Consider the following 57,671-nt stretch of genomic DNA (forward strand, 5'->3'; position numbering starts at 1 on the left):
CTATTTTCAGCCCGTACTTTTGCCGCCGAAATTTAAGAGTTCCAGTGTTCACAAGTTTACGAGTTCACGAATTAAGTGGGTTCATACGACTTGCGAACTCGTGAACTCACGAACTCGAAAACAACAAAAAGAATGGCTGGTCAGTTAAAAGAAGTCCGTAACCGGATTAAGTCAGTGCAAAGCACACAGCAAATTACCAAGGCAATGAAAATGGTAAGCGCTGCCAAATTGCGTCGTGCACAGGATGCCATCATCCAGATGCGTCCTTATGCCCGCAAATTGCAGGAGATGCTGAGCAACATCGTGAGCAACACAGAAATAGAAGGTGGCAACACCCTGGCTGCTGAACGTCCGGTGGAAAAAGTGCTTTTACTGGTGATCACCTCCGACCGCGGGCTGGCCGGTGCCTACAATGCCAACATCATCAAGCTGGCCAAGCAGATCGTACGGGAGAAATACGCAAGCCAGTTTGGAAAAGGAAATGTCACTGTATGGAGTATTGGCAAAAAAGGCTTTGAACACTTTACCAAAATCGGTGGCTATAACGTGACCGATACGCACAAAGATATTTTCCTCAACCTCACCTTCGACAACGTACAGAAAGCGTCGCAGGCGGCCGTGGCGGCCTTCCGCAACCGCGAGTTTGATGCAGTGGAAATCGTGTACAGTGAATTCAAGAATGCGGCTACCCAGCGCTATGTTGCCGAGCAATTCCTGCCCATTCCCAAAGCACAAAATGCTACCGGCAGTACAACAAAAGCTGACTTCATCTTCGACCCAAGCAAAGAAGAACTGATTGCCGAATTGATGCCCAAGATCCTGAACACACAATTATACAAAGCAGTGCTGGATGCCAATGCCTCCGAGCACGGTGCCCGCATGACGGCCATGGACAAAGCCAGTGAAAATGCCAACGAATTGTTGCGTAACCTGAAGATCTCGTATAACCGCGCAAGACAGGCAGCCATTACCACCGAGCTGACAGAGATCGTGAGCGGTGCAGCAGCCTTGCAAGGATAATCTTAACAGATGAAAGTAATTGATGACGGATGACAGCTGGAGTTTTTCTACTGTCATCCGTCATCTGTCATTTATCAACCAGCTTAAAAATGGAAATTTCTAGTCTCATCCCGCATATCGAGTCGCTGATTTTTGCTTCGGACAAACCGTTGACATCGGCAGAAATCACTGAACTGATCAACCAGGCCTTTGGTTTTATGGAAGAGAAAGTGGTGGTAGAGCAGGTGGAAACGGCCATCGATGGTATAGTTGAAAAATACAATTCCGAGTTTTATCCCTTTGAAGTGCGGCAAAGCGGTGGGGGCTGGCAGTTCCTGACCAAAAAGGAATTCCATAAAACCGTGGCCCAGCTCAATGGCGAAAAATTTCTCAAGCGCCTGTCTTCCGCAGCCATCGAAACGCTGGCGATCATCGCCTACAAACAGCCCGTTACCAAGGGCGAGATTGAATCGATTCGCGGCGTAAGTTCGGATTATGCGGTGCAGAAACTTCTCGAAAAAGAGCTGATCGTGATTTCGGGCCGCAACGAAAAACTGCCCGGGCATCCGCTGGTTTATGCCACCTCCAAAAACTTCATGGATTATTTTGGCATCAACTCACCCGATGACCTGCCAAAGATCAAAGAAGTGCTGGCCGAGCAGGTCATACCAACCATCGTTAATCATACCGATTTTGAACAAAGCGATGTCCTGGCTGTCTCTGATTCCGGCGAGTTGATTTCCGCTGATGAAACGACGGAAAGCCAGGATGAAAGGGTTGTAAATGGCCAGGCTGTTTCGCCGGCAGGGGAAGCAGATGAAGATTCCAATGGTGAAGAGGGTGAAGAAAACGCGGCGGCGACTGGCGAAACCCTTGCCGATGAAGTGGCCGAAGAAGATTTTATTTCCGACGAAATTTTTGCTGCAGAAGACGAGGTGGAAGAAGAGAAAAAGGTCGAAGATGAATTGGCCGGTGAAGAAGATCTTCCCGATGACGAAACGCCACCGTCTGAGGATACTGCCGCCGGAAATGACGAGGAAAAAAACGACGAAATCTGACACCTATTATTCAGAAAATAAAGTACAGGATCCGATATGCCCCAGAGCTTAACGCATACCCAGTTAGTTGAACTTGCCGACCGGTTTGGAACACCTTTGTATGTGTATCACGCCGAAAAGATAAAAGAGCAATACGAAAAACTGACCGAGGGATTTTCGTCCCTTGATTCAAGGTTTTTCTTTGCCTGCAAGGCGCTTACCAACATCAACATTCTGAAGTACATTCATTCGCTTGGCTGCGGAATTGATTGCAGTAGTATCAATGAAGTGAAGCTTGCCCTGCACGCCGGAATCCCCGAGGAAAAAATCCTGTACACCTCCAACGGAATTTCCTTTGCCGAGATTGAAGAAGCCGTGCAAAGCGGTGTTCATATCAATATCGACAGCCTGTCGAACCTGGAAAAATTCGGGAAGAAATACGGCAACACCTATCCAGTTGGCGTACGGCTTCGTCCCAATATTTTGGCCGGCGGCAACCTGAAAATTTCCACCGGGCATGAGAAAAGCAAATTTGGTATTCCCATCGACCAACTGGATTTGCTGAAAGGCATAGTCGCGGAAAATTCCATTCGCATCAAAACCCTCCACATCCATACGGGCAGCGATATTAAGGATGCCGATGTATTTGTGCACGGGATTAAAGTATTGAGTGAATTGGTGTCGCATTTCCCCGATCTTGAAGTGATCGACCTCGGTGGCGGCTTCAAAGTGCCGTACGAACCCGAAGACGAAGAAACGGACATCGCGTTCATTGCAGATAAGTTGAAAAAATACCTGGAAACACACCTTTTCAACAAGGGCAGAACGTTTCAGTTATGGTTTGAACCGGGAAAATACCTGGTGAGTGAATGCGGTTACCTGATCACACAGGTCAATGTACTGAAAGACAACGGCGTTCAGATTTTTGCCGGGATCAACAGCGGCTTGAATCACCTGATCAGGCCAATGATGTACGATGCCTATCACCATATTGTCAACCTGTCGAACCCGCATGCCGAAGAAAAAGTGTATACGGTTACCGGCTATATCTGCGAGACCGACACGTTTGCAACCGACCGCCTGCTGCACGAGGTGCGTGAAGGCGACTACCTGGTTCTGTACAATGCCGGCGCCTATGGTTTTGAAATGTCGTCGAATTATAATTCCCGTTATAAGCCGGCTGAAGTGCTGGTAAAAGAAGGAGACGCCTTCCTCATTCGCAGGCGGGACGAATTTGAAGACCTGCTGAAAAATCAAATAACCGTTGTATAACTAAAAACCCTCCGTCCGGAGGGTTTTTAGTTATGTCAATTTGCTCTTTCCTAGGAAGGCTTCACGTTGGTTACCATTGTTGTTTTGATGGTCGATGTTATTTCCCTGCCACCCATGTTCATGGTCGTCTCTGTTGTGTTGGTGGTTGTTTTTTGCTTGATGATGCCTGTTGCCTTGTCAAGGACGATGCTGCCGGTAGACCGGTTGGCTGCATTTACGTTGACATTCATGCCCATGGCCTCTCTTGCCGTAACGGTTGTGCCTGCGCCGGAAAAGTCCAGCACAATTTCTTTGTCGCTAATGTCTTTCACTTTGTAAACTGTCACGTTCTTGGTTCCTTCTGCCTGGAGGCTGTCGGTCCAGGTATCGCCGATGCCGACTTCACGGTTGGGCAGAACCTGGAAAAAGGAGGGGGCACCCGGTTGCGGAACGGCCGATGCGAAATCCATTCCCGGTAGCATCATTCCCATCATGCCGGCACCATCACCTTCGGCTTTTGTTTTCGTATCATTTTTTTTCACCGAAAGAATTTTTCCCGATGCATCAATGGTAAACTCCGGTTTCTGACTCATGATCTCTTTAACCGGCTGGCTGAACGGGCTGCTCAGGTCCTTGGGATTATCGGAGTCGAGTTTAATTTCCTGCGAGCCAAAGTTGAAGTTCATTTTTACCTGCTTGGGTACTTTCAGCAGGGTGGTGGTTTGCGCCGTGGCATTGTTGACCGAATAAAGGTCTGCGATCGTGATGGTACCAGTTGTCGGGCCCATCATCGACTCGGCCGACAGGTTGATATTGGTTACCACTTCCAGTTGCTGTCCCTTTGTAAACGTCAGCTTGTTGAACGCTTTTTGTGCGAAGCCTGGCAGGGTCGAAACCACGGCAAAAGCCAGTACGATTTTTTTCATCCGGTGTAATTTGATGGCCAAAGATGCTGAAAAAACAATTGCCTCTGCTCCGGAAGACGTTCTCCGCCGTTTTAAAATAATGTTAGAAGATCAGGCCTTAGCTTGCAGGAAATTCCTTTTATGAAAGCCTTTTTTGTTCTGGGCCTTTTTCTTTCGCTGAAAAGTTTTGCCGGTGATACGACCGGTCATCTCTATCATCCATATGATAATGCCGAGAAAGACATCGCTGCGGCTGTCGTAAAAGCCAGGGCGGAGAAAAAGCATGTGCTGTTGCAAATTGGTGGAAACTGGTGCGTTTGGTGTTACAAGTTCAATGCATTTGTGCAAACCGACTCGGCGCTCAAGAAGATCCTCACGGCCAATTATGTTCTCTACCACCTGAATTACAGCAAGGAAAACAAGAACCCGGCTATTATGAAAAAACTCGGTCACCCCGAGCGGTTTGGCTTTCCTGTCCTGGTGGTTTTGGATGCCAACGGCAAACAGCTTCATACCCAGGACTCCAGCCTGCTCGAGCAGGGAAACGGCTACAGTGAGGACAAGGTGAAAGCTTTTTTGCAAAACTGGACGCCGTTCGCACTGGACGAATCAACTTACAAAGACTAATTTTCCGAAATGGAAAAGAGCAATCAGCCGGCAGCCGATGAAACCAGGGCTGCCTTTTTTTTGTTTGCCAATCACCCGCTGCAAATGAAATTTTACCTGCTGAAAAATTTACCGGTAGCCTTGTTTAGTGGTGTTCGTGTCGTTCGTGCAACGGAGGCGGCCTGCACCGTTTCCGTTCCTTACAAGCATTTTACCCGCAACCCGTTCCGCTCTACTTATTTTGCCTGCCTTTCCATGGCGGCCGAAATGAGCACGGGACTACTGGCCATGGCAAATGTCTATGGTCGTAAGTCCCGCGTTAGCATGCTGATCACCGGCATGGAAGCCCGTTTTCATAAAAAGGCGACAACCCATACGTTTTTTACATGTTCGGATGGACCATTGATCCGGGAAGCAGTTGCCATCGCTGCCGCAACCGGGAAGGTGCAGGAGGTCAAAGCGTACAGCATCGGGAAAAACAGTGGTGGCGAGGTAATGGCCGAATTCTGGTTTACCTGGTCGTTCAAAGCAAGAGCAGCGGGATAATCATCAGCTGCTCTCTGTACAGTCATTGCGCTGCAGAAAAAACAAACTGTCCTATATTTGAACTTTAATGGCACTTTCTACCCGACATCTTCTTGGCATTAAAGACCTTGCTCCTTCCGATATTTCCCTTTTACTGGATACCGCAAAGCAGTTCAAGGAAGTTCTGAACCGTCCCGTTAAAAAAGTTCCTTCGTTGCGAGACATTACCATCGTCAATCTTTTCTACGAGAACTCCACCCGAACCCGTATTTCATTTGAGCTGGCGCAAAAACGCCTTTCGGCTGATGTCATCAATTTCAGTGCGTCGGGTTCGTCGGTCTCGAAAGGAGAGACGCTATTGGACACGGTGAACAACATCCTCTCGATGAAGGTCGACATGGTCGTGATGCGTCACAGTGCATCAGGAGCACCGCATTTCCTGGCCAAACACATTCCCGCAGCGATTATCAATGCAGGCGATGGAATCAATGAGCATCCAACGCAAGCCCTGCTCGATGCCTATTCAATGCAGGAAGTGTTTGGGGGGCTCAAGGGTCTTCGTGTCGCCATTATCGGCGATATCATGCACAGCCGTGTGGCGCAAAGCAATATTTACCTCCTGTCCAAAATGGGGGCAGAAATCGTTGTTTGCGGGCCGCCTACGCTAATCCCCAAATACATGGAAGCGGCGTTCCCGGTTCGTGTGGAATACAACATCGACAAGGCCCTGCAATGGTGCGATGTGGCCAACGTGCTCAGGATCCAGCTGGAGCGGCAAAACCAGGTGCTGTTTTCCTCTTTGCGTGAATACAGCCTCGTTTACGGCATTAACCGCGAACGGCTCGACCGGTTGAACCGCCGGATCACCATCATGCACCCGGGACCTATTAATCGCGGCGTTGAACTGGACAGCGATGTGGCAGACGGGGACCAGTCCATTATTTTACAACAAGTGGAAAACGGCGTGGCTGTTCGCATGGCAGCGCTCTACCTGCTTTCCAATCCATCATCTTAATTTCCATCGTATGCGTATCGGTCTTTTTCCCGGAACGTTCGACCCTGTCACTTTTGGCCACATCGATATTATCGACCGGGCACTTTCGCTTTTCGACAAGTTGTATATCGGTATCGGCGTGAATGCCAACAAGCAACCCATGTTTCCCGCGGAAGTGCGGGTGCAATGGCTGAATGAAATCTTTCGAAACGAATCCAAGGTGGAAGCCGTCATTTACGAAGGGCTGACAGTGGAATGTTGTCGCAAGGTGGGGGCAAACTATATCCTGCGCGGCATTCGGTATGTCAATGATTTTGAATATGAGAAGGCCATTGCGGATATGAACAGGAGCCTGGACGAAAATGTAGAGACCGTATTTCTTACCTGCCTGCCAAAATACACATCGGTTGCGTCTACGCTTGTTCGCGATGTCATCCGCAACGGCGGTGATGTGTCACAATTTGTGCCTGATGTGGTGCTGAAGACCATCCGGCAGATGGAAGCCGCCCATTTGCTTTTTACCTGACTTATTTCTGGAGCAGGCGAATGCCTTCTTTCAATACCGCCGCCACTGAAGCGTAGGCGCCGTCAATATACCGGGGAACATCTGCCAGCGGAACCCATAGGCACTGGGCCACGTCTTCCGCTGTTTGCGGCGTTAATGGGGTCTTTTCGACTGCCTTCACTAAGTACCAATGCGACTCTTTCAGGTTGTTTTTCCCGTTTTGCCGGTAGGTGTGATACGTTGTTTGCAGGGGTTGTTCGATCGCCAGGCCATACGCTCCCGTTTCTTCTTCTATTTCCCGGAGTGCGCAGGCTTCGAGGCTTTCCCCTTCGTCGAGTTTCCCCTTCGGCAGGTCCCAATGACCCAGCCGGTGGATGAGCAGGACGTCATTTTCGGCCGTATGAACCAGGCCGCCGGCGGCAATAATGACATTCAGCTGTTCTTTAAAAGCAGCAAGCAATGCATCCACATTGTTGTGTAGGAAAACGCCGGTGTAAAACTGCGGCTGTTCCAGTTCATGGAGCATGGTTTTGACGGCTGCCGCATTAAAATCATCAATAAAAATTGTTTCGGGCCGGTGAAGATACTCTTCCACCTCTTTGCTGATGTGATCGACGAGAAAGAGGGGCTTGTTATGAATGTAGATCCTTGCCATACAATTTTCCTTACAACGAATATACCTGCAAAACCCCTTTCCAATACCTTCGCAGCATGACAGATGCAATTGTGACCGCTGAGAAATTGTTACAGGCAGGATCCGTAAAGTTGAACCCCGAAGCCCCTTTCACCTGGGCCAGCGGGTGGAAAAGTCCCATCTATTGCGATAATCGAAAGCTGCTTTCCCTTCCCTTTGTTCGCGATTTTATTAAAAGCGAGTTGGCAAATAGCGTATTTGAAAAGTTTCAGGATGCTGATGTGATCGCCGGTGTGGCCACAGCAGGCATTCCCTGGGGCGCAATGGTCGCAGACCAGTTAAAACTGCCGTTTATTTACGTCCGGCCCAAACCAAAAGAGCATGGACTGGGCAACCAGATCGAAGGCGAAGTGCAGCCCGGTCAGAAGGTTGTAGTGATCGAAGACCTGATATCTACGGGCAAAAGCAGCCTGCAGGTGGTGGATGTTTTGCGGCAGAAACAAATTACTGTTTCCGGGATGGTCTCCATATTCACCTACCAGTTTGATCTTGCCAATGACGCATTTAAAAAGGCAGAGGTACCGTTTCATTCGTTGACGGACTATCCAACGCTATTAAAGCTGGCCCTGAATAAAGGCCTGGTTCAGCCAGAAGCAGAGGAAATTCTGTTAAAGTGGCGGTCGGACCCTGCAAACTGGAACGGTGTTCAGTAAATTCGTTAGAAATCGACCTTTTATGCAAAAACTATTTGTTTCGCTTTTGGCGCTTGGTCTTATGGCAGGTTCGGCCAATGCGCAAACCAAGGCCCTGGAGACGGCAAAAATCAGTACGCCATCTGTTCAATGCGACATGTGTAAAACCCGAATTGAACAATACCTGAAGCGAATTGACGGGGTGACATTTGTGAATGTTGGGGTCAGAAATAAGGTAACCACGGTAAAATACCTGACCGACCGTACCAACATCGAAATGATCAAAACCTCGATTGCCAATGCCGGATACGATGTCGCCAAGTCTTCCGATGATGTCGAAAAAAAGGGGGAAATAGAGATAGCGGCCAACCCGGATTCCTATAAGCTTTTACCCAAATGCTGCAAAAAGCCGGAGGACGGCGGCGGAATGCCGAAGCATTAAAAAAGCAAAACAGTTAAAAAATTGATCCCGCTTCGGCGGGATTTTTTATTTCAGTTTCACATCGCTCAGCCGGTGCCGGCCACTGTACTGAATGTCTTTTGAAATAAAAATTCCGGCCTTTCCCAGCTTCGTACTCCCATCGGCCCGAATTAAGACCTCTCTGTTACCGATGTCTTTTAAGTCCATTTTCAGGAATGTAGTCAACGGTATACTGCCCGAAAGGGGGATCGTAAAATCCGCTTTTTGGCTCACAGCAACTGCCGTGTCCTGAGAAAACTTTCCCAAAAAAACCGAATCAACATAGACATCCGCGCCTGTCTCTTTGACAGTAACTGAAAAATTATTGGGGTTATAGAAGGTCATTCCCAACCCGATGCTTACCTGGTCAAACCCCAGTTTTTTCACCTGGAAATTTTCCAATTCCCGAAACTCCGGCTCCGCAATTTGATTGCAACTTAGGGCTAAGGCTGCCAGCAAACCCAATAAAAAGTGTCCTCTCTTCATAGCACCCAATTCTGCAAAAACTATACTCCAAAACAAATTAAAGAAATTAACTACTAAAAATATTAGCTTCTGCTAGCCAACTATCATAGTGAAAAACATCTATAAAATTTAGTAGGTAATAATAATAAAAACTATTGAAAATCATTCTATAATAATTCATAATTGTAATTATATATTATGAGCAAAATGGGCAAAATGGGCTATAATTTCGAATTGTAAACATTTGTTTTTGCAAACCAAAACAATTCACATAATAAAAAGGAATTGAACCCTTTATAAAGGTTAAAGCAACAATTGTTTTAAGTCAGATAAATAGTGAGGAAATGTATTAATGGGATCGCTTTCTAGAAGGTTGGCGAAAACCCTGTTTTTGGCGTTTCTCCCCTTTTCCGAGGTAGAGGTTACCGGATTTTTTGAGGGCTTTAAAAGCGTGCGCAAAGGGATTTAATGACGGTCGCCGATTTGGAGAGATGCTGGCGATCTGTTGTGCCTGGTAAAATCTTCATTCGGTAGGTTATGCTAAATTGGCATTCCGCGCCTACGCCGGGGCTGCAGTTTTCTGAAATCTTTTATGGCGAATCCGCCAGGTAAGAAGTAATCGAATCTTTTTAGCATCTAATTATTTCGGTTAAATTGCGTGTATACTTCCTGACTATTTATAACTAACTGATGAGGAGATTGCCGACCCGACTCTGCATTTTGCCCTTCCTGTGTTTTTGGGCAGGACAACTTGCTGCCCAGGATTTTTCGAACAAGGGCAGAGACTTTTGGGTGGGGTATGGCTATCATGTTCGGATGAACAATGGCAACGGGGGGTCTCAGCAAATGGTTCTGTATTTTGCAACCGAAGCCGTGACCAATGTTACCGTGTCGATTCCGGGGCTCGGGTATAGCGCCACCTATTCCAATATCCCGGCTAATTCAATTTTTACAACTAACCCGCTGCCCAAAACCGGTGGCCAGGATGCCAGGTTAACGGCAGAAGGGATTTCTTCGAAAGGTGTCCATATCACAAGCGACAAACCCATTGTGGCCTATGCCCATGTTTTCGACGGCAACGTTTCTGGGGCCACCTTGCTGTTTCCAACCAATACACTCGGGAAGGAGTACTATTCGGTGAACTTCAACCAGGTTTCGAACGAGGCCCTTTCGAATTGCTGGATGTATGCGGTGGCCGTCGACACTGGTACAACGGTTGTACAAATCACTCCTTCGGGCAATACCCTGACCCATCCAGCCGGTACGCCATTTACCGTCTCTCTTTCGCAGGGGCAGATCATCAACCTGATGGGGCAGCTCGAAAACTCGAGCGGGCAGCCCTATTTGGGTGTAGATCTGACTGGCTCTACGATCAAATCGATCGGTGGTGGTTCGGGTGGCTGTAAACGGATCGCCGTTTTCAGCGGTAGCGGAAAAATCAGTATTACCTGCGACGGCACTTCGGCAAGTTCGGATAACTATATGGTGCAGGCCTTTCCCAAAACAGCCTGGGGAAAACGCTACCTGACCGCGCCAACCCGGAATTTTACCAACAATTTTTTTCGTATTTGTGTCACCGACCCGGCAACGGTGGTGAAAGTGAACGGAGCGGTGCTAACGGGGTTAAAGAATAATTTTTACTATGAGATCAAAACAAGTTCCCCGTCCCTGATCGAGGCCAGCCAGCCGGTTTTGGTTGCGCAGTACATTACCACCCAGGGGGCCTGCGGCAATGCACCTACCACCGGGGATCCGGAAGTGATTTATCTAAGTCCTGTCGAGCAAAATATTGACAAGGTGATTCTGAATTCGACATCCAACTACGCGATCACCCAGCATTTTGTCAACGTCGTGATCCGGTCGGTGGCTGTGCCATCGTTTCGCCTGGATGGAAGCACGGTCAACGGATTTTCCACGCATCCCCAGGATCCGTCGTATTCGTATGCGCAGCTTACTGTGGGAGCGGGCAAACACACCCTTCAGGCGGATTCGGGTTTTAATGCCATCGCATATGGTTATGGAGAATTTGAGTCATATGGCTACAATGCCGGAACGAACGTGAAAGACCTCTACCAGTTTGTTTCCGTGCACAACCAATACGCAACCGTTGCTTTTCCCGCTGCCTGCAAAAATTCGCCCTTTTATTTTTCCATGACCTTTCCCTACCAGCCGATGCAGATAAAATGGATGTTTGGGCAAACCCTTAACGCTATGGGGATGGCCGACGTGACACTTGATTCTCCCAAATATGACTCAACCTGGGTGGTTAACGGTAAGCAGCTTTACCGCTATAAGCTTCCGGCGACGTATACCATTACCGCCGTGGGTACGTACCCCATTCGCATATTGGCCCAAAACGCCACCCAGGAAGGTTGCAGCGGTGAACAGGAAATGAATTATGACCTGCAGGTTTTTGAACGGCCGTCGGCCAGTTTTGCGGTTACGTCATCCGGCTGTCTCTCCGAGCCAGTTCAGTTTACCGACCAATCAAATTTGTCGGGTCGAAATGCTACGCAGTGGTTTTGGGATTTTGGCGACGGCAAGGCCTCTTTCGTTCACAACCCGGTACACCAATATTCCAGTGCAGGTGCTTACCCGGTCAAATTTGCCCTGGTCAGCGATGTGGGCTGTCTGTCCGACACGGCTACCAGGACCGTTGCGGTTTCCGAACCACCGGTTGCCAGGTTTGGTATATCGAAGCCATCTTGCGTCGGTAAGAGCCTGACATTTACCGATTCTTCCGTCACTGCTACATCGACTATCGCCAAGTGGACCTGGGATTTTGGCGACAATTCGACAAAGGTTATTGCCACATCGGGAGCACCGCAGTCGCACACGTTTGCCAATGCCGGAACGTACTCGGTGAGCCTGCAGGTGGAAAACGCAGGGGGATGCAAAAGCCTGGCGTATACAAAAGAGGTGACGGTTAGCACGAATCCCGTCGCGGGTTTTCATTTTGGCAACGCCTGTCTGCCATCGGGGGTTGTACAGTTTACCAATTCTTCCACAGTTGCTGACGGAACCCTAAATCAACTGACATATGCCTGGAACTTTGGCGACGGCGGGTCGGCTGTGACGAAGGATCCTTCATATGCGTATAAGACCGCCGGACCATTTACCACCTCTTTGGTCGTTACTTCTGTGGCCGGTTGCAAGGATAGCATTTCCCAAACAGTCAATACGATATACCAGCAACCGGCTGCAAACTTTTCGGCGCCATCGGAAATTTGCCTGGGTGCGACGGTGAATTTTACCGATCAAAGTACTGCGCCAGGTAGCTCGGTGGAAAGTTGGGAATGGGACTTTGGCGATGGAACGCCAATAGCAACACAGCAAAGTCCGTCGCACAATTTTGCAAAAGCTGGTACTTACACGGTTTCCCTGAAGGTCCGCTCGGCCATCGGTTGCCTGTCGGCCGCCGGTACCAAAACCATCGTGGTGAATCCGCTGCCGACGGCCGATTTTACCGTATCGTCTCCCTTGTGTGTGAACGGAACAATCTTGTTTACCAACCAGTCAAAAGCCAATGCTGGTTCTTTAACGAGGTCAGCCTGGGATTTTGGCGACGGGTCGCCCACGTCAGGATTGTTGTCGCCGTCACATCTATATAATAAGGAGGGACGCTATTCGGTATCACTGACCGTTGAAACCGACAAGGGATGTCAAAGTCCTGTCACGACAAGGACAATCGAGATCCATCCCTTACCGAAAGTAGGGTTTGTCGTGCCGGGTACCTGTATCAATGACATCCAAACCACCTTTATGGATAGCAGTTCCATTTCCGATGGTAGCGAAAAGCAGTTCCAGTGGTTGTGGAATTTTGGTGATGCCAATACAACTCCAACCAGCAATGTTTCGGCGTTTCAAAATGGCCAACATCGCTACACGGCGACAGGCGACTATTCTGTTTCGCTGAAAGTGACTTCGAAGGACGGGTGTTCTGCTTCGCTGACACAGGTGTTTACCGTCAACGGAGCTGAACCGGTTGCGTTATTCTCTTTGCAGAAGGGAGGGCAGCAGTGCAGCAACGACCCATTGGTTCTTGTCAACAACTCTTTTGTTTCACCCGGCAAACTGGTGAAGCTTGAAATATACTGGGATTACAACACGGACCCGACCAATAAACTGACGGCCGATAAACCGGTACAGGGGCAGTTGTTTCAGCATGTTTACCCGGTATTTTATTCACCAGCAACCAAATCGTACCGGCTGAAATATGTTGTTTATTCCGGTGTCAGTTGCGTTTCGGAGAAAGACACGACGATCACGTTGCTTGCGGTTCCTGATCTTGTTTTTGATCCGCTAGCTCCCGTTTGTGCCAACCTGCCAGCTTTCCAGTTGCAGGCTGGCGTCAACAATGGCACAGCAGGAACCGGGGTTTATTCGGGAAAGGGTGTTTCACCGGTGGGAATATTTAACCCGGCCGCGGCAGGAGCGGGGGATCATGAAATTCGTTACACTTACACGGCAGCGAACGGGTGCAAGGATCAAAAATCCCAGGTCATCACTGTTTTGCCGGTTCCAACCGTTTCGGCGGGCCCGGACAAAGTGGTATTGGAAGGTGGTTCGGTTGTTTTGAACGGAAGTGGTGGAAGCAATGTGGTCCGGTACAACTGGTCGCCGGCTGCTGGGTTGAGCGATCCGTTCGTTTCACAACCTGTTGCTTCCCCGGCGGCAGATGTTACCTATATTTTGACGGTTACATCCGCGGACGGGTGCAAGGCAACCGACGACGTGCTGGTAAAGGTGCTGAAAACACCTGTTGTGCCCAATGCGTTTTCACCGAATGGTGATGGCGTGCACGACCGGTGGGAAATTCCTTATCTGGACAGTTACCCGGGAGCGACGGTTGAAATTTTCAACCGTTACGGTCAAAAAGTTTTCGAATCGAAGGGGTATACCAGGCCCTGGGATGGCACGCTGAATGGAAAGGCGCTGCCCATCGGTACTTATTATTATCTGATCGATCCCAAAAACGGCCGCAAGCCATTATCGGGATTTGTTGACATTATACGTTAGCGATGAAAAAGCTCTCGTCCCTGTCGTTTGTTTTTTTTCTTTGCCTGGCCGCCGCGGCCCAGCAACGTCCGCATTATACGCAGTACATGTTAAACAATTATGTCCTGAACCCGGCCATCAGCGGGATTGAGAATTATACGGACGTGAAACTTAGTGCAAGGGACCAGTGGGTTGGTCTGAACGGTGCGCCGCAAACATTTTACCTCACTGTTCATGCACCGATCGGCAAAACCGATTACAAAACCACGGCAACTTCTTACGAAGTTCCCGGCGAAAACCCAAGAGGCAAAGCGTACTGGGAATCCTATACGGCTTCCGCGCCGCACCACGGTGTAGGGCTTTCCCTCATCAGCGACAAGACAGGAAATTTCACCCGTACAACCGCCGCCATTTCTTATGCATACCATATTGGCCTCAGTCCACGAACCAACCTTGCACTCGGCGTGGCACCGGGCCTTTCCAGGATTTCACGGAACCTTTCCGCCACCGATTTTGGTGGGGGGGTGACCGTGGATCCGGCGCAAGCCAATTCGGGTGTGATAGCACGATTGCGACCCGATCTTAGCGCTGGTCTCTGGCTTTACTCGGCAGATTACTTTGTAGGGCTGGCTGCCCAGCAAATCATCCCGCAAAAGGTTTCATTTGTCGATGATGCAGCATACAACCAGGGAAGGCTAATACCGCACTTGTTTTTAACGGCGGGCTACCGGTTTTTGCTGAACGAGGATATGAACGCTTTGCCATCGTTCCTTCTGAAATATGTATCACCCAACAACCCGCAAGTGGATGTCAACCTGAAATTGCAGTATCACGACCTGTTTTGGATGGGGGCAAGTGTACGAATAAATGAAGGCTACCAGGGCATGTTGGGTATCAATGTAGCCAATGCTTTCAATGTCGGTTACGCCTACGATTTTACCCAAACAAAACTGAATACGACCAGCCGGGGAACGCACGAAATCCTGATTGGTTTCCTGCTCGGCAACCGCTATGCGGATACCTGTCCCAGGAGCGTCTGGTAAGTTTCCCAAAACGAAACGAGCCTGCATTGCAGGCTCGTTGACATATTTTAAAGGGAAACGTTACAACCGTATTACTTTCTTTGGCTTGCAGGCTGCCTTCAGCGAGTCAAGATTTTCCTGAAGGGTTTTTTGCGCCAATCTCAGCTCTTTGATCGAAGCATCGGGCATGGGGTTCGCTGCGCAACGGGCTTTTGTTTTCAGGCTGCTTTCCATTTTTTGCAGTTCTGCCAGTGCCTGTGTATAAACATTTTGTACGCTATCCATCTGAACCTGCACCATAGCTTTGTCAACTTCCTGCTGAATGGCATCCCAGTTCATCTTGTCGTAATTGGCTTTCATGTTTTGTTCGATAGATGCCCAACCCACCTTATCGAGTTCGCGAAGGTATTCCTGCCGGGCAATGGCTTTTTCCCTGGTGCTCATGGCATCGCCGATAGACGATTCAATTTCTTTCCACTGTAGGGTTCTGGCAACTTTTTTCGTTGCATCTATGGTGGTCTTTACTTTTTGCTTTTCTTCCCTGGTAAGGCTGCCATCGACTTCATCAAAATCGACCGGTACAACCTGGCTGGCAGCCGGAGTGGTTGGCTCTGCTAGTTCCGGCTGAACCTGGAAATCGGTTATTTCAATTTTTACCTGCCCTGTAGCAGGATTGCTGCGTGTAGTCGCCTTTGCAGTAAAGGCTCCTGTTTCAAGAACAGGAACAAACTTTTCTTCCACCGATTTGTTCCGGTTGTTTAACTGCCACGGACTCAACACTGCATTATCCGCCATAACCATGGATTCTCCACTTTTGGCGTCTTTGATGATCAATACTGAATTGAAAAGCAGAACGCAGAACATTGCCAGGAACAAGGGAATGACCTGGACCAGTTTGAAAGATTTTTTCTTTTCCATTCCAACAATTTTTTCGATGCGAGTCAGCAAATTTTGCTTTCCGGCGGCAGCAAGGGCCAGCGAGTGGTGACGGCCGGAGTTTTTTTCAAGGTGCAGAAGGGCAGAGGCGTAGCTGACTTTATCGTATCCAAATTGCAAGACCACTTCATCGCAGCAAGCTTCGCGTTCGGCCTCGATCGTGTTCATGAAATACTTTACAAACGGGTTAAAGTAAAGAAGGGTGTAAATGATCGAAACAATCAAATTCAAAAGATAGTCGTAACGGCGGATGTGCGAAAGTTCGTGCAGCAGGATGGCTTCCACCTGCGCTGTTGTCAGTTGGTTCATGGCAGCAACCGGCAAGAGAATAATGGGCTTGATATAACCCACAGTCACAGGCGAATTGACCAGGGAGGAAACAACCACTTTTACTTTCTTGGTAATTCCCAGCAGGAAAGCGACTTTCTGAACAAAAAGCCGGTAGTCAAGTTGTGCTTTAGCCTGCCCCTCGGTTTTGATCTTTTGCACAAAGCGCCAGTTTTTAAAAAGACGGGCAGCGGGGAAAACGAGTAAAAGCAGGTAGGTTACGGATGCCGCCAAAAGACAGATGTGCAAAAGCAGGTTGGAGTGCACGACTGTATTCTCGAAGAAAGCGTAGGAAGACGAGTGATTTTGGTAATAAAACAGGAATGTGCTGGCAAACCAGGTAAAACCGATCAGCATGGCGCCGACCGAAGCCTGGTATTTGCGGGCAGAAGATAGTTTTACGGTATGATTGACGCTGCAAAAGAGTGCCCAAAGCAGGGCCATTTGCCATAAGCTGTTAAGAGTTGCCCATCCAAGTGCCTGCATAAAATGGGACTGCATCCAAGCGGACATCGTTACTGTTTTTTGAGGTTCTCAATCAATTTTTGAATTTCCTCCAGCTCCTCGGCGGATACCTTTTGGTCCCCGCTCCCCAACGCCTGCAAGACTAATTGTGTTGATGATCCGCCAAACAGCGAATCGATCATTTTGGTCAGTAAATGCTTTTGTGTTTTTTCTTTGTTTACCGCTGCCTGGTACACATGGGTACGCATGCTTTCGTCCCGCTTTACCAGACCTTTTTCGTGCATGATCTGCATCAGCTTCAGCGTCGTGGTATAGCCTACTTCTTTTAATTGCGCCAACTCTTCATGTACGTCACGAACCGTAGCCGTACCATTCTTCCAAAGGATCTGGAGGATTTCCAGCTCGCTTTCCGTCGGTTTTACATATTTCGCTCCCATTGTAAAACAATTGTGAGGCTAATTTACGACCATTTTCGTATTAACAAAACCCTTTGACGATATTTGGTTTTAGTTAACGGTTTTTAACGATAAGCGGTTTGGATGCAGTAGTGAAGGTGAAATGGTATTGATTAGCGGTGTCCGAATTTTACATAACGGCGCTTTTTACCTGTGATTTTTCAGGCGAAAACAATATAGCTTTGAACATGGCCAAAATTGTTACACTGACATTCAATCCCTGCATTGATAAAAACACGACCATTCCTTCGCTGGCACCGGAAAAAAAACTGCGATGTTCTTCTCCGGTTTTCGAACCTGGTGGTGGCGGCATCAATGTCGCCCGGGTAATTAAATGCCTCGGCGGCGATTCGCTGGCCATCTTCCCATCGGGTGCGCACACCGGTAGCTTTCTTCAACAGCTCATGAAACGGGAAGGCCTGTCATTTATAGCTGTAGAAACGGCAGCCTATACCCGCGAAAACCTGATCGTTTTTGATGAGTCAACCCGACTGCAATACCGGTTTGGTATGCCGGGAAACAAGATCACCGACCAGGAGTGCCGGACCTTGCTGGATGCTGTGGAAAATGCCGAAGCAGATTATATTGTGGCAAGTGGCAGTTTGCTGCCCGGCATGCCGGTAGACATTGTGCGGAACGTGGCGCAAATCGCAAAAGCCAAGGGTGCAAAATTGGTGATGGATACGTCAGGCGAAGCCCTGCGGATGGCTTTGGATGTTGGCGTTTACCTGCTGAAGCCCAACCTCGGCGAATTGAGCTCGCTGGTTGGACAGGAGGAAGTTTCGCACGAAACGGTTGACCATCTTGCGAGAGAAATCATTGGCCGCGGTCAGTGCGAAATGGTTGTCGTGTCCTTGGGTGCCCAGGGCGCAAAGATGATCACAAAAGATGAAGTCTTTCATGTCATTGCTCCGCTGGTAATAGGGGTCAGTACACTCGGCGCCGGTGATAGTCTGGTTGCGGGGATGACCCTGGCGCTTTCACAAAAAAAGCCTCTGAAAGAAGTGCTCCAGTTTGGAGTTGCCTGCGGTACGGCCGCCACGCTTTCACAGGGCTCGGAATTGTGCAGGGCAGAAGATGTAAAAAGGCTGTTTAAGATCATTACGGGGAATTAATCCTAAACAGCCCTTTTCAATATAGTTACCAAACAAGCCGTCAGCTCTTTTTGATCTTGCCGGCAAAGACTTTTTGAAACTTTTCCAGTTTCGGCCGGATCACGATAGAGCAATAGGGGTTGGTGTTTTTGTTATTCTGGTAGTATTCCTGGTGGTAATCTTCGGCAACGTAAAACGCTGAAGCAGACGTAATCTCCGTAACGACCGGCTTGTCGAAAGCGCCGTTCTTGTTCAACTCAGCCTTGTAATAATCGGCTTTTTCTTTTTGTTCGGGTGAATGATAAAAAATGGCGCTGCGGTATTGGGTGCCAACATCTGCTCCCTGGCGGTTCAGACTAGTGGGGTCGTGCACTTCAAAGAATACCTTCAATAATTCATCATACGAAATTTTTGAGGGTTCATACACCACCTGTACGCATTCTGCATGGCCGGTTTCGCCTGTGCAAACTTCTTTGTAAGTCGGATTTTTTACAGTGCCGCCCATGTAACCCGAGGTTACCTTCACTACGCCATCCAGTTGTTCAAAAATGGCTTCGGTACACCAAAAGCATCCGGTTCCGAAAGTGGCTGTATCAGTTTGGTCGATTTTCTCCATAGCCGTATTCAATGACGTACTCATAACCTTGTAATTTTTTTCCGAATTGCACGCAAGCAATGTGCCGAGGCTAAAAATGGATATCACCAGTTTCGTGAGCATAGCGTGAGGTTGTCTTACAAATTTGGAGCGCAAACGATAAAATGAAAAGCCAACAAAAGGGATTTAACACAGCCTTTTGAAACTTTTTAAGAAAATGTGGATAAGTGTTTGCTGCTACCTTTGAAAAAATTTTTGAGCGAGGAAATTAATGAAAGTTTATCCTGATTCGGCATTAGTGCAATTGGAATTTGAAAAGATCAAAGAACTGCTGTACGAAAAATGCCGCACCGAGTATGCACGTTCCAAAGCCACCGATCTGCGTATTCACACCAAAAAAGAATTTATTGAGCGGGAGCTGAAACAGGCCCACGAATTCAGGCAACTGGTTCAAAACGCCATTTACTTCCCGAATGATTATGTGCTCAATTTGCAAAAGGAGTTGCAGCTTCTGACGATTGAAGGTGCCCTGTTGAGTGGTGAGCAACTCGTTGACCTGCGCAAACTGGCCCTGAGTATGGAGAAGATCTTCCGCTGGTTCGACCAGGAAAAGCGGGAAGCATATGCCGGTCTGGCCGAGGTAATCAGCGGCACGTATTATGAAAAAAAGATCAAGGCGGACATTGAAGAGGTGATTGACGAAACCGGCAATGTGAAAGACAATGCCTCGGAAGAACTGGCCTCCATCCGCATGAGCCTTTACCGCAAACGGAATGAATTGCGGCGGGCTTTTGACCGCATTGTGCAAAAGCTGAACAAACAGGGCTACCTCGCGGATATCGAAGAGAGTTTTTTGAATGGGCGCCGGGTGCTGGCCGTTTTCGCGGAACAAAAAAGAAGCGTTAAAGGAATCCTGCACGGCGAAAGCGACAGCCGGCGTACATCTTTTATCGAGCCGGAAGAAACTATTGACCTGAACAACGACATCCACGAACTGGAGCATTCCGAACGCAAAGAAGTGTACCGCATCCTGCGGGAACTCACCCGGCGCCTGCGGCAGTTTGCACCACTGCTGAGTGTTTATCATGCTGTGGTGGGCGAATACGATTTTATCCGGGCAAAAGCCGCTTTTGCCATAGACATCAATGGCGAGTACCCGGTGGTTGTCGACAAGGCACTGGTGCACCTGGTGAAAGCCTGTCATCCCCTCCTTTATTTGTATAATAAGCGATCGGGCAAGCCAACGATCCCGGTTGACCTGACCCTGGATGAGAAAGCAAGAATCCTCGTGATCAGCGGACCCAACGCAGGAGGAAAAACGGTAACCATGAAGACGGTTGGCCTGCTGCAAATGATGGTGCAGGCCGGGCTTTTGGTGCCTGTGAATCCTTCGTCGCAGTTCGGCATCTTCAAGCAATTGATGATTCACATTGGCGATACGCAAAGCCTGGAGTTTGAATTGAGCACGTATAGCAGTCACCTGCTTAGCATGAAGCATTTCATGGAAACGGCCAATGGAAAGACGCTTTTTTTCATCGACGAACTGGGTAGCGGCAGTGACCCGAATCTTGGTGGTGCGTTTGCCGAAGTGATCATGGAAGAACTGGCGCGGAAGCATGCGATCGGCATTGTAACCACGCACTACCTGAACCTGAAAGTCATGGCCAACAAAACGCCGGGCATCATTAACGGTGCCATGGCCTTTGACGAAAAGAACCTGTTGCCGCTTTATAAACTGACAGTGGGCAAGCCTGGAAGTTCGTACACATTTGCTATTGCCGAACGGATTGGGCTGGACAAACGATTGATCAGCAAAGCACGGACACTGGTCGATGAAAATCATTTCACACTCGACAAGCTGCTGAACAGGACCGAGCAGGATCTGCAAAAAGTACAGGAAAAAGAAAAGGAACTGCACCGGTTGATGAAAGAGAACGAGCGGTTAAAAAAAGAAATGGAGCATGTGCTGGACAAAGAACGGCACCGCCAGCAGGTAGAGATTTTGAAACAGCAAAACCGCATTACCGAAGATCGACTTGCTTATCTCAAAGACATGGAACGCAAGCTGCGCACCATGGTCATTGAATGGAAAAAGACCGAAGACAAAAACAAGGTTGTGAAAGAAATGGCCGCCTTGCTGTTTAAAAAGGACGAACAAAAAACGGCCAGCAAAAAGCAAAAGCAACTCGAAAGCAAATACGAAGAAATTGGCGGCGACATCCAAATCGGCGACAAGGTCAAAATGAAACGGAACCTCCAGGTGGGAGAGGTGCTGGAATTGCGTGGCAAAAAAGCCGTGGTGAAAATAGGCCTCCTGCCCATGCAGATCGACATGGCTGACCTCGTGAAAATAAAGGACAAAGCCGAGACCTGATCAGGCATTCGAATACAGGTAATCTTTCAGGTTGCTGATCGTTTCTTCCTGCGACAACATAATTTCTTTCACCACATCGTTGATGGAAATGATACCGGCCAGTTTGTCGTTCTCAAACACCGGCAAATAACGGATATGTTTGTCCGACATTAGTTGCATACAATGGTCGATGGTGTCAGTTGGATTTACAGATGGTAAATCAGTTGTCATGATATCGGCCACAGGTGTTTCACTGGAGGATTTGCCTTTGAGAATGACTTTCCGCGAGTAATCTCTTTCCGTCATCAGGCCAAGATATCTTTCTCCGTCTACCACCATCACGGAGCCGATGTTTTTGTCGGCCATCAGGTGCAAGGCATCAATGACAGTTGAACCGGGAGAAACAGAGATGGTGTTGTTGCCTTTCCTTTTTAAAATATCGAGGACTTTTTTCATATGCAAGATTTACAGTAGAAATTTACAATGATTCTTTGAATAATTTTTGTTCGTAAGAATCCGGCTTCTATATTTGCGCCGGAGAGATGGCAGAGCGGTCGAATGCGGCGGTCTTGAAAACCGTTGACTGTAACAGGTCCGGGGGTTCGAATCCCTCTCTCTCCGCCAGTAAGCATATCAAATGAAACCAGAAGCCCCGCTAAAACAACGTTTGCGGGGCTTCTGGTTTTTGGATCAAAACCTTCGTTGCAATCGAGTTTCGTGCCATTCGCCGGAAGAACTGCCTGCTTTACCTTCGAACGTTAGACACTTCTTTTTCAACCAGCTACCTGGCTGCAGGCGCCGGCGTTGACGGTTTGGTTCCGCTGATCGGCTGGCTGTGGAAAACTCACCGGCAGATATTTGCCGGGGGCGGGCTGCCTGTTTTCGAAAAAAAGCAAATGCATTAAGCAAGCCGTACCGGATTTCCCCGGATCTTTCGATACCGTTAAAGACGGTGTGGTTGCCGGCAATTGCATATTTCTTTTTATGCCAGTATTCTGCAACATGCGGCAAGAACAATTCGTGAGAGAAACGTCCTCCCACAAACTGCAAAGGACTTGTGCCGCACAAAAAACGCCGTCGATAGGGTGGGTTGCCAACTTCGATTCAACGTTGTCGGAGGAAATTGAGTGATTAAAATAAAAGGAATCCGGTTCCTGCTGACAAATCGGTTAGAAGTTCGTAAGCCCAATATTTCAGGTTCAGAAAATTTTCTGCAGCCGGCAAAAAATAGCGTCTCTACGTTTTGCCTTTAATTACGCAAACCTGCCATCGCAACGAAAATAAATCGATAAAAGGGGAAAGGACAATTTTGTTTTTTGCAACCGGGGAAATGATTGACGCCGGTTTTCGGCAACACATCCAGGGAAATCTCCACTTATTCTATCTCTTTCTTCTTTGCGTGTTTCAACACCTTTGCTTCGAGGTAAAAAATGATTTCTTCTGCTATGTTTTCCGCCTGGTCACCAACCCGCTCCAGCCGCCTGATGATGGATAACAAACTAAGCGCCTGTTCTACATTCTCCGGGTGTGTATTAATATAATCGGCAATCATTTTGTTTGCTTTTCGATTGATGTTGTCCAGCATTTCATCCCGGCGAAAAATGCTGCGGGCAATTGCCGAATCTTCGTTAACGAAAGCCGTGAGGATTTCCTGCACGATCAGTGTTGCCTCGTGGTACATTTCAATGACATGTGTCGTGTCTAAAAGGTCGCTTTCAAAAGGCTTTTCGGTATCGATGATCATCTTTGCAATTCCTTCGGCAATATCGCCGGTCCGTTCCAGGTTGGTGTTGATCTTGAGTACGGCGAGCAAAAACCGTAAGTCCACCGCTACCGGGCAGTAGAGTGCAAAAATGTCTTCGCAATCCCTGTCGATTTTCAGTTCCTCGGCATTGACCCTGCTTTCAATCATCACGATCTCGCGGGCCAGGTCCTTGTCGTTATTGAGCAGGGCAGACAAACCTTTTTCAAGTTGTGAATGCACCATCTTCCACATGCTGATGACTTCTTCTTTCAGCAGTTTGATTTCATGATCTAATTGTGACATTATTTGACTGTTTGATGGTTGGGAATGGCTTAACTGAATCGGCCTGTAATATAACTCTGTGTTCTGTTGTCTTTGGGGTTGGTGAACATCTCTTTTGTTTTGTCGTATTCCACCAGTTCACCAAGGTAAAAAAAAGCGGTTTTATCGCTCACCCTTGCCGCTTGCTGCATATTGTGCGTAACAAGGACCAGCGTATAATTCTTTTTGAGGTCAAACAGCAGTTCTTCCACGCTGGCCGTTGAAATGGGATCCAGGGCAGACGTGGGTTCGTCAAGCAGCAGCACTTCGGGCTCCATGGCAATGGCCCGGGCAATGCACAGCCGTTGTTGCTGTCCGCCGGAAAGGAAGGTGCCCTTTTTGTGGAGCGTATCTTTTACCTCGTTCCAAAGCGCCGCTTTGCGCAGCGATCCTTCTACAATGTTGTCCCGTTCCGCCCTTTGCAGCTTCATGCCGTTCAACTTGTAGCCGGCGATCACATTGTCGTAAATACTCAGGTTGGGAAAAGGGTTGGGACGCTGAAAGACCATCCCGATACGAAGCCGCACCAAAATGGGATTCATCTCGTAGATATTGTCTTTGTGCAGCTTCATCTCGCCTTCGGTTGTAGCACCCGGAATCAGTTCGTGCATCCGGTTGATGCACCGCAGGTAAGTCGTTTTGCCGCATCCCGACGGTCCCATCACCGCGATGATGTTGTTTTGCGGGATTTCAATGGAAACGTTCTTTACAACGTGGTTCGCACCAAAATAGGCATTGAAATTCTTGCTACTTATAATTGTACTTTCCATTTTCTTGTTATCAGCTTGGTGGTAATGTTTAACAGTAAGACCCAGATTAATAATATGAGCGAGGCTCCCCACGCCAAGTCATGCCACTCTTCATAGGGGCTGGTGGCATAGTTGAAAATGAGGAGGGGAAGACTTTGCATCGGCTTTAAAACATTGGTGGAGATATAGGGATTTCCAAAAGCCGTAAAAAGCAACGGTGCCGTTTCGCCGGCGATACGGGCAACGGAGAGCATAACCCCGGATAATATACCGCTGAAGCCACAGGGAACAACGACCCGCAGGATAACTTTGTGATAAGGCAGGCCCAAGGCCAGCCCGGCTTCTTTTAAGGAAGAAGGAAGCAGCTTTAACGTCTCCTCTGTCGACCGGATCACGATGGGCAACATCATGATGGCAAGCGCAACACTTCCCGATACCGCTGAAAAAGTGCCCAGTGGTTTTACCAGCCAGAAGTAAATCACAATACCCGTTACGATCGATGGCGTTCCCTGCAACACATCGACCGCCAAACGGCTGTAGGAAGCAAGCTTGCTGTCTTTGTTTTCGCTTAAATAAATGCCGCACAAGATCCCGATCGGTACTGCAATCAGGGCGGCAACCAGCACAATGAGCAAACTGCCTACCAGTGCATTGGCAATGCCGCCACCAGCTTCGCCTACCGGCTTGGGAATATTGGTGAAAAAATGCCAGCTGATTTTTGAGATGCCGGTTTTCAGCACGAAGAAAATAATGGCAATCAGCGGAACGGTGATCAAAAAAGCAAATAAAACAATGATCCACTCCACACTCTTGCTCTTGACCAGCCTGTATCTCAATTTGGGATTCATCATCGTTACTCGTTTGTAAATCGTTTAATAATCATTCTGCCTACCAGGTTAATAACCACGGTGACCAGAAAAAGTACCAGTCCCAATTCAATGAGTGCCGATAAATAAACCGTGCGGTCTGCTTCTGTAAATTCATTGGCAATGACACTGGCCATGGTATTGCTTGGCGAAAAAATGCTGGTGGGAAGAATATTGGTATTCCCGATAACCATCGTTACAGCCATGGTTTCACCCAGGGCCCTTCCCAGGGAAAGCAATAGCCCCGCAAAAAGCCCGGATTTTGTATAGGGCAGCGTTACATTTTTCAGCACTTCGTAGCGGGTGGCACCCAGTGAATAGGCACCTTCTTTCAGGCTGGAGGGTACAAGCCTTATCAGTTCCCGTCCAAGCGACGCGGCATAAGGGATGATCATGATCGCCAGAACAAGCGAAGCCGTTAAGATGCCGACACCATAAGGAGCCGCACCAACTTTCGTTTCGATAGCTCGTACCATCGGAACCAGCACAACCAGGGCCCAGAACCCATAAATAACCGAAGGCACGGCGGCCACCAGCTCCACGATATTTTTTAAAAAGCCGGAAAGCCATCCCTTCGGATTGTATTCACCGAGGTAAATGGCAATGGCGTAGGAAAAAGGGATTGAGATAAGCAGCGCCAGGAACGACGTGAGCAAGGTTCCCAACAGGAAGGGCAATGCACCGTAGATGTCACTGACAGGGTCCCAGGTTTTTCCACTGAGATAGTGTCCGCCCAGGGCTTTTATTGAAGGAAGCGATTGTACAAGCAGGGTTAGGAAAATGCCTGCTGCAATGACAATCATTACAAGTGCCATGATGACCAGCGTGCGTTTGAAGGCTGATTCTGCTCTTACCTTCTTTAGCGAAAATCCTTTAATGGGTTTCATTAGCCAAGATTAAAAAGCCACTACCCGCCTGGTTGCTGCGGGTAATGGGAAATGAGCGTTTAACCTTATTGCAGGATGGGTTTGCCATTGAATGTTGCCGACTTCAGGATGTTTTCTGCAACGGTAACCGCGGCAGGGGAGAGCGGCGCATAGTGCAATGGCTCACAAAATTTCTGTCCTTCGTGAATATTCCACCAAAGCAGTTTTGCCAGTTTTGTCGCCCTGTCTTGCGAGCGGCTGTTGTAGCCCTGCTCCTGGTAGATCAATGCCCAGGTAAAACCGCTGATGGGATAGCCCTCGGCGGCATCGGTATTGGTCAGCGATACTTTGGCGTCAGCAGGCAGTTGAATGTTGCCGGCCGCACTGGTAGAGGCTACAGTTGGCGTGATAAAATTGCCGCTCTTGTTTTGAATTTTGGCAAAGGCCATTTTGTTCTGAACCGCATAGGCAAGCTCAATATAGCCAATGGCTCCCGGTGTTTGTTTGATGAGACCTGCAACACCTTCGTTTCCTTTGCCACCCAGGCCGATGGGCCAGTTGATCGACGAGCCTTTACCCGGGCTGGTATTCCACTCGGGACTGACCTTTGAAAGATAAGTGGTAAAGATGTTGGTAGTACCACTGCCATCGGAGCGGTGCGCTACGACGATAGGTGTAGCGGGAAGTGAAACGCCGCTGTTTAACGACGCAATTTGCGGGTCGTTCCATGTCTTGATCTTACCGGAAAAAACGCCGGCCAGCACCTGGGGCGTCAGCTTCAACGTGTCTTTCACTTCCGGAAGATTGTAGCTCAATACAACGGCACCCGAACACATCGGGATGTGCAGGACAGGCACGCCCATTTTTTGGGTTTGTTCTTCATTGAGAGGCGCATCCGAATCACCGAAATCAACGGTTTTGTTCGTCAGTTGCAGAATGCCGCCACCTGAACCAATCGATTGGTAGTTGATCTTTAAGCCCGTTTCTTTGTTGTATTCTGAAAACTGTTTGGAAAACAAGGGGTAGACAAAGGTGCTGCCGGCGCCGAGCAATGTATTGGCATCTCCGGTCTTCTCGGCCATTTGTCCCGGCGTTGAATTATCTCCGCTGTTACATGCCATCAGTGAAAAGGCAAGTACAGAAAAGCAGCCATAAATCGTTCTCCTGACTGTTACATGTTTGCTGTTCATCTTTTTGGAATTTGTGGTATGAAGTAGTTCGTTTATTATCGGCCAAATACATAAAAAAATGTCACCCGGTAGGCCAGGTCATAATCGTGCTTTGCCGTGCCTGTCGCACTGGTTCGCTCGCTTTTATAGCCAGTGTACCACACGTTTGGCATCAGGTGCACATTTTTCATCGGCGTGAAATCCAACCCTGCAGTGAGAAACGTTTCTTTGTTATTGGGTTCGAAAGTGGATGTTAACCCTTTGTACGTTTCGTATTTGCCCTGTTCGTAATTCACATCCGGGTTGAACCAGTCTGCCCGTGCAAAAAAGTTCAGTTTGTCTTTTATCACGTTGCCTCTCACAAACGTCGACAGGCCTTGTGCATTTGCCGTCAGTGTATCGTTGAGCGGACCCTGTACGCCAACCACATCTTTTTGGCCGTGACTGATGAAGGCTTCTGCGCCCAGCGTAAAGGCCGGCGTTGTGTAAGCGGCAAAACCTTTCACGATATTTCTTTCGTGATGGAAGCCGGGAGACCAGTTCAGGCGATTGTAGTCGGCATAGAGGTCAAACACCAGTTTCTTGTCCAGAAATTTCGCATACACATCACCCGAAAACCATTTGTATTTGTCGTTTTCCGGACGTGCGCCATTGCCGTTGCTCACCATGAGGTTATAGCCGAAATTATCCGTGCCCGGATCGAATTTTCCCTGCAGTGCTACACCCAGGTCAAACGAAGGAATCCGGCGTACATCCAGCATGGTTCTTTCGATCGAGCGGTAGCCCCAGATCGGCTCAACCACCAGCGAAAATGTCGGCGTGGAAATCTGGCCAATGACCAGGTCTGTGCCTTTCCAGATATTCTTCCAGCGCAGATTGGCCAGTTTGATATAAAAAGAAAGTTTGTTATTGGAAAGCAGGTCTCCGCTCACGGCACCGGTACGGGTTACATTGTTGTCTTCGGCCGCCAATAACAACTCTGCCGAAAACTTTGGATGGATATCATAATTATATCCCAGGTAAATGCGACGGAACTGGAAGGCGTTACGCCCAGCTTCAATGTTCGAATACTGGTTGGCTCCGCCGCGGTTCAGCGCATCTGCATGCGCCTTGTAGTAATAATCACCGAAGGAATAGCCCCATAATTTGCCGGACGGCTTAAAACTGCTGTCGGCAGCCACCGGTGCTTGTTGGGCAACTGCTGCATAATTTACAAAGAGCATCAAGGCCCAGATTGTTAACTTAACTTTCATGACGTTCTCACGTTTTGTAGCGAATGCACAAAACAATGCGGTCTATATTACCAAATCATTAAGTCAATGTTTCCTTATGGTTACCTTGGAAAACAGAAATGGTAAACAGGAGCTTACCTCCTGCTTACCAACGTCTTTGCCTAAAATGCTGTTCAAACATTTAACAGAAATGATTCTCTTCTGGAAGGAAATTGTCGACATTGCGACGAGGACCAGCCTGCCGCATTTAAACGGTCATTTCAACAAGATACAATTCCCAACCGGTGACAGGCGAGCCTTTTGATAGCGGGGAGAAAGAGTTTACTGAGAGTTTACGATTTGGTAACATTTTATTCAAACAGGTAACCCTTCTTTGTGCATAACAATCAAGCGAAGATTGTTCTTAACTTTCAAACGCCTGCTGTTTCTACAGCAGGCTCTCTTTGTTCCTGAACAAAACAAGCGTCGTGCTTTCATCCTTTGCAGGCCCTTTTGCGCAGCAATGCAACCGCAGGGAAAGCCAGGCAACGAAAATAAACCCTGGAATCAGTGCCGATTTTGCTGTCAAACTCCGTTATGGCTTCGGGACGCTTGATCCCTTACGATCTTAAATCTATTCGCAATAGAGCGGCGGGCTTCGATCAACAAATTCCCAAAGCAGGATTCTGGTTTTCCTGCCAGGCTGAACCGGGACAGATACTTGTTTAGACCCTACCAGCCTTTGATGTAAACCGTTCAATTTATGCTTGTCGGCAGTTACTGCACGACCGCGCCACTTCGTGATTTGGAAATTCTTTCTTGGTTTGGACCTTTTGTTTCAGCTCCCGTTTTTGAAAGCGGGTATTTGTTCTTTCTACCGTGTATAATTCAGGAAACACGGAACGCAAACTGCTGGATGATCTTTCAGGTAGTCGATCATCCAGTCCCAGTTTTGCTCATTGTCAGCCAGGTAATTTTGAAGTGCTTCAGCAAGCTGCATTCGCTTCCGTTCCTATGCAGCAGCATAAGAAGAAAAGGAAAACGTCAGCATAACGTCGGAAACCTGAATTGAAAGCAGCCGCAACAAAAAATTCATACCTGAAATTTTTTAATACCGGCTGGCTTTTGGTTTATTGGATGGAAACACCTTCCTCGATTTCAGTTGACGGGTGCAGCACAATTTTTTGGCCGGCTGTCAGTTGACCAAAAATCTCTGTACTGTCACCAGAGGTGATGCCTTCCTGTACCGGCAGAAACCTTGCTTTATGGGCATTGTCCACGCCAACCAGGTAAACTCCTTTGGTGGAATGCACAATCGCCGAAGTAGGAACGGCATAAGCCTGGCCCGATGCAGTGATGGGAAACCGCACTTCGGCGTACATACCCGGTTTGATTTCACCACGGTTGCCCGGCACGTCCAGTTCAATGGCTTCGGAACGCACGGCGGCGCTGATGACCCCTGACTGGCGGGCAATTTTTGCTTTGAATTCTTTTTGCGGATGGGCCGACAAGCTGAATGTCACCGGTTCTTTCGGGTCAATGTTGGCAGCCACCGATTCGGGCACGTTGACGACCAGCCGGAGCCTGTCTAATTGTTGCAGAGAGAGCATGGGTTTATCACCAATTTTTGTGGAAGGCCCTACCAGGGCACCGGGATGGATATTCCGGTCGGAGATCATGCCGCTAAATGGTGCACGTACGGTTAAATAACCTTCCACCTGGCGCAAGGCAGAAATATTCGATTCGTCGGCTCGCAAACTGGCAGCATCGGACTCCATTTTCGATTTGGCACTACTCAGGTCGAAGGGAGAAACCGTACCGGGCGTTTTGCTGACTTGCAGAAGGCGTTCGTATTTTTCTTTGCTGAGCAGATACAGCTCTTTTGTCTTGGCTAAATTCGCCACTGCTGTTTGCACCTGCTGCCGAATTTCCGGGGCTTCAAGTGTCATGAGCACCTGGCCCTTTTTCACCAGGCTGCCGCGGTCGACATATACTTCTTTCACAAAGCCGCTGACCTTTGGAAAAATATCAACCGACTCAAAAGCCGATAGTTCGCCGGGCAGCTTGATTGAGGAAGACATGCTGCTTTGCGCAACCGTTGTCCATTCCGTTTTCGTTTCGGTGTGTGCGGCTTTGACGGTTAAGTCAACCGGTTTTTGTTTGCTGCTGCACGAAAGGCAAAGCGTACAGATGGCAAGAATAAAAAGGCTCAGATGCGCCAGTGAGGTATTTTGTTTCATGATTTTCATCTTCGGTAATAAGGAGGGAGATTTCAATGAGGTTTTGTGTTGTGCCCAGGTAAAGGCGAGTGGTAAAATGAACAGGGCGGCAAGGGTAGAAGCCACCAGGCCGCCAATCACGGCCCTTCCCAGCGGGGCCGTTTGTTCGCCGGCTTCGCCAAGGCCGGAAGCCATGGGGATCATGCCCGCAATCATCGCCAAACTGGTCATCAGGATCGGGCGAAGGCGAATGGCTGCGGCGACGGTTGCGGCCTTTGCTGCATTGGCATATTCGAGCCGGAGCTTCTCTGCATTGGTTACAATCAAAATGGCATTGGCCACCGACACACCAATGGACATGATCATGCCCATGTACGACTGAAGATTCAGTGTAGAACCCGTCGCCAGCAACAAGAGCAGCGAACCCAAAACAACGGCCGGTACAGTAAACAACACCACGCCGCCCAGTTTGAATGATTCGTAGTTGGCCGAAAGCAAAAGAAAAATCACGATCACGGCAAACACCAAACCTGTCTGCAAACTGCCCAGGGTTTCGGTCAGCAAGTCCGACATGCCTTTGAGTGAAATGACAATTCCCTTTGTTGGCTCGCCCATTTTGCGAATGATGGCCTGCACGTCACGGGTGGCCGTGCCCAGATCCGTCATATACAAATTGGCATTGACGGTTAAAAAACGGCGTGGGCCGCTGCGATCATATTCACCCGGTGTGTTCACGATGCTGAACGTGGCCACATCGCCCAGCACCGGGCGGTTTTGTCCTTTGATGAGCGGAATTTCTTTGAGTTCATCCAACGAACTCATCACGTACTCCGGAACCTGCACCTGCACCTGGTATGTATAGGCTGCTTTTTCATCCAGCCATTGGTTCTTTTCGGTAAAGCGGCTCGAAGAAGTGCTGGCGGTTACCGAACGGGCCACATCGCTGATGTTCAGGCCAAATTGTGCGGCTTTAAACCGGTCAATGTTGATGGCAATGTTCGGAAACTGCAAGGGCTGGGCAATCTGTACGTCCCGCAGGTAAAACAACTGTTTCAACTGCCGAACCAGGGTATCAGCATAATGTTGAATTCGCGCCATGTCCTTGCCGGCCACCCGAACTTCGATGGGTGTGGCCGCACCCTGGCTCATGATCTTATCGGTCATGTCGATGGGCTCGAAAACAATCCTGGCTTCGGGCAGGCGGGACTGAATGTTTTTGCGCAGCGCATCTTTCAGCTCGTCCATATTCACTTTATAATCTTCGTCCAAATTCACCTGCAACACCGCTTCGTGTGTGCCGCTGTTGAAAACGTAAAGGTTACTGGTGCCATAACTGCTTGGCACCAAACCCACATAGGCCGACGACACAGCGACATGTCCGTTAACGGTTGTATCAATAATCCGCAGCACCTTTTTGAGGGCAGCCTCGGTTTGTTCCAGCCGGGTGCCGTCGGGTTCTTTCAGGCGGATTTGAAACTGGCCGTTGTTGGTGCGGGGCATCATGTCCTGTCCAATCAGGTTCATGCAAAGCACAATCAGCCCGATGGTGCCAATGCAATAGAAGAGAAGAATGGTCTTGCGCCGGGGAACGAGGCGGTTCAGGCTGTTGAGGAACCACATCTTGACCCGTTCGAAAAAGTCATTTTTTTCCGGGTGTTTCATTTCCTCTTCCAAATGGTGGTTCACCTGCTCAACTTCATCTTCATCCAACGCTTCGCCGGCATGTGCGTGGTGTTTTCCGTGCACGTATTTGAAATGGTCCTCTTTCAACAGCCAGTTGGATAGGATCGGTACCAGCGACTGCGCCAGGAAATAGGAAATGATCATGGCAAAGCCAATGGAAAGCGACAGGGGCAGGAACATGGCCTTAGGCACGCCCTGCATCATGAATGAAGGCGCAAACACGGCGAGGATACAAAGCAAAATCAGCAGCAGGGGAAACGCAATTTCACGGCAGGCATCAAAAATGGCCAGGCGCAAACCTTTGCCGGCTTCCAGGTGCTGGTGAATGTTTTCGATGGTCACCGTTGCCTGGTCCACCAAAATACCGATAGCCAGTGCAAGACCGCTCAGGGTCATCAGGTTGATGGTTTGCCCGGCCATCTTTAACAGTAAAACCGTAATGAGAATGGAAACCGGTATGGTGATAATTACAATGACACTGCTGCGCCAGTCGCGCAGAAACAAAAGCACCATCAATCCTGTCAGCACCGCACCCAAAGCGCCTTCCGTCATCAGGCTTTTCACGGCGTTCATCACAAACACCGATTGGTCGAAGGCATAATTTAACTGCACATCATCGGGCAGGAGGCTTTGCATTTCGGGCAGTTTACCTTTCAGTTTTTGCACCACGTCCCATGTGGAAGCGTCGGCGGTTTTTACTACCGGGATGTACACCGAACGTTTACCGTCGATCAGGGCATAATCCACGGTGACATCAGCGGCATCGGCTACCTTGGCGACATCACTCAAAAATACCGTTGCGCCATTTTTTGATTTCAGGGGAATGGCCGAAAAATCGTCCACCGTTTTTTCCAGTGTGTTGATGGTAGTGACGTACATGGTGTTACCGGAGCGTAGATTGCCCGAAGGCGACATCACGTTGGTCTTGGCAATCTTTTCCACCACTTCATCCGGCGAAAGATCGTAGCTGCGCAGCTTGTCGGGGTCGACACTCACCACCACCGAACGGGAGTTGGCGCCAAAGGGCGGCGGCGCCGAAAGCCCGGGAACGCTGGCAAACATGGGACGCACACGGGTGGTGGCCAGGTCATAGATTTCCTTTAGCGACTTGGTTTTGCTGGAAAACACCAGTTCACCAACAGGCAGCGACGACGCGTCAAAACGGATCACCTGGGGTGGCAGGGCGCCGGGCGGGAAAAACTTCATGGCCCGGTTTACCTGCAGGGCAATCTGCGCCGACGCTTCAGCCATGTCGGTGTTTTCATAAAAGGATAATTTCAGTAAGGTTAATCCCTGGACGTTTTTGCTCTCCATGCTTTTGATGCCATTTACATAGAGGAACTGATCCTGCATGCGGGTGGCAAAAAAGCCTTCCATCTGTTGCGGCGACATGCCGCCGTACGATTCAATGACGTAGATGGTCGGGAGGTTCAGTTTCGGAAAAATATCAATCGGGATACTGCGTATGGCAACGAGGGAAAAGAGCAACAAGCTGCAGACGAGTACAATGATCGTGATCGGTCTTTTTAATGCACCAGATACCAAATTCATATGAATGATTTAGGTTGACTTAAGGCAATTGTGAAGTGAGTTCCGGGAGAGAGCCGGTGGCTGCTACATGCTGCAAGAGGGCACGCCATACATTGTTCACGGCAACGGCGTTGTCCACATCGGCACGGTTCAGCACGTAGTAGGCCTGTATCACTTCGTTGAGCGAAGCAAGACCGGCCTGGTAGCGGGCATTGGACAAATTGTAGGCATCCAGGGCTGCCGTGTATTGCAGCGGCGCTACTTTGGTTTGCTGCAGCGCCGATTGGTATTGCAACTCCGCGTTCCGCACTTCCCGGGTCAGGATGGCCGACTGCTCTTCCATCTTATACCGGGTGGCTTCCAGTTCCTGTGCGGCACCGAGGTATTGCTGTTTGTTTTTGACCAGAGAAGTGATGTTCCATTTCAGCGCCACACCCGCCATGTAGTTGTAGGCCTGGTAGGCAAGGCCGTCGCCAGGGCTGCTGCTGTATTCTTTGGTGACACGGTCAATGCCGGAGCCGCGTGCCCAACCAATGCCGACCACATTTACCGACGGCAATACCGATTTTTTCAACACCTGCAACTGGTTGTATTGCGTGGTCAGCTGCTTTCGCTGGAGGTCTAAAAGCGGGTTACTGGTCACCGCTAACTCGCCGGATACATAAGCAGGGATCTTATGCAGGTAAGCCGTGTCAATCCGGATGCTGTCTGCAGACATGCCGCTCAATTGTGCCAGGTTGTTTTTTTGTTGCTCCACAAACTGGCGGCTTTGCAGGAGGGCCAGTTCGGCTTTGGCTACTTCGGCATTGGCAGCAGACGAATCCACACCGGGCAGGAGGCCTGCACTGGTATGGCTCCACACGTATTCCCGGAAGGATTTGGAACGGGCCAGGTTTTTTTCCTGGACAGAAACCAGTTTTTGGCTCAGTACTAAAAGAAGGTAAGCATCGGCCACCCGAACCTGTTGCTGAAAAACGGCGTTGGCATAATCGGCTTTCGCCAGGTCAACTCTCGATTCGGCCAGCTTTACCGACTCCCTGACCTTGCCAAAATCAAAAGCATGCCAGTTGACCTGTAGCGTGGTAAAGCTACCAAAAATCGGTTGGTAAATATTGTGGTCACGCATGCCGCCGGAGGTGGAAACGGTGGTTCCTTCATTGGAGAAATACGAGCCTTCCAGCCCATTGTCGGTGGCATACTGGTACTGATGACCGGCAATTACATCGGGTAAAAAATCTTTTCTCGCGGCCTGCAGGTAATAATTGGCAGCATTGATGCTTGCCTGCCTGGCTTTAATAGACGGATACGTGGTTTCAACTTTTTGCAGCAGGTCGGATAAACGGTAAAGATTCGATTGTGCAAAAAGACAGGTATGAAAAAACAGGAAAAAAGCAATTACGATTCGCTTCATGAAGTTTTGATTTAATTCTGAAAAAAGTATTCGTTTCGGAATATTCGATCAGAATCAAATCAGGAAGACGGCAATGGTTTTATATCGATCGTTTTGGGGACGAAGATCGAAATACCGTCTGATGCTTCTGTTTGAGGCGAGCAAATATGCAAAAAGAAATGAAAGCAACAGAAGTAAGCGGTGCTGCCAGCTGCGCAGCGTTGAAAGCAGGAGCTGTATTGGTAAAAACTGGAATGTTTGCACTTCAAACTCGGCTAATGCGAGTTCGTCTGTGGTATTGTTCGTCTCTTTGCGTTTCCGCAAGGTTTTTGAGAACCCATAAGTCTTCACTTCCTGAACGAGGTATGTTTGAACAGCAGAAGGAAGGAAAAGGAGAACGGGACGGGCCATTATGATCGACACCGAAAGCAGAAAAATGAAAACAGTATGAGACCGGTTGCCCAACATTCAGGTTTAGTTCAATGGCAGTTTATGTTGAAACAGGCTACCTGTTCACTCCACCGGTGCAGACCGCATGCTGATCCTGTTCAAAGGATGGTTCGCAGTGTGCCCGTTAGCTGGAAGCTGGTAAAACTGTGTGCGGGATCCTTCAGTCTTCACCAACGGCCTTGCGTAACGTTTCGGTTGAGTTTTACAGCCTGGAATTTTTTACAAATCAATTCAAAAACTAAACGATAACAATGGCCTTCGACCGGATTCTAATCTAATTCTAATGCGGGGAAAAATTTTGGCCAGACAGGCGGCAGTGCGTGTGGGCTGGTTTCGAAAGATCAGTCCCTTGATCCGGCAAGATTTGTTTTAGAACGACAAAAATATCAGGTGCCCTGCAAGTTGCGGACGGATTAGAATACAGGGATGGTGGAGTGAAGGCGAAACAACAGACGCGGATACTGAGGGACGTGAACATTTTAGGTAAGGTGCTCTTTACTAACTATTTATGCTTGCAAAAACAAAAGATGTGACAGGGCAAACTACCCGGCTTTGGGACGCAGTAGGAGAATGGTTTAGATTTAAGCTGGTTAAATCTGTAAATAAATAATTCCGGTGTGCTTCACCTGACCTGGCAAATCGAAGGCCCTGTTTTCGTTCATCCAAAAGAGGTAGATATCCTTTGCTCGTATTCAATTTAAAGCCTTACACTTCGTATAAGAAGTAATTTGTATCTTTTCGTTTGGCGATCTCGAATTGTTGGTAAAGGATAGAAGGCAAATCATAAATCGATACGCAGGGCAGACGAATGACAGTTAGTTTTTATCACTTCTCCAATAAGTTGGCATGGACACGCAGAACGTAGACTTGCTGGTTCAACAAAGGGCAACGTTGGAAAAAGAGTTGGCGGCCAAATGCCGTGAACTTGAAATAGAGGCGGCCCTGGATAGAGTGCGCACAAGGGCAATGGCCATGCAAACCTCTGAGGAGCTGGCGGTGTTGATCGACACGGTACAGAAAGAGCTAACGCGAATTGAATTCTCGCTCAATAATTGCATTTTCTGGATCATGCGCGAGGAGCCGCACGGTGCCACCTGGTGGGTCGCCCCGTTTCACAAAACAAGCCTTCCCCAATCATACTGGGTACCGTTCCGGAATTTGCCCCTGTTTCAAGCCGCTTTCCTGGCCTGGAAGGAAAGAAAACCAATATGGGTCTATACATTGGAAGGAGAGGATAAAAAAATGACCAATAAAGACATTTTCATGCAAACGGACCTCGCAGGCTTTCCGCTTAATGTGAAAAGGACATTCAACGAAAGCGAAAAAGTTTTTCTCTCTTTTTCTTTTTATGGTTATGGTGGGCTGCATCTCTCGACCGTGGAACCACTGGCCGAAGACCAGGTGGAAACACTAAACAGGTTTTCCAAAGTATTCGACCAGGCCTATACACGGTTCCTTGACCTCAAAAAAGCAGAAGCGCAGGCAAGAGAAGGCCGGATAGAAGCCGCCCTGGAGAAAGTGCGAAGCCGCTCTTTGGCCGTACATAAAAGCGAGGAATTTACGGCGGTGATTAAAGTCGTGTTTGAACAATTGCGGGAATTGGAAATCGCCGTGTCGTCGGCAAGCATCAATATCTTCATCGAGGGGTCAAAAGATACAGAGGTGTATATCTGCGGGTCGGGCGAAGACGGTTTAGTGCTTTCTCACTTCCGCCTGATCTTTTTTGACCATCCGATTTTCAACGACCGCGTTGATGCCTACCAAAAGGGTCTGGACTTTTTTTCAAAAACCTACAGCCGGGAAGAAAAAAACCGTTTTTATGAATTTGAATTTGCAGTTTCCGGCTTAAAGTCTATTCCTGCTGATATTAAAAAGAAGGTATTGGAGAGTGAGCGGTACACCATTTCGCTGGCGATTACCAAAAATTCAATGATAGTTGTAAATGACTTTGAAGGCAGGTCGTTGTCGGCAATGGAAAAGGACATCATAAAGCGGTTTGCCCGTGTTTTTGAACAAGCCTATATCCGTTTTTTGGATTTGCAAAAAGCAGAGGCTTTGGCCTTGCGGGCAGAGCAGGACCTGATAGAAATAAAAGCAGCCAGGAAGAAAGCAGAAGAGGCTTTGACCAAATTAAGCGCAGCACAAGCCCAGCTTATTCACGCCGAAAAAATGGCTTCCCTCGGTGAACTCACGGCGGGTATTGCTCACGAAATACAAAACCCCTTAAACTTCGTTATCAATTTCTCCACTGTTAACAGAGAGCTACTTGTTGAGATGGATGAAGAGATCGAAAAGGGAAACCTTGGGGAAGTAAAAGTCCTTGCCAATGACCTTGCGGCAAACGAAGAAAAGATTGCCCACCACGGACAAAGAGCCGACAACATTGTAAAAGGTATGTTGCAGCACGCAAAGGGCAGCACTGGCGTGAAACAACCAACAGACATCAATCAACTAGCAGAAGAATGCATGCGCCTTAGCTACCAGGGAATGAGAGCAAAGGACAAGGATTTCATCGCAACCACAGAATCCAAATTCGACCAGGCAATCGGCCCGTTTGCGGTCGTTCCGCAAGACATTGGAAGGGTACTCTTGAACCTGTTTGCCAACGCCTTTTACGCCGTGAACGAGAAAAGGAAAAAACTGGATGGGCGTTTTGAATCAATTATTAGGGTCATCACAAAGAAAGAAGGAAACAACATTTTGATATCGGTAGAGGACAACGGAACGGGCATGTCGCCACAAACAATGCGTAAAGTTTTTCAGCCATTCTTCACAACCAAACCAACCGGGGAAGGGACTGGCTTAGGGCTCTCGCTTTCCTATGACATTATCACAAAGGGACACTGCGGCACACTGTCCGTACAGTCAACCGAAGGGAAAGGTTCGGAGTTCGTCATTTCTCTTCCCGGGTCGCAGGGGGGTGACTGATTTTGAAACATTGGCTGTGGATACGGAGGGGCTCATACCCAGCTTTCCGTACCTGCAAGGTGGATTTGCGTTCTTCTTTTAATTTATGCTAGATCCGTCCTCAAATTTTATCCTTGCTCAAGCCTTGACATACGTTTAGTAGTTCGTTTAGAAGGATGAAATCAGTACTTTTATCGGGTGATGTTCAATGCGTAAAAAATGAATGAGTGACTTGTGGGCAGGCTTTGAAAATTATTGATTTTTGTACGCGTAGAGTGGGAGGTAGGTTCACACTTTTTCCCCTCAGCAGCTTACACTACTCTTTTTAATGAGCAACTTTGGAGAGATGCCAGAGCGGTCGAATGGGACGGTCTCGAAAACCGTTGTATGGGCAACTGTACCGAGGGTTCGAATCCCTCTCTCTCCGCTGATGGGGACAAACAAGGCAAACCTTTGTCTGTCCCCTTTTTCTTTTCCGCTGAACCCTTTGCTGCATCTGCAATTAGGGCAAAAAAGGAATTGACTTTTTCGGTTCGAAACCCCTCCTTTTTCTTGGAATAGATGATTCCTTGGGGAAAGATGAGCTTTTGGAGCTTTTCTTTTGTGCTCACTGGGCTGGAAGTCCACAGGGTAGCAAGTTTGGTGGAAAAGGCGAGTGCTTCTTCGATGCTCTTTTTCAGGTTCGAAATCTGAGGTGTTAGTTTTTGAAGTACTTCATTGATTTCCTCCCGTTCTTTGGTATACCTGGCATAGAACTTCTCAAAGCTTTCTTTGCTCATTTCCTCGAGTACGTAGTATTTCTCTTCTATGGTATCAATCTTCCTCAATACCTCAGCCAATTTTTCTTTGGAGGCTTTTTCCTGCTCGATACCTTCTTTGTTCATCTGCTCAAATAAGTGCTCGATCTGGTAAGCAATCACCTTTGACATTTTAGGGTCAGCACTGTAAGTATTGAGTAGTTCTTCAAATGCTGCATGCAGCTTCTTTGCACTTTTATTGCACTTGCACCCTTTGGTTCTGCATTTGTAATACCACAGCCCTTTTGCTTTTACGATGTATCCTGTAAATGGTTCTTTGCAATCCTCACATTTGATGAACACTTTTAGCGGCACTTCATCCAGCTCTTTTTTATGCGGTACCCCGTAGTTGGCCGCAGCCCTGTGCAGTCCATTGACCTGCAGAAAGATTTCTTTAGAAATCAGCTTCTCATGGTTTCCTTCCACGACCTGTCCATCCAGCATGCCGTGATTGATGATTCCACAGTAAAACGGCTTCTTGAACACTTTGGTCAGTTGTTGCTTGTACATCTTGACACCCATCGCCCGTAGCCGTTGAATGATCTCTTCGTTTTTCATGCCCTCGGCTCTCCACTGAAAGGCTTTTCTAAGCTTCTTTCCTTCTTCATTGACCACAATCTTGCGAACACCATTGATCTTGACAATATCATAGCCCTGTGGCACACGGGTGACCCATTCACCTTTTTGGAACTTTTCCTTCATCCCGGCTACGGCTCTTTGCTTGCGCAGTTGGTTGTCAAACTCGGAAAACAGGAGCTGAATGTTTTGGTGCAGCACCCCACTGGGATTGGAGGTATCGGTGGGTTGGGTAACGGCAAAGACCGACACGCCATATTTTTCCCGCAGGTCTTGCGCTAGTTTAATGGCTCCGCCACCGGTGCGGGAGAAACGATCCAGGGTGTAGACCAAGATGTGCGACACTTTGCCACGATGCTTTTTGATGAACTCCAGCATTCGCAGGAACTCTTTGCGGCCATCGGTTTTGGCGCTTTCATAGGTGCCACCAAAGTAACCAAGAATGGAAAGTCCCTGCTTTTGGGCATATTCTTCGATGGTCTTCAGCTGAAAGGAAAGGGAGAGGTTATTGTCTGCCTGTTCTTTGGAGGAGACACGGGTGTAGATCACTGCATTTTTCAGGTTACCAGTAATGACTTTAAGAGAAGAGGCGTGTCCAAATTGTTTGAAGGCTTCCAGGCTCATGCTGCTTTGTTTTTAGTTGGTTTTGATGTTGGGCTGTTTATTTCTACTACTGGCACTTCGTTTTCACCACTCGAATATACAACATGTTGATTATCAATGTAGGTGGTATTTCTTGTGGCAAGAAATTCCAGCAGCACCTGAGCAAGCAATAGCGAGGTCCGACATATTTTTTCAGCTTCTTCATACGAGATGGCGTCAAAGCCTTTAAAGGTTCGTAAAACGGCAGGGGTGAGGGGTTCTTTCTTTGGATTGACGAGCGGAATGTCTTCATAAGAGGGTCTGGTTTTCGGCACAACGCTCAGCGGATTTTCGCCTTTCCATTCAGCTTGGCTTTGCTTTTTCATAGGAGATTTGTTGATAAATAATGCTAAAATAATTAGCATGTGCCTTGGGGAGCAAGTATTTTTGTTCACACTACGAGGAAGGCATCTGGTGGGTTATAAGAATTCAATAAGAAACGGATAAGAGCAGAATAAGATTTCGATCAGAGTTCGATAAGAATTGAATGAGAGTGCCATTGAAAAATGATGCTGTGCTGCATTGTGGATAAATTATTAAAAGGAGAATGATGGAAGAAAACGTGCGTTATCGCAGGAAAAATAGGATGGAGGAAAAGCTTTTTACCAAAAAACAGGTGGATGAACTGCTCAAAGAAAAGCAACGTCAGCTCGACGTGCAGTATTCTGTCCTCAAGGAGGTCTATGAAAGCTATGAAGGCTTGAAAAAAGAGCACGAAGTGCTCAAAGAAAAGCTTTCCAGCTATGAAAACCCCGATGATGGCTACCGAAAAGACTGGACCTGGGTGGCGAAAATTGTATTTGTATTGGAAAAGGCAGGCAAGCCTCTCCGGTCTGCTGAAATCATAGAGGTGTTGGAAAAACGAGAAGAGCATTTAAAAAACCACACATCCAAAAAACAATACTTCTCTGCTTTTCTTGACATGGCCTTGAAGGCTGAACGCATCAAAAGAGAAAAAAGAAAAGGCGAAAGAGGCTATTATTACTTTTTGCCTTGAACTATAGGTGCTTTTACTCTCAAATGCGGCACCCACATGCATCTTTTTTCTTCCCTCAAAAATCCGGTTGCTATTGTTTAAAAAGTTAGAGGATTTGTCCTCGAGGGAACAAAACTGCTCAAGCGTCTGTGTACCCGGTGGCCAGAGGCTAAAATAGCCTGCTCGCTAGCCAGGGAGTTTAAAAATATGATGGAAAATAAAGATGGCCACTGTTTAAAAAAGTGGATCATCGTAGCTGTAAAGTGCGGTGTGCCAGAACTAATAAGTTTTGCACGAGGATTGTTGAGTGATTTTGAAGCCACCAAAAATGCACTGACTTTACCCTGGAGCAATGGACAGGTGGAAGGACAGATCAACAAACTAAAGACCATCAAGCGTCAAATGTATGGGCGGGCCAGCTTTGCACTTCTTCGTAAAAGACTCCTTCTGAATATCAGTTAATCCTGCACCAAAAATGACGAAGAACCAACTTCATCGGCGCGTACACTTTGGCGCTGATCCACGATATTCTTTTTGTTTTAGCCCCAAGGAATTGCCGAGACATTCATTAGCAGAATTGGCGAAACATCTGAAGTGAATAGGAGTAATAAATCAGTATAATTGATACTTGATCCTGTCGGATCAAATATTTTGTGCGACCATTCTAAATTTATCTGACACTTGCTGTAAGGTTTAATACAGATTATTTCAGATGATTGCTTATACCCAGCAGTGCTTCCTGCTCAGTGAAGCTGGCATCTATAACAATTGATGTGGTTTTGGCACGGCTCGCCCAGCAATAAATCAGGCTTGCGCCAATGCCCAGGAACTCAAAACTGATTTTACGGCTCCAAGCCTTTGATTTCGGTAAAATCAAGTTCTTTATTTTTTTCCAACTACTTAATTGTCACTTTTGCAGGTGTAAAGAATATAGGCAAGGGTTAAGGCACCAACAATGGACCAGATTATTTGCCTCGGTCTTCGATAGCTCTTTGTTTTGTAGATGTCATACAGTAACATAAATAAAACCACTGCCAGAATAAGAAAAGGAATATACTGGGTCATAATGTTCTTGAAGTTTTGATTGGTATGATTACAGGATATTGGTAAACGAAAAGGCGATCCGAAGACCGCCTTTTCTTACAGTTATAAATACGTTAATACCTATAGCTGCCATAAGTTCTCAGTTTACTAATAAAAATAAATTGAACAACTTATGCTATTTAAGGTGCAATTGTTATGCCATTAAGAGATAATCATGAACAAATCTTTATCCTTCTGATAGCGGCACACCAATTGCAATTGGATGTTATACTGCCCTATGTTTCTGCACCCTAACTTACAATTAGCCCTTACCCTAAAGAATTTGCCCCTGAACACCACAGGGGCATTTTTTCCACAAAGTATCGGGCTTTTACCCACAGGTATGAAAAGGTTTCAGATTTTAGCGCTGCTTTACCTGCAGTTTATGGCATGCTTTTGCCTTAATTTAAGCCGTACTACATTTTGTGCATGTTGATCACAACATATTGTGTATAGATGATGATGCGGAAGACCTGGATATTTTGAAATCTGCCCTGGAAGATGCCGGCAAGGTGTACCGGATCGAAAGTGCTCATAATGGAGAGGAAGCAATAACAAAGCTCAAGGAGATGCAATTGAAAAACGAATTGCCCCGCCTGATTATTTTGGATGTGAACATGCCCAAAATGGATGGCAAGCAAACGCTCAAGGCAATCAAATCGCATCAGAGATTTAAGGCAATTCCGGTTATTGTTTTCAGTACCGCCAGTAAAGAGGGTGTTATAGATATTTATTCCGAATACGGCGCGGAATATATTCCCAAGCCGGTCCAATAAGAGCAGATTAGCAAATTGGTCAGACAGTTTTAAAGGTTGAAATTGGTTTGCGCATTGATTTCATTTGACAATGACATTATATCAATTACAAACACTGATTGTACGAGCAAATACAGATTTTTTACAAACCATCAACACCTGGGCTTCTGATTTAAGCTGCCTTGCTCTTTGCATTAGCTTAACTAATACACTCATGGTGTTTCTATTGTTGTGTGACTGCCTTACAAATCATCGGTTTCAATGCTTTGCATACTGGAATAGAGATAGAAAGCCCCTTTAGTCGCAACCTTTGTACCTGGCTTTAGTTCTTCAATCAATCGTATTTCCACATAGCCCAATTCTTCTACGCCTGTAATTACTTCCATCATTTTGAAACGGTATTTTTCCTGAACCATCTTTGTGTCAGCTTCTTTATCATCGGCGTTTTTCTTCACCGGTTCTTTTTCTGTGCCTTCAAAAACAAAGATGTATGTCTTGTCGTTTGCATTTACAACCGCATCCTTCGGAACTGCCTGAACGGATTGTTTTCCTGTTTCAATCAGTGCTGTCACATACTGCCCTGCAATCAGGTTTAGCGGCGCTACATTATTGATTTTTGCGTGAACCCTTGCCGCCCTTACACTGGTATCCAGTGTTTTGTTGATGCCATAGACCTTTCCTGATATTTGCTTACCTCCCTGATTGGTCAACACAAAGTTTACGGCCTGACCTGTTCGCACTTTGGTAATATCTCTTTCAAACACCTGCAAGTCGCAATAGATCGTACTGTTGTTTACAATCTCCATAATCGGGCTTGAAGCATCGGTGTATGTTCCGACACTTAGATTTATTTTTCCCACTGTGCCGCTGATGGGAGCGAGTACAGGAACCTGGGTTATTAGATTTCCCCTGCGGACCTGCGAAGGATTAATGTGGATTTGCCGAAGCTGCGCTTCCAGGGTCCGGAGTTTGGATTGTTCGGCTGCGTAATTGGCTGATGCCTGCTGATAGACTTTCCCAATGCCTGCATCGGCTTCCTTGAGTAGGCGTTGCCTTTCATATTCCTGTGCTAAATAAACAATATTGTCTCTTGATGTAAGGTAGTCCTGCTGCAGCCGTATGAAATCGGGATTTTCGATTACTACAACGGTTTTCCCTTTCCTGACCTGCTGCCCTTCAATGACATTTATTCTGCGGATAACACCACCAACCAATGCATTTACGACGGCTCTGTTTTGGGGTGGCACGGTCAACTGTCCGCTGGCTTTTACAACACTGGATAGGTTTTGTTGCTCAATGCTGCCCAACTGAATGTCCACCGCTTTCATTTGCTCGGGTGTGACTTCTGCAATCCCTTCTTCTCGTTGAGTTGAATCAGTTTTTGTTTCTGTCTCCTCCGTGGTTTTCGTTTTTGAATTGCCACATGATGAAAAGGACATTGCTGCCGTAATTATGTACAAAACAAAAGCTGTCCTGATAATAAATTGTTTTATTTGAAAACGTTTCCCTGAAAGATTATGGTCGTTGTTATGCTGTCTCATCTTACTTTCCTCCGGTTACATAATTAAGTTCAATAATCGCCTGATTGTACTGGTTCAATGTTTCCAGGTATTTGAGTTTGGTATCAAAAGCCATTGTGAGATTTTGAATGTATTCTACGTAACCAATTTCACCCAGCCTGTAACTGACCCCGGAGATACGGATGATTTCATCTGCCTGTTTTAATCCAATCTGTTCATAGTAGTCCAACCCCTCCTTTTGTTTCAGGTACTCATTGTACTGCGCGAAGTACTGCGTTTGCAGGCTTGCCTTTGCAGCCTGTGTTTGTGACTGCACTAAATCTGCATTAATTCTTGCGGCGTTAATTCTTGCTTTTTGTGCTTTTGAGAAAAGGGGAACAGTCGTGCCTATTTGAAAGCCCGCTATTCTTGTTCCCGGTGTGTATTCCCTCTTTACGTTTGCAGGATTGAAACCCGGAAGCATAAACTGGTGAAAATAGCCGACACTAAAGTCAGGCAAACGCCTGCTTTTTTCCAACTGGTATTCCGCATTGGCAACGTTGAGTTGTTGCGCATACACCTGTATTTGGGGATGGCTGGAGAAAGTCGTATCAAGAGCCACCTGTAAGGAAACTTTAGTCAATGCTGTATCTACCGGCTGTAGATGTTCTTTTATGTTCAACAGATTTTGCAAGCTGATTTCAGCAGTTTGCAAATCAATGGTCGCCTGTTTTATCTGTAGCCCGATTTCGTAGTATTTGTTTTGTGCGGCGTACTTTTCAAGGTTCGATGTTTCACCCACCTGCTGCCTCAACTCGGCTCTTTCCTTAAACTTTCGATAGATGCTTTCCAGACGATTCAAGAGTCGTAACCGCTCATAATTGAATTGAAAATTTGTATAGGAAAGCTGCACCTGCCTTGTGATTTCAAAGGCAGTCACATTGCGTTCCCCTTTCGCTAATTCCGTTTGGCTTTTTAAGAGCTTTGCCTGGTTGCGGTAGACAACCGGCAATGAAAAAGGTTGAACGACCCCGATGCTGTTGTCCATATCGCCAATATCGGAAGGGCTCTGCTGCAACATAAATTCCGTTCGTGGCACATCAAAAGCGGATGGCTGTAGGGCTGTTTGTTGTTGTACGGAGATGTTGGCACTCTTGATTTGCAGGTTGTTTTGCATGGCTGTATTCAAAGCTCCCTGTAAGGTGATAGGCTTCACTTGTGCATTCGTACGTATCGAAGCAAAAAGGGATGCTACAATAAAGAGTATGATAAGGGGTATCGTTGTTATAGGTTTCATATTTCTACTTTTTCCTTCACGGGAGAATAAAATATAGAGGTTAGGCAGAACGATTAAGGTGAGAATAGTAGCCGTTATCAAGCCACCAATGACTACCGTTGCCAAAGGCTTTTGCACTTCGGCACCGGCTGATGTTGATATTGCCATTGGCAAAAAGCCCAAAGAGGCAACAGAAGCCGTCATGATTACCGGTCGCAGCCTGATAAGCGTTCCTTGCCTTACTCGTTCGTAGATGTCGGTAACGCCATCCTGTTTTAAGTGATTGAACTGGCTAATGAGCACAATGCCGTTCAACACCGCTACGCCAAAAAGGGCAATGAAGCCAACCCCTGCTGAAATACTGAAAGGCATTCCCCGGATAAGCAAGGCGAATACACCACCGATTGCCGATAAAGGCACGGCGGTAAAAATGAGGAGTGCCTGACCAATGGAATTGAAGGTGAAATAGAGCAAAACAATAATAAGCAGCAAGGCGACAGGAACAGCTATTGAAAGCCTTTGTTTTGCTGCTTGCAGGTTTTCAAACTGACCGCCGTAGGTCATATAGTAACCGGCAGGCAATTTTACCTTCTGTGCTAACAAGCCTTGAATTTCTTTTACCACACTTTCAACGTCTCTGCCTCTTACGTTGAAGCCTACAAATATTCTTCGCTTGGCGTTTTCTCTTGATACCTGTGCCGGTGCATTTTTGAGGCTTACGGTAGCGACTTCACTGAGTGGTATCTTACCGCCGTTGGGCAGGGGCACATAAAGGTTTTGGATTTGGGACATATCCTGTCGCTGGTCACCCGCCAACCGAATAACCATGTCAAAACGCTTTTCTCCTTCAAACACAACACCGGCAACGTTCCCTGCGTAGGCTGTTTTCAGGACCATGTTTACATCGGAAATGCTTAGTCCGTATTGGGCAATCTTATCCCGGTTGTAATCAACCAATATTTGCGGGAGCCCACTTACTTTTTCAACGTAGGGTTCTGTTACACCGTCCACTTTGCTAACGATGGCTGCAACCCTGTTGGATTGCGAAACCAATTCGTCTACATTGTCGCCAAAGATTTTAATGGCTACGTCCTGCTTGATGCCAGAGATAAGTTCATTGAAACGCATTTGCATGGGCTGGGAAACTTCGCCTGCAAGCCCCGGTATCACCGCTAAGGCTTCTTCTATTTTTTCAATCATTTCCTGTTGGGTGGTGGCCGTTTTCCACTGGTCTTTGGGCTTCATGGCAAGCATCATGTCGCCTCCCTCTATTGGCATTGGGTCGGTGGGAATTTCCGCTGTTCCAATCCTTGTAATCGCATGCTTTATTTCAGGTATCCTTTGCTTTAATATCTTTTCTGCCTTGCTATAAATCTCTATACTTTGGGATAATGACGTACCCTGTGCTAATCGAACTTCTACCGCAAAATCACCTTCTTCCAGTGTGGGGATAAACTCACCACCCAAGCCTTTGAAGACAAAATAAGTAATCACAAGTATGACTACTGAAACAGCAACAATCAGTTTCTTCATCTTAAATGAAGCATTAAGTATTGGCAGGTAGAAGCGTTGAATGCCTTCGATGATGCGGTCGGAAATACTTCGCTTGTGCTCTGTCTTTTTGCTTAAAAACAACGCACTGACCGTTGGCACATAGGTGAGTGAAAGTATGAACGCCCCCAGGATGGCGAAGGCGACTGTTTCTGCCATTGGTCGAAACATCTTTCCTTCAATTCCTACAAGTGCAAGAATGGGCAGATAAACAATGAGAATAATGATTTCTCCAAAGGCGGCTGATGTTCTGATTTTGGAAGCGGAATGGTACACTTCTTCATCCATCTCTTGCTTGGTGAGTAGTTTCTTATCTCTTCTGCCGTATAAATGATGCAGCGTTGCCTCCACAATGATGACTGCACCGTCTACAATCAAACCAAAATCTATTGCTCCCAAACTCATTAGATTACCCGATACGTCAAAGAGCTGCATCATGGAAACGGCAAAGAGCATGGCAAGCGGAATAACAGATGCCACAATCAAACCTGCCCGCAGATTGCCTAATAAGAGCACCAGGACAAAAATGACTATCATGGCACCTTCAATCAGGTTGTGCTCAACGGTGCCGATTGCCCTGCCTACCAATTCTGTTCGGTCAATAAAGGGTTCAATCACCATTCCTTCCGGTAAGGACTTTTGAATTTGCACCATTCGCTCTTTGACATGCTTGATGACTTCATTGAAGTTTTCTCCTTTCAGCATGAGTACCACACCGGCCACGACTTCGCCTTTGCCGTTATAGGTAACGGCACCATACCTTGTGGCTGTTCCGTATTGCACTTTTGCCACGTTACGAACTAAAACAGGAATACCGTTGACGTTTTTGACCACAATCTTTTCAATGTCTGCAAGCGAAGCCACCTTACCCAAGCCCCTGATGAAATAAGCGTTGTTTTGCTGCTCGATGTAAGAGCCGCCAGTATTCTCATTGTTGTTTTGCAGGGCTGTAAAGAGTTCCGGAATGGTCACATTCATGGCATTCAACTGTTCGTTGTTCACAGCCACTTCGTACTGTTTTACATAGCCGCCCCAGCCGTTGATTTCCGCCACTCCGGGTGTGCCGGCAAGCTGACGGGTGACAATCCAGTCCTGAATGGTCCGTAAATCCGTTGCCGTGTATTTTTTTTCGTAGCCGGGTTTTGGCTTGATGACGTACTGGTATATCTCGCCCAATCCTGTCGAGATGGGAGACATTACAGGAGTGCCGGCATCGTGTGGGATCTCCCCTTCGGCTTCTTTTAAGCGTTCGGCTACCTGTTGCCGTGCCCAATAAATATCTGCCTTGTCGTCGAAGACCACTGTTACAACAGAAAGACCGGAACGGGAAATAGAACGGCTTTCGATGACTCGTGGAATGTTGGCAAGGGAGAGTTCAATTGGCGCTGTGATGTACTGCTCCACTTCCTGTGCTCCCAACGTGGGTGCATTGGTGCTAATCTGCACCTGGTTGTTGGTAATGTCGGGCTGGGCATCAATGGGCAAGTGTGCCGCCGAAAAGATACCCCAGGCAATAAGGGCAAGGGTAAAGAAGCCAATCACCAGTTTGTTGTAAATGGAGAAATGGATAATCCTGTCAAAGAAGTTCATGATAAACGTTTATTTCGTACCTGACTATTTTTTGCCTTTATGCAATGTTTGTTTGAAACGATTTAAACAGCATTCGTGGCTTCGTTCTTACAGAAGAAGCATCCGCCATTCTTGCCAACTGCTTCTTTATAACTTTAACTGCTACTGATCATTTTTTCCTGCAGGCTTTTGGGCCACAATGATGGTAATCATCAACGCTGCAAAACCCAACACAGAACAAATCACAAATCCCCACTGTAAGCCCAGCGCCTGTGAGATGGCTCCCATCAAGAGAGGTCCAACCATGTCGCCTAACTCTTTAAAGGAACCGGCAACGCCCATAGTGGCTCCCATTTGCTTTTCAGATGCCAGCCTGCTCACCAAGGCGTCGGAATTTGTCCACACGGTGCCAATGCCAATGCCAGCAATGATGCAGACAACTACCAGCAAGGCACCTGTTACAAAGGGAATAGCAGCCGTTGCAAGGCAGGAAAGCAACATGCCGATGCGCAACGTGAGGACGGTATTGATTTTATCTGCAAGCCATCCTGCCAGCGGCTGAATCAGCAAATACGAAACAGTGGTAATTGAAACCAGTAGGCCTGTTTGGACAGGATTATATCCTAAATCGTGAATGCGAACGGGTAGAAAGCCAAAGAGAATACCTACAAAAAACATATTGATGACAATGATTAAAAACCAGGGCATCAGGGTCTTGTTGCCAAAGACACCGAACAATGTCTTCAGCGAAAAATCATCGTCATCATCGTCAAAAGTTTCACAGCCTTTTACTTTATCGTTAGGTAGCGTTAATGAAAGCAGCAATGCCAGTACGCCAATGCCTGCAGAAGCATAAAAGATGCCGCTAAAGTTTGATTTAAGAACAATTGCGCCACCAATTATTGGGCTGACCACATACCCGGCCCCCTTAATAGCATTGTAAATGCCGAACGCCTTGCCTTTGTTCTCTTTGTAAAAGTTGCCCACCATAGCAAGCGACACAGCCGATAAGGCAGCAGCTCCCAATCCCTGTAGAAAGCGAACGACAATTAAAAGCTTGGGTGGAATGAAAGGATAAAGGAGAGAAGCGAGGATAAACAAAATGATGCCAGCCAGCATGGCTTTTTTCATCCCCTTTTTATCGGCAATTCCGCCAAACACCGGCTTTGCCAGTATTTCAGCAAAATCATAAACTGCGATCAGCACACCAATCATTGTTAGGCTGATGCCTACCTTCTCTGCATAAAAGGGAAGATTAACGGCAACGATATGTGCACCGAAGGATGTGACAAAGCCCACAAATCCCAGGATGAATGCCCATTTCAGTGAACTCTTCATAACAGCACGTTTGGTATTATTTAATCAGCTCAACTCTCGTGATCGGATGAATTTCATTCCATCCGTTATGCATGTCCCTTACCAAACTGCCTGTTACTTTTACGTGATCACCAACCTTGGGTAATTGGATGTGGTTGACATATCCGTTGCAAGTAGTGCCGACTTTCGCAAGCTTTGTTTTGTTGGCACAGACCGCTTCTATCACTAAATCGCCCTGCTTCTTCTTCATGTTCTTTTTAGTCAGCAAATCCTCTTGTCCTGCATCCAGTTTCAGAAGCATGTGCTGGTCGCCATCTTCATCGGCATTACTTTCTTCAATAACACCGGTTACGGTTTTGCAGTAATCAATCGCCTGCAACCGCGTAGGATCATAGACAAATCGCCACAAACTGGTGTCACAATTAATGGAGGGATTGGCATCCTTAGAATTGGATGTTTCATTGGTAGTGGCTTCCATTTCTTCTTTCTCCTTCTTCTTGTGTTTCTTTTCCTTGTGTTCTTCGCAGGAAACTAAAAGCAGAACTGAAGTAATGGCAAATATCAAAAGGCTGATTTTCATTGTCTGTAATTGAAGTGTGAACGAGTATCCTTTATTGTCAGGCACAAATAGGGACAAGCATTGCCTTGTATTAATGCAACACAGCAATACTCTCATTAAGAAAATCAGAAAGTATCAAATTCGCCAGACCGAATTGCGGAGAAAGAGTTTGGGAGGGGAAGCGTTGTAAGTCGTGTATTCAATTATTTTTGAAAGCTTCTTTTCAGCAAAGAAATTATTGTGAACGCTGAACAGGAATGAAACAAACTCGTACAGCTCTTGCTGTTGCTGTTGTACTACGTCAGAGTGGTCAACCGAGACTTGTTCTGTTTTTATATACGTATCGTATTCATCAAAGAAGGTATTGTGCGCTTCCCCCAAATCCATTTCCGTAGCGGAAATGAAGAAAGAAAAGCTGATTGCAATAAACAGCAATTTATGTAGCCACCACTTCATCGGGTGCAAAAGTAGAAAATCTTATGCCAATGGATAGATTACCGTTGAGGCTGGTTTGTTTTTCCCCTCTGCTCGGCATCAGATTTCTTCTTCAAGCGTTCAAACAGGTAAATGGTCAGGAGCAGCCAGGCAAAGCCGATGCAAAAGCCTGCCACTACATCACTTGGGTAATGTACCCGTAAATACACACGGCTGAAGCCTATCAGGAGTGAAAACAAAATGAGAATGGCACAAATGAGGTATTTGAAGGGTTTGGGAATGTCGGTTTTCCAAATCAGGTAAGACAATAAGCCGTAAAGGATAAACGCTGATGTCGCATGACCACTAGGAAAGCTGAAATTGTTCAAGGGGTCAATTAAAGGGTGTGCTGGTCTAATTCGGTGAAAAGATAACTTCATAAGATAATTGACCAGGAAACCACCGACACCAATGGCTGCTATTTCAAAGGCTCTCTTAATATTTTTTAGCGCCAAATAAAGAATGAACAGACAGCCGTAGGCTATTTGCAGAAAGGTAGCGGATGCAAAATAGGTAACGGTTTTCATGAAGCCTGTGAGACCATCACTTATGACGTGAGCCGATAAAAAGTTGAAAATGGAATTATCAACAGCTTCTTCTTTTTCCCAAAGTACCTCGTGGGCCACAAAGGCAAAAAGAAACAAAGCGCCAGCAAACAAGGCCAAAAGCCCCATCAGGCCAAGGGGTAGCTTTTCAAATAAGATCGTAGAAAAGGTTTGCTGCTCTGCGTAGGTCCGGCTAATAAAAATATTGCACCATCGTAGAACAGGTCAAAAAATAAAGACAAAAAGGCAATGAGAAGGAATCATTGGTACCCGGTTGGGGCAAGGAGCGGCCGTGCCGATGCTATGCTAACCCAGGTTCCTAGTGCCTGGGTTTGACTTTTACAGCCAGTATGCCAGTTGAATTTCCGCATTTCGTAGCTGGCTTTTCCCGATTTTGAAACTATACCGGCCTGAATTTCGTCAGCTTTGCACCAAATTTTATTTCCCTGATGAAAAAAAGGTCAATGGGTGCTGTGTTCCTGCTTGTTAGCAGCATTTCTCTTTATGCGCAGCAGGACACGGCAAAGAAGCTGGAAACAATCACCATTACGGGTTATCGTACGGTAAACGGTGTAGGGCACCTCCTGGAGGTGAAGGACGGTGTGATATACGCCGGCAAGAAGAACGAGGTGATTATCACCGACAGCCTGGATGCCAACAAGGCCATCAACAACACCCGGCAGATCCTGGGCCGCATTCCGGGTCTGAACATTGTGGAGACGGAAGGCAGCGGCTTTACCGCCAATGGTATTGCCACCCGCGGGCTGAACCCAACGCAAAGCATCGAGATGAACACCCGCCAGAACGGCTATAACATCAGTGCCGACATCTATGGCTATAATGAAGCCTATTACCTGCCGCCCATGGAAGCGGTGAGCCGCATCGAAATGGTTAGGGGCGCAGCCTCCCTGCAGTTTGGGCCCCAGTTTGGGGGCCTGGTGAATTATGTTACCAAAGATGCACCCTTGCATAAGCCCGCTGAATTCAACACGTCCTTTACCCTGGGCAGCTTTGGCCTTTTCAACGCGTTCAATTCACTTGGGGGCACCTATAAAAGATGGAACTATTACAGTTTTCTCCAGTACCGCACCCTGGAAGGGTACAGGCCGAACAGCGGGCAACGGCAGGCGTCAGCCTTTGCCAAAGTGCAATACAACGCAACGGACAGGTTGAAGATTGGCGCCGAATACTCGTTGCTTCGCAACCGCATTCAGATGCCGGGCGGACTCACCGACAGCATGTTCCATGTAGATCCGAAACTTTCCACCCGTGCCCGCAACTGGCTGAAAAGCCCCTGGAACATCGTAACGGCTTACCTGAATTACTCGCCTTCAGAGAAAACAACCCTTAGTCTGAAAACATCTTATCTCTTCAGCAACCGTTCGCTGGTGTGGCGCAACGAAGACGGTGGACCCGAAGCACCGGATGAAATTGATCCTTCCACGGGCCAGTACGTTCCCCGTGAAGTGGAAAGCGAGGACATGCGCAACACCACCACCGAACTGCGGCTGTCGCACAACTACGCGTTCGGTAAGCATGAATCCACCGTGGCAGGCGGACTTCGTTTCAGTCATGCCTGGTTCAAACGGCAGGGTGGTGGCGAAGGAACCACCGGTAGTGATTTTGACCTGCGCACCACCGGCGAATGGGAATACGATTTTGATTTTACCACCACCAACCTGGCCCCCTTCGTTGAGAATATTTTCCGCTTTGGAAAGAAGTTCACCCTTACTCCCGGCTTTCGTTTTGAATACCTAAACAGCACCGCAAAGGGCTATAAAATAGAGGACTTGGATAAGATGATTGCCGACCAGGTGCGCAACCGCTACATACCGCTGTTTGGTTTGGGATTGGAGTACAAACCAACTGCGTACACCAGTCTTTACGGAAACATCTCGCAGGCCTACCGGCCGATTGACTACAGCTCACTCGAACCTTTTGGCGTGACCTCGAAGATAGACCCTAACCTCAAAGATGCCAGCGGTTACAACGCCGACCTGGGCTACAGGGGCGCCATCAAAAACTTCCTGAATTTCGACGTGAGCGGCTTTTATCTGGCCTACAACAACCGCATCGGCGTGGTGCTGAAAACCGATGCATCGGGCAACGACTACACCCTTCGCACCAATGTGGCGGGCAGTGTGCACAAAGGCCTGGAGAGCTACGTGGAGTTCAACCTGCTCAAATACCTGCGTCCGCAAACCAAAAACGGTCTGAGCGTTTTTAACTCCTTTGCTTTTATTGATGCCCGGTACACCTCTGGCGAGTTCAAGGGCAACCGCGTGGAAACGGCGGCAAGAACCATCAACCGGCTGGGCGTGATTTACAGCACCCCACATTTTTCCGGCACCTTTCAATACAACCACACCGGCGATGCCTTTGGCGATGCCTCCAATGCACGCACCAGCAGCGACCCGGTGGCGGGGTACATTCCGGCCTACAGCGTCCTGGATGTTAGTGCCACCTACAAAACGGGCAACTATCAACTCAAAGCCGGCGTCAACAACCTGGCCGGTAAGGCCTACTTCACCCGAAGAACCGACGAGTATCCCGGCCCGGGCATTATCCCGGCCGTCGGCAGAAGCGTTTATGCAGGCTTATCCGTAAAACTGTAAACCCATGCAAAACAAAAAAATACCGCTTATTCTTTTTTTGATCATCTCCAGTATGGTTATCCTCGCTGCTTGTTCAAAAGACAAAGACGTCATTACGGTTGTTCCGATTGATAAAGTGCAGTTGGGAAGGCAACTCTTCTTTGATAAAAACCTTTCCAACCCCATTGGACAGTCTTGCGCTTCTTGCCACAGTCCCGAAGCGGCGTTCAGCGATCCCGCACACAGCATTACCTCTCAAGGCGCTGTTTCACGCTTGTTCAACAACCGCAATTGTCCCTCTGTTACATACAGTTCTTTCGCCCCGGCTTTTCGTTTTGATACCACCGATTCTCTTTATATGGGCGGATTCTTTTTCGATGGAAGAGTAAACTCGCTGCAGGAGCAGGCAAAAAAGCCTTTTCTGAACCAGTTGGAAATGAACAACACCGATGCCGCCATGGTGGTTGCCAAATTGCGCAGCGCCGACTACTATCCGCTATACAAAAAAATATATGGCGACGCAACCAACGTAGAACAAGCCTTTGGAAACCTTGCCGATGCCATTGCTACTTTTGAACAATCCTCGCAGGTCAATGCCTTTTCCTCCAAGTTTGATGATTACCTGCAAGGCAAAGCACAATTAACCGAACCGGAAAAAAGAGGATTTGAGTTGTTTAATGATCCCTTGAAAGGCAATTGTGCTGCTTGCCACATCTCCGATCCCGATCCGGATTTTGGCAAGGTGCTTTTTACGGATTTTACCTACGACAACATTGGTGTACCGAAGAATCCGGCCAATCCGTTTTACAGTATCCCATCTGCCTTTAATCCGCAGGGGACAAGCGCTTTGGATTACGGGCTGGGTGGCGTGTTAAACGATCCGGCCTACTACGGGCATTTTAAAGTACCGAGCCTGCGAAATGCAGCACTGACGGCTCCTTATTTTCACAACGGTTTCTTCACTACATTGGAAGAAGTGGTGCATTTTTATAACAAGCGCGACGTAGAGTCATTTCCAACAGCCGAATTTCCCGCAACAGTCAATCACCAGGAAATGGGCAATCTTCACTTAACAACACAGGAAGAAAAAGATATCGTTGCCTTCTTGAAAACATTGTCCGATGGGTACAAATAGCGGAATTTTGGTTTATAAGTTTCAAACGATAGCGATTTGCGAATTACTAAATACATCTATTACTCGCATCAGTACTGTGGTTTAATTGTCGGCATTTTTCTTTTGAGCATGAGCCTTTCGGGTTCCCTGCTGGTCTTCACCGACGAAATGAAATCTGCCCAGGAAGAAAAATGGATAAAAACTGATAATGCCAACGGGCACTATAGTTATGATGCTTCCTTTCAAAATATTAGAAGACAGTACCCTGAATGGGAGGCGTTGACTTACGAGCAGCCTCATAAAAATGAAGCGGTGGTTTACTTGCTGCGCAAAAATGGCAAGGAAAAAAAAGTATTCGTCCATCCCACCACAGGCGCGATCCTGCATGTGGATGAGGGAGCAGAAAACCAGTTGCGCCGCCAGCTACTCCAGTGGCATTACTCATTTTTTGCAGGCACGCCAGGAAAAATCACCGTTTTCATCGTTGGTTGCCTGTTTCTGCTGTCACTACTAACAGGCTTTTTTGTTTACCGCAAGTCCATCTGGAAAGTACTTTCATTTAAAGTAAAGTTGAACCGAAGGTCAAAAAAGGCGTTTTACTCTTCCGCCCACCGGATCGTCGGTGTCTGGTCGCTGGTATTTACCACCTTGATTGTCACGTCTGGGTTGTTTATCAGTTGGAAGGTTACCTCAAAAGCGCTGAAACCAGCAGCAAAAGCGAAAACAATTGCCGCTTCTACTGTAAGAATTGACCATGCAAAGGCTTTGGTGGAAAGCCAGTTCCCAAGTTTTGAAACGCATTTGATTATCGTGGGTGGCGATTACAGCAATGTTAAACTGCTAGGGAGATACAGAGATGACCCATTCTATTATGGAAAGTACTACAGCAACTTTACCGTAAATGCTTCCACTGCACAAATAGAGAAAAAGCAGGTGTTAGCTGAGATGCCGTTGTTTGATAAGTTGCAATCCATCAGTTCTCCGCTTCATTTCGGCAATTATGGTGGGCTGCCCCTTAAAATCATTTACTGCATTTTAGGGCTAACGCCGGGCGTCCTGTCTGTAACCGGTTTTTTATTGTGGCTGCAAAAACGAAAAAAGAAGTCAGGCCACCATCTCAGAACACAAAATAAACTGCAAAAGGTAGGGGCTTGAAACTGAATTGTATTCAGCATATTGCTTTCAACAGGGTCAATGCTTTTTACGCCCCCCTTTCCCTCTGCCGTGGCCTGCAACACCCATTGTTTGCAAGTCTCTGTCAAAGAGGTACAGGCCGCCTTTGTCTTCCCCGATGAGCTTTAGTTTGTCGATGATGTTACGGGCCAGCGTTTCTTCTTCTATTTGCTCGGCCACGTACCATTGCAAAAAATTGTGGGTCGTGTAATCTTTTTCCTCGATACACATAGCTACCAGTGCATTGATTTCGTTAGAGACTTTGATTTCGTGCGAGAGAACGATATTGAATATTTCATGTATGTCACTGAAATCCTTTTGTGGAGCGGCAAAAGCAGGAACAATTCCATGACCACCCCGGTCGTTGATGTAATGAAACAGCTTGAGCATGTGCATGCGCTCTTCATCGGAGTGGTGATATAGAAAAGCGGACACGCCGTTAAAGCCTTGTACCTGGCACCAGGAGGCCATGGACAGGTAATACATGGAAGAAAAGCCTTCCAGATCAATCTGCCGGTTGAGGGCCTGTTCAATTTGAGAAGAGATCATATAGCAGAGGGTTTTGCAGTTACCTTAAAGGTAAAAAGATTTTATCCTATCCTTACAGAAGTCATTCAAAGAATTGCAGGAGCTGTGCTGCTTTTCTTTCATTATCAGTTTGTTCGAGCATATTGTGTAAATCATTCAGTTCCCGCTCTGTCAAAAGGAAATTTAGCCCGCTAAAAGGCGTTTGCAGGAGAATGGATTT

46 protein-coding genes, 2 tRNA genes and 1 pseudogene (1 of these 49 cut by a window edge) are annotated in these 57,671 nt (G+C 47.5%); 23 read left to right on the forward strand and 26 right to left on the reverse strand.

What is annotated here, in order from left to right:
* The first annotated feature begins 132 nt into the window (after positions 1-132).
* From atpG to lysA, 3 genes are all read left to right on the forward strand, one after another.
* Positions 133-1,020, forward strand: a complete 888-nt coding sequence (gene atpG, locus D6024_RS17105) for an ATP synthase F1 subunit gamma (RefSeq protein ID WP_121355914.1) — start codon at positions 133-135, stop codon at positions 1,018-1,020.
* An 89-nt stretch (positions 1,021-1,109) separates the two neighbouring features.
* Positions 1,110-2,057, forward strand: coding sequence for an SMC-Scp complex subunit ScpB (gene scpB, locus D6024_RS17110; protein WP_121355915.1), 948 nt, complete (start codon positions 1,110-1,112; stop codon positions 2,055-2,057).
* A 36-nt stretch (positions 2,058-2,093) separates the two neighbouring features.
* Positions 2,094-3,308 carry a diaminopimelate decarboxylase gene (lysA, locus tag D6024_RS17115; RefSeq protein WP_121355917.1) on the forward strand — a complete coding sequence of 405 codons (1,215 nt, stop codon included), beginning with the start codon at positions 2,094-2,096 and terminating at the stop codon, positions 3,306-3,308.
* A gap of 50 nt (positions 3,309-3,358) precedes the next feature.
* On the opposite strand, the gene D6024_RS17120 is transcribed toward lysA, so the two are convergent.
* Complete coding sequence (locus tag D6024_RS17120) at positions 3,359-4,213, reverse strand: DUF6263 family protein (protein ID WP_121355919.1); 855 nt, start codon at positions 4,211-4,213, stop codon at positions 3,359-3,361.
* 120 nt (positions 4,214-4,333) lie between these two features.
* Between D6024_RS17120 and D6024_RS17125 the strand changes: the two genes are divergently transcribed.
* From D6024_RS17125 to coaD, 4 genes are all read left to right on the forward strand, one after another.
* Entirely contained in the window at positions 4,334-4,819 is a 486-nt protein-coding gene (locus tag D6024_RS17125) for a thioredoxin family protein (RefSeq protein WP_121355920.1), read from the forward strand.
* Positions 4,820-4,828: 9 nt separating this feature from the next.
* Positions 4,829-5,344: a DUF4442 domain-containing protein gene (locus D6024_RS17130; RefSeq protein WP_121355922.1), complete on the forward strand. Its 516-nt coding sequence runs from the start codon at positions 4,829-4,831 to the stop codon at positions 5,342-5,344.
* A 67-nt stretch (positions 5,345-5,411) separates the two neighbouring features.
* Positions 5,412-6,338, forward strand: a complete 927-nt coding sequence (locus tag D6024_RS17135; protein WP_121355924.1) for an aspartate carbamoyltransferase catalytic subunit — start codon at positions 5,412-5,414, stop codon at positions 6,336-6,338.
* Between the two features lie 10 nt (positions 6,339-6,348).
* Positions 6,349-6,843 (forward strand): pantetheine-phosphate adenylyltransferase, encoded by a 495-nt coding sequence (coaD, locus tag D6024_RS17140; RefSeq protein ID WP_121355925.1) that lies wholly within the window; start codon positions 6,349-6,351, stop codon positions 6,841-6,843.
* Between the two features lies 1 nt (position 6,844).
* On the opposite strand, the gene D6024_RS17145 is transcribed toward coaD, so the two are convergent.
* Complete coding sequence (locus D6024_RS17145; RefSeq protein ID WP_121355927.1) at positions 6,845-7,477, reverse strand: NUDIX hydrolase; 633 nt, start codon at positions 7,475-7,477, stop codon at positions 6,845-6,847.
* 56 nt (positions 7,478-7,533) lie between these two features.
* On the opposite strand from D6024_RS17145, the gene pyrE reads away from it, so the two are divergent.
* Complete coding sequence (pyrE, locus tag D6024_RS17150; protein WP_121355929.1) at positions 7,534-8,169, forward strand: orotate phosphoribosyltransferase; 636 nt, start codon at positions 7,534-7,536, stop codon at positions 8,167-8,169.
* Positions 8,170-8,191: 22 nt separating this feature from the next.
* Complete coding sequence (locus D6024_RS17155) at positions 8,192-8,590, forward strand: heavy-metal-associated domain-containing protein (protein WP_121355931.1); 399 nt, start codon at positions 8,192-8,194, stop codon at positions 8,588-8,590.
* A gap of 45 nt (positions 8,591-8,635) precedes the next feature.
* Here the strand turns inward: D6024_RS17155 and D6024_RS17160 are convergent, their stop codons facing one another.
* On the reverse strand, positions 8,636-9,094 hold the full coding sequence (locus D6024_RS17160; protein WP_162944833.1) for a hypothetical protein: 459 nt from the start codon (positions 9,092-9,094) through the stop codon (positions 8,636-8,638).
* Between the two features lie 825 nt (positions 9,095-9,919).
* On the opposite strand from D6024_RS17160, the gene D6024_RS17165 reads away from it, so the two are divergent.
* Positions 9,920-14,092, forward strand: a complete 4,173-nt coding sequence (locus D6024_RS17165) for a gliding motility-associated C-terminal domain-containing protein (RefSeq protein ID WP_162944834.1) — start codon at positions 9,920-9,922, stop codon at positions 14,090-14,092.
* 2 nt (positions 14,093-14,094) lie between these two features.
* Positions 14,095-15,114, forward strand: a complete 1,020-nt coding sequence (locus D6024_RS17170) for a PorP/SprF family type IX secretion system membrane protein (protein WP_121355935.1) — start codon at positions 14,095-14,097, stop codon at positions 15,112-15,114.
* Positions 15,115-15,174: 60 nt separating this feature from the next.
* On the opposite strand, the gene D6024_RS17175 is transcribed toward D6024_RS17170, so the two are convergent.
* Both D6024_RS17175 and D6024_RS17180 read right to left on the reverse strand, forming a co-directional pair.
* A complete protein-coding gene (locus D6024_RS17175; RefSeq protein WP_121355937.1) occupies positions 15,175-16,869 on the reverse strand; it encodes a M56 family metallopeptidase in 1,695 nt (564 codons plus the stop codon).
* Positions 16,870-16,871: 2 nt separating this feature from the next.
* Positions 16,872-17,258, reverse strand: coding sequence for a BlaI/MecI/CopY family transcriptional regulator (locus tag D6024_RS17180; RefSeq protein ID WP_121355939.1), 387 nt, complete (start codon positions 17,256-17,258; stop codon positions 16,872-16,874).
* A gap of 206 nt (positions 17,259-17,464) precedes the next feature.
* On the opposite strand from D6024_RS17180, the gene D6024_RS17185 reads away from it, so the two are divergent.
* Positions 17,465-18,391 carry a 1-phosphofructokinase family hexose kinase gene (locus D6024_RS17185; protein ID WP_121356025.1) on the forward strand — a complete coding sequence of 309 codons (927 nt, stop codon included), beginning with the start codon at positions 17,465-17,467 and terminating at the stop codon, positions 18,389-18,391.
* Between the two features lie 40 nt (positions 18,392-18,431).
* Here D6024_RS17185 and msrA read toward each other — a convergent pair whose 3' ends face one another.
* The gene (gene msrA, locus D6024_RS17190) at positions 18,432-19,010 is read right to left on the reverse strand and encodes a peptide-methionine (S)-S-oxide reductase MsrA (protein ID WP_240410067.1); all 579 of its coding nucleotides are present in this window, start codon (positions 19,008-19,010) and stop codon (positions 18,432-18,434) included.
* A gap of 226 nt (positions 19,011-19,236) precedes the next feature.
* Here msrA and D6024_RS17195 point away from each other — a divergent pair, with 226 nt between their 5' ends.
* Positions 19,237-21,339, forward strand: coding sequence for an endonuclease MutS2 (locus tag D6024_RS17195; RefSeq protein ID WP_121355943.1), 2,103 nt, complete (start codon positions 19,237-19,239; stop codon positions 21,337-21,339).
* Here D6024_RS17195 and D6024_RS17200 read toward each other — a convergent pair whose 3' ends face one another.
* Positions 21,340-21,774, reverse strand: a complete 435-nt coding sequence (locus tag D6024_RS17200) for a CBS domain-containing protein (RefSeq protein ID WP_121355944.1) — start codon at positions 21,772-21,774, stop codon at positions 21,340-21,342. It lies immediately after the preceding gene.
* Between the two features lie 80 nt (positions 21,775-21,854).
* On the opposite strand from D6024_RS17200, the gene D6024_RS17205 reads away from it, so the two are divergent.
* Positions 21,855-21,942 (forward strand) — tRNA-Ser (locus D6024_RS17205).
* A gap of 751 nt (positions 21,943-22,693) precedes the next feature.
* Here the strand turns inward: D6024_RS17205 and phoU are convergent.
* The 6 genes from phoU to D6024_RS17240 all read right to left on the reverse strand — a co-directional run bounded on the left by phoU (position 22,694) and on the right by D6024_RS17240 (position 28,286).
* Positions 22,694-23,365, reverse strand: coding sequence for a phosphate signaling complex protein PhoU (gene phoU / locus D6024_RS17215; RefSeq protein WP_205573306.1), 672 nt, complete (start codon positions 23,363-23,365; stop codon positions 22,694-22,696).
* 29 nt (positions 23,366-23,394) lie between these two features.
* Entirely contained in the window at positions 23,395-24,153 is a 759-nt protein-coding gene (gene pstB / locus D6024_RS17220) for a phosphate ABC transporter ATP-binding protein PstB (RefSeq protein ID WP_121355950.1), read from the reverse strand.
* Positions 24,135-24,983 carry a phosphate ABC transporter permease PstA gene (gene pstA / locus D6024_RS17225; protein ID WP_240410068.1) on the reverse strand — a complete coding sequence of 283 codons (849 nt, stop codon included), beginning with the start codon at positions 24,981-24,983 and terminating at the stop codon, positions 24,135-24,137. Before pstA ends, pstB begins: the two co-directional genes overlap by 19 nt.
* Positions 24,984-24,985: 2 nt before the next feature.
* Complete coding sequence (pstC, locus tag D6024_RS17230) at positions 24,986-25,885, reverse strand: phosphate ABC transporter permease subunit PstC (RefSeq protein WP_121355951.1); 900 nt, start codon at positions 25,883-25,885, stop codon at positions 24,986-24,988.
* A gap of 65 nt (positions 25,886-25,950) precedes the next feature.
* Entirely contained in the window at positions 25,951-27,054 is a 1,104-nt protein-coding gene (gene pstS / locus D6024_RS17235; protein ID WP_121355953.1) for a phosphate ABC transporter substrate-binding protein PstS, read from the reverse strand.
* Positions 27,055-27,089: 35 nt separating this feature from the next.
* Entirely contained in the window at positions 27,090-28,286 is a 1,197-nt protein-coding gene (locus D6024_RS17240) for a hypothetical protein (protein WP_121355955.1), read from the reverse strand.
* On the opposite strand from D6024_RS17240, the gene D6024_RS17245 reads away from it, so the two are divergent.
* Positions 28,285-28,569, forward strand: coding sequence for a hypothetical protein (locus D6024_RS17245; protein ID WP_121355957.1), 285 nt, complete (start codon positions 28,285-28,287; stop codon positions 28,567-28,569). The two genes, D6024_RS17240 and D6024_RS17245, sit on opposite strands and share 2 nt — an antisense overlap.
* Before the next feature lie 805 nt (positions 28,570-29,374).
* Here the strand turns inward: D6024_RS17245 and D6024_RS17250 are convergent.
* The gene (locus tag D6024_RS17250; protein WP_121355959.1) at positions 29,375-33,697 is read right to left on the reverse strand and encodes an efflux RND transporter permease subunit; all 4,323 of its coding nucleotides are present in this window, start codon (positions 33,695-33,697) and stop codon (positions 29,375-29,377) included.
* 19 nt (positions 33,698-33,716) lie between these two features.
* Positions 33,717-35,087: a TolC family protein gene (locus D6024_RS17255; protein ID WP_121355961.1), complete on the reverse strand. Its 1,371-nt coding sequence runs from the start codon at positions 35,085-35,087 to the stop codon at positions 33,717-33,719.
* A gap of 1,275 nt (positions 35,088-36,362) precedes the next feature.
* Here D6024_RS17255 and D6024_RS17265 point away from each other — a divergent pair.
* Together D6024_RS17265 and D6024_RS17270 are read left to right on the forward strand one after the other, a co-directional pair.
* Complete coding sequence (locus D6024_RS17265) at positions 36,363-38,444, forward strand: sensor histidine kinase (protein ID WP_240410069.1); 2,082 nt, start codon at positions 36,363-36,365, stop codon at positions 38,442-38,444.
* A gap of 319 nt (positions 38,445-38,763) precedes the next feature.
* Positions 38,764-38,850 (forward strand) — tRNA-Ser (locus D6024_RS17270).
* Positions 38,851-39,649: 799 nt separating this feature from the next.
* On the opposite strand, the pseudogene D6024_RS27630 reads toward D6024_RS17270, so the two are convergent.
* Positions 39,650-40,420 (reverse strand): annotated as a pseudogene (locus D6024_RS27630) (recombinase family protein); the annotation flags it as partial.
* Positions 40,417-40,764 carry a hypothetical protein gene (locus tag D6024_RS17290; protein WP_121355968.1) on the reverse strand — a complete coding sequence of 116 codons (348 nt, stop codon included), beginning with the start codon at positions 40,762-40,764 and terminating at the stop codon, positions 40,417-40,419. The gene D6024_RS17290 and the pseudogene D6024_RS27630, both read right to left, overlap by 4 nt.
* Positions 40,765-40,985: 221 nt before the next feature.
* Between D6024_RS17290 and D6024_RS17295 the strand changes: the two genes are divergently transcribed.
* Together D6024_RS17295 and D6024_RS27305 are read left to right on the forward strand one after the other, a co-directional pair.
* On the forward strand, positions 40,986-41,435 hold the full coding sequence (locus D6024_RS17295; protein ID WP_162944835.1) for a hypothetical protein: 450 nt from the start codon (positions 40,986-40,988) through the stop codon (positions 41,433-41,435).
* Between the two features lie 126 nt (positions 41,436-41,561).
* Positions 41,562-41,876, forward strand: coding sequence for a transposase (locus tag D6024_RS27305; protein ID WP_262670725.1), 315 nt, complete (start codon positions 41,562-41,564; stop codon positions 41,874-41,876).
* A 241-nt stretch (positions 41,877-42,117) separates the two neighbouring features.
* Here the strand turns inward: D6024_RS27305 and D6024_RS26795 are convergent, their stop codons facing one another.
* Positions 42,118-42,291 (reverse strand): hypothetical protein, encoded by a 174-nt coding sequence (locus D6024_RS26795; protein WP_162944836.1) that lies wholly within the window; start codon positions 42,289-42,291, stop codon positions 42,118-42,120.
* A 631-nt stretch (positions 42,292-42,922) separates the two neighbouring features.
* Between D6024_RS26795 and D6024_RS17305 the strand changes: the two genes are divergently transcribed.
* On the forward strand, positions 42,923-43,273 hold the full coding sequence (locus D6024_RS17305; protein WP_121355971.1) for a response regulator: 351 nt from the start codon (positions 42,923-42,925) through the stop codon (positions 43,271-43,273).
* Between the two features lie 221 nt (positions 43,274-43,494).
* Here the strand turns inward: D6024_RS17305 and D6024_RS17310 are convergent, their stop codons facing one another.
* The 6 genes from D6024_RS17310 to D6024_RS17335 all read right to left on the reverse strand — a co-directional run bounded on the left by D6024_RS17310 (position 43,495) and on the right by D6024_RS17335 (position 52,171).
* Positions 43,495-44,793, reverse strand: coding sequence for an efflux RND transporter periplasmic adaptor subunit (locus D6024_RS17310; protein WP_121355973.1), 1,299 nt, complete (start codon positions 44,791-44,793; stop codon positions 43,495-43,497).
* 1 nt (position 44,794) lies between these two features.
* Positions 44,795-49,168 carry a CusA/CzcA family heavy metal efflux RND transporter gene (locus D6024_RS17315; protein WP_121355974.1) on the reverse strand — a complete coding sequence of 1,458 codons (4,374 nt, stop codon included), beginning with the start codon at positions 49,166-49,168 and terminating at the stop codon, positions 44,795-44,797.
* A gap of 141 nt (positions 49,169-49,309) precedes the next feature.
* Positions 49,310-50,446 (reverse strand): MFS transporter, encoded by a 1,137-nt coding sequence (locus D6024_RS17320; protein ID WP_162944838.1) that lies wholly within the window; start codon positions 50,444-50,446, stop codon positions 49,310-49,312.
* A 55-nt stretch (positions 50,447-50,501) separates the two neighbouring features.
* Positions 50,502-51,044, reverse strand: a complete 543-nt coding sequence (locus tag D6024_RS17325; protein WP_121355978.1) for a hypothetical protein — start codon at positions 51,042-51,044, stop codon at positions 50,502-50,504.
* A gap of 114 nt (positions 51,045-51,158) precedes the next feature.
* Complete coding sequence (locus D6024_RS17330; protein ID WP_121355980.1) at positions 51,159-51,479, reverse strand: hypothetical protein; 321 nt, start codon at positions 51,477-51,479, stop codon at positions 51,159-51,161.
* 38 nt (positions 51,480-51,517) lie between these two features.
* Positions 51,518-52,171 (reverse strand): phosphatase PAP2 family protein, encoded by a 654-nt coding sequence (locus D6024_RS17335; RefSeq protein ID WP_121355982.1) that lies wholly within the window; start codon positions 52,169-52,171, stop codon positions 51,518-51,520.
* 320 nt (positions 52,172-52,491) lie between these two features.
* Here D6024_RS17335 and D6024_RS17340 point away from each other — a divergent pair, with 320 nt between their 5' ends.
* Genes D6024_RS17340 through D6024_RS17350 form a run of 3 tightly spaced genes read left to right on the forward strand, consistent with a single transcriptional unit; the run spans position 52,492 to position 56,905 of the window.
* On the forward strand, positions 52,492-54,657 hold the full coding sequence (locus D6024_RS17340) for a TonB-dependent receptor family protein (protein ID WP_121355984.1): 2,166 nt from the start codon (positions 52,492-52,494) through the stop codon (positions 54,655-54,657).
* 4 nt (positions 54,658-54,661) lie between these two features.
* A complete protein-coding gene (locus D6024_RS17345; protein WP_121355986.1) occupies positions 54,662-55,771 on the forward strand; it encodes a cytochrome-c peroxidase in 1,110 nt (369 codons plus the stop codon).
* A 36-nt stretch (positions 55,772-55,807) separates the two neighbouring features.
* On the forward strand, positions 55,808-56,905 hold the full coding sequence (locus D6024_RS17350; protein WP_121355988.1) for a PepSY-associated TM helix domain-containing protein: 1,098 nt from the start codon (positions 55,808-55,810) through the stop codon (positions 56,903-56,905).
* 36 nt (positions 56,906-56,941) lie between these two features.
* Here the strand turns inward: D6024_RS17350 and D6024_RS17355 are convergent, their stop codons facing one another.
* The gene (locus D6024_RS17355; RefSeq protein ID WP_121355990.1) at positions 56,942-57,472 is read right to left on the reverse strand and encodes a ferritin; all 531 of its coding nucleotides are present in this window, start codon (positions 57,470-57,472) and stop codon (positions 56,942-56,944) included.
* 61 nt (positions 57,473-57,533) lie between these two features.
* Positions 57,534-57,671, reverse strand: the 3' portion of a protein-coding gene (locus D6024_RS17360) for a DUF6686 family protein (RefSeq protein WP_121355992.1). It continues 189 nt past the right edge of the window; 138 of the gene's 327 nt are visible here — the last part of the coding sequence; its start codon lies beyond the right edge, outside the window; it ends in the stop codon at positions 57,534-57,536.

Source organism: Flavisolibacter nicotianae (assembly GCF_003628535.1).
Lineage (GTDB): Bacteria > Bacteroidota > Bacteroidia > Chitinophagales > Chitinophagaceae > Flavisolibacter > Flavisolibacter nicotianae.

Excerpts from the sequence above, each read along its gene's own strand:
- atpG (WP_121355914.1), top strand. The coding sequence starts at position 133 with ATGGCTGGTCAGTTAAAAGAAGTCCGTAACCGGATTAAGTCAGTGCAA.
- scpB (WP_121355915.1), top strand. The coding sequence starts at position 1,110 with ATGGAAATTTCTAGTCTCATCCCGCATATCGAGTCGCTGATTTTTGCT.
- lysA (WP_121355917.1), top strand. The coding sequence starts at position 2,094 with ATGCCCCAGAGCTTAACGCATACCCAGTTAGTTGAACTTGCCGACCGG.
- D6024_RS17120 (WP_121355919.1), bottom strand. The coding sequence starts at position 4,213 with ATGAAAAAAATCGTACTGGCTTTTGCCGTGGTTTCGACCCTGCCAGGC.
- D6024_RS17125 (WP_121355920.1), top strand. The coding sequence starts at position 4,334 with ATGAAAGCCTTTTTTGTTCTGGGCCTTTTTCTTTCGCTGAAAAGTTTT.
- D6024_RS17130 (WP_121355922.1), top strand. The coding sequence starts at position 4,829 with ATGGAAAAGAGCAATCAGCCGGCAGCCGATGAAACCAGGGCTGCCTTT.
- D6024_RS17135 (WP_121355924.1), top strand. The coding sequence starts at position 5,412 with ATGGCACTTTCTACCCGACATCTTCTTGGCATTAAAGACCTTGCTCCT.
- coaD (WP_121355925.1), top strand. The coding sequence starts at position 6,349 with ATGCGTATCGGTCTTTTTCCCGGAACGTTCGACCCTGTCACTTTTGGC.
- D6024_RS17145 (WP_121355927.1), bottom strand. The coding sequence starts at position 7,477 with ATGGCAAGGATCTACATTCATAACAAGCCCCTCTTTCTCGTCGATCAC.
- pyrE (WP_121355929.1), top strand. The coding sequence starts at position 7,534 with ATGACAGATGCAATTGTGACCGCTGAGAAATTGTTACAGGCAGGATCC.
- D6024_RS17155 (WP_121355931.1), top strand. The coding sequence starts at position 8,192 with ATGCAAAAACTATTTGTTTCGCTTTTGGCGCTTGGTCTTATGGCAGGT.
- D6024_RS17160 (WP_162944833.1), bottom strand. The coding sequence starts at position 9,094 with ATGAAGAGAGGACACTTTTTATTGGGTTTGCTGGCAGCCTTAGCCCTA.
- D6024_RS17165 (WP_162944834.1), top strand. The coding sequence starts at position 9,920 with ATGGTTCTGTATTTTGCAACCGAAGCCGTGACCAATGTTACCGTGTCG.
- D6024_RS17170 (WP_121355935.1), top strand. The coding sequence starts at position 14,095 with ATGAAAAAGCTCTCGTCCCTGTCGTTTGTTTTTTTTCTTTGCCTGGCC.
- D6024_RS17175 (WP_121355937.1), bottom strand. The coding sequence starts at position 16,869 with ATGTCCGCTTGGATGCAGTCCCATTTTATGCAGGCACTTGGATGGGCA.
- D6024_RS17180 (WP_121355939.1), bottom strand. The coding sequence starts at position 17,258 with ATGGGAGCGAAATATGTAAAACCGACGGAAAGCGAGCTGGAAATCCTC.
- D6024_RS17185 (WP_121356025.1), top strand. The coding sequence starts at position 17,465 with ATGGCCAAAATTGTTACACTGACATTCAATCCCTGCATTGATAAAAAC.
- msrA (WP_240410067.1), bottom strand. The coding sequence starts at position 19,010 with ATGAGTACGTCATTGAATACGGCTATGGAGAAAATCGACCAAACTGAT.
- D6024_RS17195 (WP_121355943.1), top strand. The coding sequence starts at position 19,237 with ATGAAAGTTTATCCTGATTCGGCATTAGTGCAATTGGAATTTGAAAAG.
- D6024_RS17200 (WP_121355944.1), bottom strand. The coding sequence starts at position 21,774 with ATGAAAAAAGTCCTCGATATTTTAAAAAGGAAAGGCAACAACACCATC.
- phoU (WP_205573306.1), bottom strand. The coding sequence starts at position 23,365 with ATGTCACAATTAGATCATGAAATCAAACTGCTGAAAGAAGAAGTCATC.
- pstB (WP_121355950.1), bottom strand. The coding sequence starts at position 24,153 with ATGGAAAGTACAATTATAAGTAGCAAGAATTTCAATGCCTATTTTGGT.
- pstA (WP_240410068.1), bottom strand. The coding sequence starts at position 24,983 with ATGATGAATCCCAAATTGAGATACAGGCTGGTCAAGAGCAAGAGTGTG.
- pstC (WP_121355951.1), bottom strand. The coding sequence starts at position 25,885 with ATGAAACCCATTAAAGGATTTTCGCTAAAGAAGGTAAGAGCAGAATCA.
- pstS (WP_121355953.1), bottom strand. The coding sequence starts at position 27,054 with ATGAACAGCAAACATGTAACAGTCAGGAGAACGATTTATGGCTGCTTT.
- D6024_RS17245 (WP_121355957.1), top strand. The coding sequence starts at position 28,285 with ATGACGTTCTCACGTTTTGTAGCGAATGCACAAAACAATGCGGTCTAT.
- D6024_RS17240 (WP_121355955.1), bottom strand. The coding sequence starts at position 28,286 with ATGAAAGTTAAGTTAACAATCTGGGCCTTGATGCTCTTTGTAAATTAT.
- D6024_RS17250 (WP_121355959.1), bottom strand. The coding sequence starts at position 33,697 with ATGAATTTGGTATCTGGTGCATTAAAAAGACCGATCACGATCATTGTA.
- D6024_RS17255 (WP_121355961.1), bottom strand. The coding sequence starts at position 35,087 with ATGAAGCGAATCGTAATTGCTTTTTTCCTGTTTTTTCATACCTGTCTT.
- D6024_RS17265 (WP_240410069.1), top strand. The coding sequence starts at position 36,363 with ATGGACACGCAGAACGTAGACTTGCTGGTTCAACAAAGGGCAACGTTG.
- D6024_RS17290 (WP_121355968.1), bottom strand. The coding sequence starts at position 40,764 with ATGAAAAAGCAAAGCCAAGCTGAATGGAAAGGCGAAAATCCGCTGAGC.
- D6024_RS17295 (WP_162944835.1), top strand. The coding sequence starts at position 40,986 with ATGATGGAAGAAAACGTGCGTTATCGCAGGAAAAATAGGATGGAGGAA.
- D6024_RS17310 (WP_121355973.1), bottom strand. The coding sequence starts at position 44,793 with ATGAGACAGCATAACAACGACCATAATCTTTCAGGGAAACGTTTTCAA.
- D6024_RS17315 (WP_121355974.1), bottom strand. The coding sequence starts at position 49,168 with ATGAACTTCTTTGACAGGATTATCCATTTCTCCATTTACAACAAACTG.
- D6024_RS17325 (WP_121355978.1), bottom strand. The coding sequence starts at position 51,044 with ATGAAAATCAGCCTTTTGATATTTGCCATTACTTCAGTTCTGCTTTTA.
- D6024_RS17330 (WP_121355980.1), bottom strand. The coding sequence starts at position 51,479 with ATGAAGTGGTGGCTACATAAATTGCTGTTTATTGCAATCAGCTTTTCT.
- D6024_RS17335 (WP_121355982.1), bottom strand. The coding sequence starts at position 52,171 with ATGGGGCTTTTGGCCTTGTTTGCTGGCGCTTTGTTTCTTTTTGCCTTT.
- D6024_RS17340 (WP_121355984.1), top strand. The coding sequence starts at position 52,492 with ATGAAAAAAAGGTCAATGGGTGCTGTGTTCCTGCTTGTTAGCAGCATT.
- D6024_RS17345 (WP_121355986.1), top strand. The coding sequence starts at position 54,662 with ATGCAAAACAAAAAAATACCGCTTATTCTTTTTTTGATCATCTCCAGT.
- D6024_RS17355 (WP_121355990.1), bottom strand. The coding sequence starts at position 57,472 with ATGATCTCTTCTCAAATTGAACAGGCCCTCAACCGGCAGATTGATCTG.